Source organism: Algimonas porphyrae (assembly GCF_041429795.1).
GTDB lineage: Bacteria > Pseudomonadota > Alphaproteobacteria > Caulobacterales > Maricaulaceae > Litorimonas > Litorimonas porphyrae.
The window spans coordinates 1,100,687-1,158,357 of sequence record NZ_CP163424.1 but is presented as its reverse complement, the minus strand read 5'-3'; the positions used below and the strand labels follow the sequence as shown (position 1 = coordinate 1,158,357).

The following is a 57,671-nucleotide window of genomic DNA, read 5'->3' as shown; positions in this document are numbered from 1 at the left end:
GAGACCGACGTCCCTTGCGGCCGAGTAGGCCCGGACGATGCCGGAGAGCGAGTTGCGGTCGGCAACTCCGATCGCGCGCAGGCCGATCTCGTGGGCGCGCTCGACCAGCTCCGCCGGATGGCTCGCGCCCGTCAGAAAGGTGAAGTTGGTCGTGATGTCGAGCTCGACATAGCTCATCAGGCGAGAAGCAGAGAAAGGCGGGGCTCGCGCAGGAACTCGCCGCAGACATAGCAGCCATCATCCGGGTGCCGAGGAAAGACCATCAGCCAAAAGAGCCGGCCGCATTCCGTCCGAGCCCGCCAATAGTCTCGCACGCGCGCTTCGAACTTGGAGTGCGGGTCGTCCCAATTGACCGGGCTGATCCGTTCCGGGCCTTTGACCTTCACGACGCGGTAGCTGTCCCGTCGCCAGGTGAAAGCGTAGGGTGCGCGTCCCGGCTGGTCGACGCGCACCCGCTCGGGCGCAAACGCGATCTCGGGGCGGGGATAGGTTGTCAGGTCCGTGGGCGGTGTCCAGTCGAGCGCATCGACGGCTGGGGCGAACATCATCTCGCGCTCCGGCGTATGGCCCGGTCCGGGGCGCGGCGTGTGCAGCCGATCGAAGCCGATCCGGTTGCCGAGCGTGGTCAGCGTCTGGTCGACGGCCTCCTGCTGCGCCTGGGCGGCATTGCCTGCCTCGATCTGGTGCGGGTTGAAGAGGCAAGTATCTAGCGCGAGCAGCCGCATCCAGTCCGCGCCGAACTCGATCTTGAGCTGATCCAGTGGCCGTGCGAACTGGCGCAGGATCGGCGTAACCGTCCGGGTCGGACTGGCAAAGCCGACGGACAGATGATGGTCGCCCGTATCGACGCAGCGGACCGTCAGCCGGAAGCCCCGAGCCGTGTAACCCTTGTCGCAAAGCTTCTGGCAAACGCGCTCGGCCAACCGTTCCAGAATGCCGGTCACGTCTTCAAGGCGGCCGATGGGCTCAGGCAGCGTCATGTTGGCGGCGAAGGTCGGGACGACAGCGCTGGGAACGACCGCGTCGTGGGTATGGCCGCGCAACTCATCCAGCGCGCTCGTCAGATGGACGGAAAAGCGCCGGGCCAGCTCGGCGGACTTGAACCGCCGCAACTCGCCGATCGTGGTGACGCCAAGTCGGCGCAGGTCAGTCTCGATAGATGTCTTCAGATCCAAGGCGGCAACGGGCAAGCCATCAACCTGGGCATGCTCACGGTCGGGATCCGTTATGGTGATCGTTGACGTACCATGCCGCGCGAACCCCCGCGCCGCCCGGAGCGTGTTGGCGATACCAATCCGGGTCACGACTGTCAGGTCTTCCGTCTCCCTCAGAATAAGTTCGGCCATCTGCTGCTCGCCTTCGAACAAATGCGCGCAGCCAGTGACGTCAAGGAGAAGTCCGTCAGGCGGATCGAGCGCGATACGCGGCGAGTAACGATCCGCCCAGATATGGAGCGCGCCTAGAAGCCGAGACTCACGCATGTCGTCCTGCGGCTCTGTCAGCAGGTCAGGACAGACGACATAAGCGTCCGCGACCGTGGCGCCCGGTTGCACTCGGGCTTTGCGTGCAAGATCATTGGCGCAGACAACCCGCTCCACATTGCCGGTCTTGCGCGTCACGGCAAACGGTCCCCAGACACGTGGATCCTCGCGCCGCCGCCACCGATCAAGCGGCAGCTCCGGAAACCAGAGAGCGAGGGTGCGTCGTGAAACGGATGGGCGCATGGATGGGTGGGTTTTCCAGAGAAGGGCAAAGATCGGGCGGATGGACGAGATGTTCGGGCGGGTCGCCCCGCACGGACCAGGCGCGCGGGCGTCCGCGCTTGTTGCGGGTCAGGCTCCACACCCAGTCGTACTCGGACCCCTCTTCACTCTCGCAATGCCATCGGGTCTGGCAGGCCGAGGACTGAGCGTGGCGTCGGATAAGAACGAGGCCGATCCCGCCGCCGACTTGTGCGGCGATCTGCAGGCGTCGGCTCTCGGACAGGTCCGGTCCCTTGTCGATGTCGATGATGACCGCACCCGCCCCGCGGCAGCGCAAAGCTTGTTCGGCCGCCCAGAGGGTCTCGTCGCGATTGGCGGTCTCGACGAGAATGAGGTGCGCCGGGTCGCCATAGGGGCGAAGGCCCCGGGCGCGGAGGGACCGAGACCGGCCCCCGATCGCGACCCAGAAGATCCGTCCCGTTGACTTTGCAATGACGGCGAGGGCCAAGGATGTGCGAAGAGACCCCGTCACTTCATGGACACGGGCAGCGGCGATCGGCGCGGCGGAATCCAGCCGGATGCTGTCTTCATTGGCCGGGAAGTCCTGTCCGGAAACGAGGCCAATCTGTGATCTTATGTCCTGCAGGGTTGACATAAGTTCGTGCTTTGTTCTCATTGAGGTGATCTAGTCAACAGAATAAGGAATAAAGTCCTATAAAGGTGTGAGTAGTTTTGGTCGTAAACCGAAACACAGAGGACTTTAGCTTCGGAGGTGAGATTTCGATCGCAACCTCGGGGATAAACTCGTCATTAAGTCGCGGAAGTCGGCCCTCAGAGAACTATATATGGTGAGCTGACCCCTGTAGGTGATCCACCCGCTAAGTTAGAGCTTGGCGGTTATGGTCGCCCTGTTGGGCGGACCGGAACGCAGTGTAGGGGAGCCCAACAGGGCGAGGCAAGACTGTTTTCGGCGCCGGTGGTTGATAGCCCAGCGAGCTGTGTGGTCTGACGGTGTTGTAGTGCTGCCGCCAGCGTTCGATCAGGATCTGTGCCTCCTTCAGGCTGTAGAAGATTTCTCCGTTCAGGAGTTCATCTCTCAGCTTCCCATTGAAGCTTTCATTATATCCGTTTTCCCAGGGTGACCCGGGTTCAATGTAGAGTGTCTTCACGCCTATACGGCCCAACCAGTCTCTGACAGCCTGAGCCGTGAACTCACTGCCATTGTCGGATCGGATGTGTCCCGGTGGACCCCTCTGAGTGAACAGATCAGTCAGCACAGCCAGAACGTCGTCGTGCTTCAGACTGCGCTGAACGTGGATCGCGAGGCATTCTCGCGTGTGCTCGTCGATTACGGTTAGCATCCGGAAGGCTGTGCCATCGTGGGTCCGATCCGCGACGAAGTCGTACGACCAGACATGGTCCTTGTACTGAGGCCTGAGCCGGATACAGGAGCCATCGTTAAACCATAAACGCCCACGCTTAGGCTGTTTCTGTGGAACTTTAAGCCCTTCACGTCGCCAGATGCGTGCCACCCGCTTCGTATTCACCGTCCAGCCTTCACGGCGCAGCAGCGCCGTGATCCGGCGATAGCCATACCGGCCATACTGCTCTGCCAAGCGGATAATGTCCGCGGTGAGCGCTGCCTCATCCTCTCTTGGGCGAGGCAGCTTTCTTTGAGTGGAGCGGTGCTGGCCAAGAACCTTACAGGCCCGGCGCTCAGAGACTTTGAGCGCTGCCTGCACATGATCCACGGCCAGCCGACGACGTGAAGGGCTTAATACTTTCCCTCAACAGCCTCCTTGAGAATCATCGCATCGAGTGTGAGATCTGAGACCGCCTTCCTCAGCCGCATGTTCTCCTTCTCCAATGCTTTTAATCGACGCGCCTGATCGACCTTCAGACCCCCATACTCGCGTCGCCATCGATAGTAGGTCTGCTCCGCAATGCCGAGCGATCGACAGATCGCCTTGGTCTCCTCGCCTGCCGCGAGCCGGACATCGGCCTCACGCAGCTTTGCGATGATCTGTTCAGGTGTGTAGCGTTTCCTCGCCATATCGTGCTCCTTCAAGCGCAAAATAGCCAAAAACTCTAACTCTCAAAATGAACCACTTTTTGGGGGGCAGGCCATACCGCTGCTGGCGTGTCGTGTACTGGTAGGTCCATGTCCGGCCATTGGCCGTGACTGAACTTATCGGCTCGTCGATGCCGGGATAGGCCAGCGTGATCTCCCGCCCATCATTGCTATGGATACGGCTCAGGCGATTATGGCTATCATAGACATATCTCACCCAGTTGCCGTGCACGTCGGTCACTTCGGTCGCCGCTATGATGGAGCGATATCGTGCCTGATCCGGCTCGTAATAATTGGACAGGATATCGTCCTGTGTCCGCCGCTCGTAGAAGCGATCGAACCGATAGGTGAACCCATCCGGCGATTTCGCCAGAAACCCTTCGCCGCCGCCCGAAATGTTGGACAGGCAGGAAATCTTGAAGTTGCTACGCGTGACAAATTTGTCGCTGGATGTGTAGGGACCGAAGTTTCCTGTCAGCCCGGATCGCAAAACCTTTTCAACGCCATATTCCGGCGTCTGGATTTCCATGCCTTGCGTATATTCATGCGGCTGGTACGTTTTGGATGTGTAGGGAAGACCTGTATTGGCATCGGTCTGTCCCGGACCCAAATTGTAGTTCAGCTGTATAGGTTGAAACGGATTAGTTCCCGAACAGCGATTGAGGATCCTGAAATTTGTTCCCGGCGCAGTCGTCGCGACAATGCGCGGTGCCATGATTTCCCAGTCACCGAAACTCGCACTCTGGCCTTGGTCATAGAGAATACCGCGCGTCAGCCGTCGCTTGATCGACACTGACAACGCGTTATTGCCTGGAATGTCCACATCCGTATGCTCGAAAGTGACCGAGCCGCTGTTGAAATCCAGCATGTCCCCCATCAGATCATGGCCGAGCACGCCAAGCTCATGATCATCTGACACATGTTTCTGCCATTCGATGTTGGGTTCAACATCGAAATCAGCTGCTTGCTGGGAACCAAAAGAGGACGAGGCTGTTGAACTCGGCGTGTACGCAGGCGAAATGCCGGGAAGCGATAATTGGGCTGACGCGACGCCATGGGACATGGACAGCGTAGCGAAAAGACTAGCTGAAAATCTTCTAAACCAGGCGGAGCGAAGCTTGGACGGGCTTATCGAACTGCAGACCGACTCACGAGACGCGATGAGATTCATGTTATCCCCGGCGTTGCCATTAGCACGGCGTTAATGCTCGCGGGATTCGTCGCGCAACACCACCGACAGTTCGCGAGTTTCTTTCTATGGAAATTTTATAAACTATAGGTTTTAACTGATGAGGTGGACAATCACGGCCCTCTGAGGACGCCCCGCATTAAACCGAGATAGCAAATTAACAGTGCAGGGAGACAGGAAAGCAAAAATGCGGAAAAGCAGCCCAAGTAGCGCAAGGTGTGATAAGTCCACAATTCGAACATTTGGCAGGTTAAGGACAGGCCGCGCCAAGCGCGAAACCAAAGACTCGAGACAACAATAATGTTATCAGTGCTTTGAAGAAATGACTGGCGCACCTGACAGGATTCGAACCTGTGACCTCTGCCTTCGGAGGGCAGCGCTCTATCCAGCTGAGCTACAGGTGCCAGTTTGCGCGCTATAACGGGGCGGGTGCGGCCCGGCTAGGGGGTTTCGGCACGTAGACGTGAGAGAAGCGGAACAAAGATGTCCGTCCAATCGTCTTCAGTGACAATGCCCGTATGTTTGTAGCGGATGCGGCCCTGCGTATCGATGACGAAGGTCTCCGGCGCGCCCGTCACGCCCAGATCGATAATCAGGCGGGAATCCTCCAGAAATACGATCCGGTCATAGGGGTCGCCATGACGTTCGAGCCAGTCTCGTGCCTTTTCGCGCGTATCGCGCCAGTTCAGCCCGATCATATTGAAGTCGGGATCCTGCGATAATTCCATGAATAGCGGATGCTCGGCCAGACAGGCCACACACCAAGATCCGAACACGTTGATAAGCGCCACCTCCCCCAGAAGATCGTCACGCGAAATCGGCTCACCGCTCAATGTCTGCGCCTGGAACTCCGGCAAGGGACGGTCAATCAGCTCAGATGGCAATTCCGACGGGTCGCGCGTCAAGCCGATGGCAAAAAAGACTGCCAGACCAATGAAGAGGCCTAATGGGACCAGACCCTTGAGTAATCGGGATTTGCGTAGCTGTGACACGCGATCGAATTAGGCGATTTTCTGCGGGCTGCAACCATCTTTACCCACGCGATACCCCAGAGCTGCCCGGGCGCTGCCATACGCAGTTGCAAGGCTCTCTCCTGCCCGTCGAATGAACCGCAAGACTTGCCGCGCGCGCTCCGTGCTTTATGAAGCGCGACATGAACTGGCTCACCAAGCTTACGCCGCCCGGCGTCAAATCCATCTTCACCAAGCGCGACACGCCGGATAATCTCTGGATGAAATGTCCCAAGAGCGGTGAGATGATCTTCACGGCCGATCTGCCCGGCTTGTTGCATGTCACACCGGCCGGACATCACATGCGGATCGGACCGGAACTGCGTTTCGGCTATACGTTCGACGACGAAAAATATGAGACCTATCCGACGCCCTCCGTCGTGATGGATCCGTTGAAGTTCAAGGACGATCAGAAATATACCGATCGGCTGAAGAAAAGCCGCGCCAAGACCGGGTCGGACGACGCTATGAGTATCGGCGTCGGCAAGATTCACGGAGTCGAAGCTGTCGCGCTGGTCCAGAATTTCGCTTTCATGGGCGGATCGCTCGGCATGGCGGCGGGGGAAGGCTTCATCGCCGCAGCCGACATTGCGCTGGAAAAGCGTCTGCCGCTGATCGCGTTTACGGCTGCGGGCGGTGCGCGCATGCAGGAAGGAGCCCTGTCGCTGATGCAGATGCCGCGCACGACGATCGCCGTGCAGCGCCTGCGCGAGGCCGGCATGCCTTACATTGTGGTTCTGTGCGACCCAACAACCGGCGGCGTAACGGCCAGCTATGCCATGCTCGGTGATGTCCATCTGGCCGAACCGGGTGCCATGATCGGCTTTGCCGGACCGCGCGTGATCGAAGAGACGATCCGGGAGAAACTGCCCGCCGGATTCCAGCGCGCCGAATATCTCGAAGAAAAGGGCATGGTCGACAAGGTCGTGCCACGTTCGGAACTGCGGGCCGTACTGGCGCAAATTCTGGCCGTGCTGATGCAGACCAGCCATGCGCCGATCGAAAACAGCCCCGACGTGGTGTCACACACAGAGACGGCGTGAGCCCGCTCGACCGGGCCCTGGACGAGTTTCGGCGCCTTCATCCCCGCAAGATCGATCTGGGCCTGTCCCGTATCGAAACCGTGCTGGAGCGTCTGGACCGCCCGCAGGACAAGTTGCCGACCAGCGTTCATATCGCCGGCACCAACGGCAAGGGTTCGACGGTCGCCTTCCTGCGCGCCATGCTGGAAGCGTCTGGCGCGCGTGTTCATGTCTACACTTCCCCCCATCTCGTGCGGTTCAATGAACGGATCGTGCTGGCGGGTCAGGAGATCGACGATGCGTCTCTGATTGACGTGCTGCACCGTGTCCGGGACGCCAATGACGGCGCGCCGCTATCTTTTTTCGAAGCGACGACCGCCGCCGCCTTCCTTGCCTTCGCGGAAACCCCGGCTGACTATGCCATCATCGAAGTGGGACTGGGCGGACGGTTCGACGCGACCAACGTCTTTACGCCTGCAGTCTGCGCCATCACCCCGATCGATTATGATCACGCAGAATTTCTGGGCCGTGACATTGCCGGGATCGCGCGGGAAAAAGCCGGCATCATGAAACCCGGCAGACCCGTTCTCTCGGCCCCGCAGCGCGAACAGGTCATGGCGGTTCTGAACGTTGCCGCCAAACGCGTCGGCGCGCCTCTCATCGCTTGGGGGCAAGACTTCCGCGCCTATCCGGAGAATGGACGGCTCGTCTTCGAAACTGAGACGGAGTTGATGGACTTGCCGCCACCAGCGCTGGCCGGCGGACATCAGGTCATGAATGCGGGTCTGGCGATCGCCGTGGCGCGCACACTGGGACTGGCGAGGGACGCCGTCGCAGACGGGTTAAGACAGGCCGTCTGGCCTGCCCGTATGCAGCGTATGGGCGCTGGGCCGCTGATCGATATGGCGCATGAATCTGGCGCGGATGTATGGCTGGATGGCGGACACAATCCGCATGCCGCCCGCGCTCTCTCGACGCATATGGCGTCGCTGGAAGGCCAATCGGCACGGCCGCTTATTCTGATCATGGGCATTCTGGCTAATAAGAATGCAGGCGAATTTCTGGACTTCTTTCAGGGACTGGCTGCCGGGCTCGTGGCCGTCGAAATCGATGATCATGCCAGCCTGTCACCCGATGTCCTGAGCGAACTGGCCCAGTCACGCGGCATGGCGACTACGATCGGCCATAATCTGACCGACGCGATGCAGAAAGCCATCAATATGGGCGAAGCGCTGTCGCGGCAGTCTGCCGACCAACCCGTCATCCCGCCGCGTATCCTGATCTGCGGTTCTCTCTACCTGGCTGGGCAGGTTCTTACAGCGAACGGTTAGACATTGTCGCATCATGTGTGTTGGCGCGCATTGTTTCGCCATTAGGACATTATGTCATGAGGAGATTGTTTCTTTGCGGGGCCGCGATCCTTGTCGCGGCCTGTTCGACGATCGATCGCGGCGTGATCGACCATGCCCGCATCGATACTGTTCCGCAGGGTGCCAGTGTCACCCTAACCTATATTACAGGCACACAGCGGCCCGATAGCGCAGACATAAAAACGCAGTTCTGTCGCGCGACTCCCTGCGCCTTTCCCATTCCCAGGCGACAGATCGCAAAGGTGACCGTTACCCATCCTGATTACGAAACCGCCGAATATATGGTCGGCCCCTCACGTCTTCGCGGTAGCGTTGGCGTCTCGCTGTCCAAAACACTGCCGACGGCGATGGGGGTCGGCGCCTATTCCGGGGTTATCTATGCAACCTTGACCCAGCTAACGGCTGGTATCGCGAACGCTTTGACTTTCGGCCTTGGGCAGGCTCAGGGAGTGAGCACAGCGTCCGGGGCGACCGCTGGCACAGGAGTCGGTCTAGCCGTCGCAGCCGGGAGCATGCTCATCGATGCAGGGACGGGGGCCAATGGCAATCTCTTCCCCAACCCGGTCGTTCTGGGGCTGACCGACCAGAAAGACGCGCCCGTTCTGGACCCCCTTGTGGCGGAATATGACAAATGGCTTGAGGCTTTGGCCGTCATGAAGACAGCCTGCTCCATCCGGTCAAGAAGCGCAGACATTCGCAATCAGTGTCGCGAAACGGAAAAAACTTTCATGTCCACCAGAGCTGCGTATCGCGCAGCCCTCAAAGAGCGAGACGACGCGCTGATCGCTTTTGCCAAAGAACAGAAAAAGCGCATGGATGCGCAGGCGGATCAGCCGTGATGCGGCTCATTTTACTCATCACAGGTGGATGCATCCTGACAGGGTGCGCGACAGTTACGCGCGGCGCAAATGAAGGGCTCATGGTCGTTTCCGAGCCTCCGGGCGCGACTGTCAGAAGCGATATCGCCTCTTCCGCGCCCAATGCTCTCGACGGTATGGTTGGCTGCCAGCCAACCCCCTGCTCCGTCAGTCTTCCGCGGAAAAGTGACCCTGTGATCACCGTTTCGCTCGACGGACATGATCCGATTTCCTTCAAGGTCACATCAGCCGTTGCGACGTCGGCAACCTCGATCCCGCACGGGACGGTGGTCGCCGGTATCGCTCCGGGGAGTCACGTGGTGGCGGGCCGGGCGAATTTCCTCAATCGCATACCCGTTGGCGGACGTGTCGTGGCGGGGGCAGTGCTGACCTACGGGGTTGGCGGCGTCGTCGATCTGGCCACGGGCGCAAACAAGAACCTCTCGCCCAATCCCGTCAGCGTTTATTTGGCACCCGAGGGTTGGGAAGACGAGGCTGATCCGGTCGAACCATAGGTGTCAGGCCACAGACGTGCCGCGCTCAGGATAGTCGTTTTTCACGGCGTAATTCAGGCCTTTGACAAGATCGCCCATATCGGGGCGACCAAAGGGCGTATTCTGTACGATCTCAGCATAGAGCGTCCCATCGGGGCGCACGACAAAAATGCCAGGTTCAGAGAAGATGTGGGGCTCGGAGTCCGAAATCGCGTCGGAAATGAACAATCCGAGCGACTTGGCATCCATCAGCTCGAGGCTGTGCGCAATCGGCAGTTCATTCAGACCCCAGTCATCACGCGCTTTCTGCGCGCGCTCTTCGCTATCCATTGAGACGGCAACGACATCGTGCCCATCGGCGCGAATATCGGCGACTATGGGTTCGATCGCCTGTAACTGGGCTTTGCATTTGGGACAGTGAAGGCCGCGATAGGCCACGATGATCTGAAAGTTCTCGGGGCTCGCCTCGGCCATATTGAAATTCCCGCCACCCAGCAGAGGGATATCGAAACTCGGCACTCTTGATTTGGGTGTCATCAGATTAGTCATAAAATCTCAGTCCTGAATGTGAATGGCTGTGGTGAGGTCGGAGAGTTACAGATTGTCCGGGTCAACGGCTGTATCCGCCTGCCGCAGAACGTCGGGCGCGGCAAAACCATCACCCTGCTCGGACAGATATGACAGGCCCTCGTCGATGGCCGCGATCAGGGCTTTCGTGTCCTGCCGCAGATCGGCACTGTCGCGTCCAACCATTTCCTGACGCAGCGTTGTCAGCGCATCGCGGCGCTGCTGAACGCTGGTTTGCGGGTTGGTGTAAATGTCCGTGATCTCATCCGCCGTGACGGGATTGGACAGTCCGGGCATATAGGCGTCGCCGTCGATCTGTGTGTCGACGGGAAGAGTTGTAATCTGCGGGTCTAGGTCTGGCATGGTTGGATTCTCCTGTTCGAGAAATCCAACGGATAAATTCCTATAGCGTTCCGCATTAGCCCGCAGTTTCGCCTCGCCCAAATGGCAAAGCGGCGTTGAATCAGGCGTGTTCAGACAGCCATTCGGCGAGTTTGGACTTGGTCATGGCGCCCATCTTAGTGGACACGACTTCGCCGTCCTTGAAGATCATCATCGTCGGCACATTGCGAATATGATAGCGCATGGGCGTATCCGGCGCGTCATCGATATTGACCTTGGCGATTTTCACCTTGCCGGCCATATCTTCCGACACAGCCTCCAGCGCCGGGCCCATCGCCTTGCAGGGCGCACACCATTCGGCCCAGAAATCGACCAATACGGGTGTGTCGGATTTCAGGACTTCGGACTGGAACGTGTCATCGGTAACGGCGATCGTGCTCATGAAAGTTTCCTCGGCTGCTTTTGTCAGGAGGTAGGCAGGGTGTTAACCGCCGTCAAGGCGGCGTCCATCGCATTATCGTGAAGCCATGTCAGTCGCGGACCATGCGTCCACAGCAGACCGCAGCGTATGGTATGGTCTGGCCAGATCGCCTGCGCCAGTTCGCGGTAGGCCGCCATCTGCGCCAGATAGACGATATCAATGTCCGCATCCGTCTCCGGCCGGGTCCGGTTGGACTTATAATCGACCAGATAGACCGTATCGTCCGTTACGTTCAGCCGGTCGACCTGCGCGTTCAGCGCCACCGATCCGCCCCGAATGGACCGGACGCGTCCTGACAGACTGACTTCGGCGCGAGACCCCGGCGCGAACACCGGGGCGAAGGCCGGATCATCCAGAACGGCAAAGACTTCCGACTGGATAATCGTGCGGTCTGCCTGCGACAGCGCAAGGTGATCGGCCAGCATTTTCTCCGCGAGCGCCGTACGCTGCGCAGGCGCATGGTCCGGCAGGATTTCCAGCAGGCGATGGATCAAAATACCACGAATGAAACGCTCGCCGCCCGGCGATGACCCGACGGGTTCTGTACGAGTCAGTAGCGTACTGGGCGACGCGCTCGCGGTCTGCGCAATTTCGGGGCTGGCGGCGCGGTGGATCCAGTCCGGTAACGATGTTGCCTGGACTGTCGGTCCGTCCACGCGCGCATCCGCTCTGTCCGGTCGCGATCCGTAGCGCAGACCTCCCGGCTCCGAGATGTCGAACGGCGTTGCAAAGGGGGCGGTTCCGTCCAGCGCGCGCAATGTGCGGGCGACCCAGTCGTACCATGACCCGTCCTGATAGCCGGGATCGTTACGGCCATGAAAATAGCCGCAAACGACCAGCCGGCTTTCCGCCCGGGTCATGGCGACATAAAGCAGCCGCATATATTCGCGCAATTCCTCGGCGTCATTTTCAGCCTTGTAACGATCGACCAGCGGCGTGCTCTCCGTGCTGGACGGCGCAAGAATATAGCTCTCACCCGCCTTTATCAGACCGCCGGATGATGCGCGTGGCGCGCGCGTCGTATCCGGCAGAAAGACGACAGGCGCTTCCAGACCTTTGGCCCCGTGCACGGTCATCACCCGCACATCGCGCCCCGCCGGATCCTTGTCGCGCTTTATCTCCACATCATTCGCCGTGAAGGCCTGCAGGAACCGCTGCAGGCTCGGCGCTTCGCGTTGCTGATGCGACAGGGCGATGGACAGAAACGCGTCCAGCGCTTCACGCGATTCCAGACCGAGCCTGCGCAGCAGGGCTTCACGATAGGTCAGACCTTGCGGTGAGACGCGGTCCAGCAGGCGCGCGTAAAACTCATAGGGGGCAAGACCGCCATCGGCCTGCAACGCGTTCAGCGCCGCAGTCAGCGCAGGATCGCGCGACTGAACTGCCTCCCAGAGTGTGCCTTCCCGGTCTACGCAGAGTGAAAACAGCGCTTCGTCATCCAGCCCGAATAGTGGCGATTTGAGCGCTTCGGCAAGACTGAGATCATCCTGCGGCAGCAGCACGAAACGTGTCAGGGCCAGCAAGTCCCGGACGATCAGAGCCTCCTGCAGCACCAGCCTGTCGGCTCCGGCCACGGGCAGGCCTTCATCCTTCAGCGCCTTGATCAGCGCATTGAACAGGCCGCCGATCCGCTTTTGCACCAGAATCAGCACATCGCCCGCATGGATCGGGCGCAGCGCGTTCAGCTTGCGATCGAAAACAGCTTCTCCGCTCTCGATCCAGTGCGCGATGGTCGAGGCCATTTCGCGAGCCAGTCGGACGCGTGGATCGCCGTCGCCCTGCGCATCGACGGGCGTCGTGTCCCACGGCTCCCTGTCGGCGACCGCCTCCGCCTTGGGCGTGAGCGGCCAGAGTTCGACCAGACCGGGGTCCTGCCGCGCCGCATCATGACGCACCAGATCGGTCGGTTCGGGCCGGGCGTCAGCATCGAACATGGCCTGCAACCCGCCCTGATCGAGAAAAAGCGCATCGACCACATCCAGCACCTGTTGCGCTGACCGGAAGGACATGCGCAGTTCCACAGGACTGTCGCCGGGCGCAGTGCGCGTGCGAACACTGTCCATGAAGATTTCAGGCGCGGCCCCCTGAAAACGGTAGATCGATTGTTTCGGGTCGCCGACGGCAAAGAAGGCCCGGTCCGGTCCGTCCCGGTCCGGACTGTCCTGTCTGAAGTCCTGCGTCAGCGCGTCGATAATTTCCCATTGCTCGGGCGACGTATCCTGCGCCTCGTCCAGCAAGACATGGTCGATCCCGCCGTCCAGCTTATAGGCGACCCATTCGGAGACGTCCCGCCGCTTCAGAAGATCGCGCGTCTTCAGGATCAGATCGTTGAAATCGAGACCGCGCGCAGCATGTTTGTCGCGCTGATAAATATCGCCCAGCGCGCGTCCCAGTGTCAGCAGAGCCTCGCTCATTTCCGCAATCCGGCACGCCTTGATCCGGGTTTGCGCGGCCAGCACGCGCGCCGCCTCCGGACTATCCGCGCTGATGAAGGGATCGATATCGGTCACCGCCTTGACCAGGACACGCGCACGCGGATCGCCGTCCTGTTTGAGGAACACATCGCTATAGAGGTGAAAAGCCGCGACGGGATCATCCATCGCGTCCAGCGCGGCGACACGGGCGACAAAGTCCTGCGCGGCTTTCGCCTTGGACGTCTGACACAGCGCTGCGACGGCGCGCACGCGCGCCATATCCGTCGCGTGCCACGCGGCCTCGGCAATCGATGCGACGCTGTCATCCGGCGAGAGGCCGGATTCTGCGCGGAACGGCGCAACACCGCCCGCATCCGTCCAGGCCTGCAGGCGATCGACATTGCGCGCGGCGGCAAAGATCAGCCCGTCAATCGTCGCATCCGCTTTCGCCGCAGCCATATGATGCAGCGCGTTTCGGACAGATCGATCCTCGCGCCCGAGCGCCAGCAACTGCGCCCGCCCATCAACCAGCAATGTCCGAACCTCCGGATCATCCAGCGGCTCAAAGCCCGGCATGATCCCGGCTTCAATCGGAAAGCGTTGAATGATCCGCTCGCAAAAGGCGTGGATCGTCATCACCTTCAACCCTTCAGGGGTTTCCAGGGCGCGGGCGAAAAGCGTGCGGACGCGCGCAATATCCAGTGTGGGCCGGATGTGATCGAACGGTTGCCCATATAGTTTTTCGAGAGCGTCCTTCAGCGCGGCATCCGGCGCGACCGACCATGCGGAGAGCTTGTCATAAAGCCGTTCCTGCATTTCCGACGCGGCCGCGCGTGTATAGGTGATGCAGAGGATCTTGTCCGGGTTTGTACCCTGCAGCAAAATGCGCGACACCCGGTCAACCAGCACTTTGGTCTTACCCGAGCCCGCATTGGCATTCACGATTTTGGGCAAGGCCGGGTTGGCGGCATCGCGCTGTCGCTCCGTCGCTTCGGGGATAGTCAGACGCGTCATCTACCCCTCCCCGTCGCCGCTGATAGCCGACCACTCATCGCGCCGGGCGAGATCGTCATAGTCGCCGTAATCATGTGTGTATTGTGCGCGTGGCTGAGAAGGATAGCCGGTCTCGGGCTTGTCATAGGCCCTGATCAGCTGCCGCAGGATGGCGATGGACTGATCCCGCAAACTTTCCGCCGTTTGCGCGGCGCGGGCCGGGGCGGCGACATGACGGTGGAAGAAATCATCGCCTGAACCCTTGATCCGGACATAGGCCATCTGGTCCGTGTCGCCCGCTTTCAATCCGTCCAACGCCCCTTGCGCGGCCAGCCAAGCGGCCAGCGGCAACTGCAGATCGAACCCTTCCGCCACGGTTTTGGCCGTCGCCGGTGCCCCTGTCTTGAAATCCGTAAAGGCGTAGCCCGTCGGCGACCGCTCGACGAGATCGACCTGCCCCATCAGGGTGAAATCGAGGTCCGGGAGATCGGCGCGCGCATCCACCTCGGACCCGACAATATCGAACCCTTGCGCATGGCGATTCGCAAACCAGTCCATCAAGGCTGCGGCAATCGAAGTCAGGCGCGGCTCTTCCTTGAAAACCTCGTCGGGCGCGAAGCCATGGGCCAGCAACTGATCGCGCATATGCGCCGACAGCCTGTCCGTCTGCGCCGGATCATGCGGATCGCCGATCCGACCCGCCAGCGCATCCTTGATATAGCGTTCGATCCCGGCATGCAGGGCGGAGCCGAAATGACGCGCGTCACGCGGCGCATCCAGCGGATCGAGCGGGGCCAAGCGCAGCACCTCACGCCCGAACAGGCTGTAGGGATCACGAATCCATTTCGACACGCCAGTGATGGAGACTTCGCGACCCTTGCGTGCCCAGCGTTTATCGACGGGCGGTTTCGGGTTGGGGCGGTCAATATGGACCGGCGCCGTCGGTCGGTCGAGCGCACGCGCCCACTCCAGATAATGCTGCCCCGTACCGAGCAGCCGCGCGACCTCACCCTCATCCATGGCGCCGCGCAGCAGCGTTTTCAGCCGCCAGACCCAACGACTGGCAACGGTCGGCCCGGCATCGGACTTTTCGGAACGGGTCAGAAAGACGGTCGGGTTGGCGGCCAGTTCGGCAAAGTCATGCGCCGCGAGGCCGTAACGCCGCTCTGGCAGGGATAGCTGCATGGCCTGACGCATGCCACGCGACAGAAACGGGCCCGCCGCGACTCCGGCAGGCCAGGTCCCTTCGTTCAGCCCCCCCAACACGATGATATCGGCTTCCAGCAGCCGGGCCTCGAGCGGACCGAGTATCGACAGGCGTGGATGCTGGTCCTGATCGGGGCGCACGACCGCCCCTTTCAGCAGGGCGCGCAACAGCCGGGCAAATCCGTCCGCATCGGTCTGCGGCAAAGCGAAACCGTGCACACTGATATTCTCCAGCACAGTACTGGCCTGTCGCCCGGCCTCACCCGACCAGAGGCGATGAGCGCCGCCTGTTTGGTCTGTGCCCGCAATTGCTTCCGCCGCCGCGATCAGGGCGACCGCCCAGATGTCAGGCGATGCAGCGTTGTTGAGGTCCAGAAGCGGCGTCGCTGCGGCGTAGAGCCGTTGCAACAGAGCCATCTCGGCGAGAGCCTCCGGGCCCGGTCTAAGACCCCTGAACGCGCGGCGTTCCAGCGCCTGCCACGCTGTTTTGATCGCGCCTGCGGACAAGTCCAGAGCCGTCAGATCGTGGGTCATGACCAGATTGAGCGCGACAGGGCTTTCCCGGTCCTGCACAAGCGCCAGTAATGCACTGAGAAAGACGCCAACAGGCGTCTGTTCGAGTGGCAGACCCTGGCTCATATCAACCGCGATGTTCCAGCGCGCGAGCCGCGCCCGCACACGCTGTGCCAGCAACTGATCGGGCGTGATGAAAGCGGCGGTCCGGCCCTGGGTTTCCAGTGACTCGCGCAGGATCAGAGCGATCGTCAGCGCTTCCTCCGCATCGGTTCTTGCTTCGATCAGCGACAGGCCATCCAGTGCCGTTTCGAACACATCATCGCCTTCACCGTCGATCAATGTGTCGATCCGTTGCAGCCAGTCTCCGGTCGCATCGACGGGAACCAGCGCTTCGGCCAGTATCCGGCGGCGTTTCCGGGCGGTCTCCCGTGTCATGCCATCCACGACCCATGGCCAGATCGGCACGGCATCGCGCGGAATGCCCATGGTTTCGAGCGCGCCCTTGAGCGAGCTTTGTGGGTGACGCACATCGATCGTATCCCAGACACGTTGCGGGAATTCTTCCTGCAGACCCGGCAGCACGACCATACCGCGCGGCATGTTGGCGACAACGTCCATCAGTCGCGCCGTGGCCTTAAGCGTACCAGTCGAGCCTGCGATGACGACGGGATAATCGGGTGGATCATGGGACCAGATATCCGAGAGCGCATCAAGCAGCGCAACACGGCGCGCCGACGGTTCCATCATGGACAGCTCTGCCAGTCGCGCCGGCCAATAGGTCTCGATGATCAGGTACAGCGTTGCCGCATGCTGGAAATGGATCGCGGCTTCGGCGCAGACACGCTGCCATTCGGTCTGGTCCGTAATGCCCACTTCTTCCAGCGCGGCATCATCCATGATCTCGATCAATGGGTCGGCCATGTGCAGCGCCGCCGCCGGGTCGAGCGGAAGGTCGGACGCACGCCGATGATATTGCGCGACCAGCTTGGCGATTTCGAAACGTCTCTGAACCGGATCAATCCCGGGTGCCACGCGCCCGGCCAGCTCGCCCGGTTCGAACGGCGGCTCATCCGGATTGACATCGGCCAGCGGGCGCAGACGCGGCAACAGGGTCGCGTCAATGCCGCGGTCTGCCGCCTGTTGCACGAACGCATCGGCCAGAGCCCGCGCCGCGCGCCGCGTTGGTAGCAGGATCAGCCCGTTCTGAAGATCGTCGCCATAATGGGCCTGCAGACCCTGAGCGAGCGAGCGCAGAAACGGCACGCCGGACGGCATGTTGAAAACGGACATCGTCACGCCGGCAGTTTGACCTCGCCAGCGAGCATGGCTTCGGCGGCTTTCAAGGTCTCCGGATCGCCCACATGCATCCAGATGCCGGGGATGGGCAGTCCGAATACGCGGCCGCGCTCGATCGAGACATTCCAGATTTTCGTGCGGGAAAATTTCGTCACCGGATAGGGTTTCGCCATGCTGGGCTTGAAGATCTGCAGCCCGGCATAGATCCAGAATGCGGTGTCGCCCTTGCGCCAGCTGATCCGACCGTCGCGGTCCATGTCGAAGTCACCGACGCCCGGATAGCCGATCGTGCGCGGCTTCGGGGCGACGAGCATCAGATCGCTCATTGTGTGCGGACACCAGGCCTCGATCAGCGCCGGAATGACGGGCGCGAATTCGACCCAGACCGCATCGATATTGCAGATCAGAACAGGATCGTCCCCGAGCAATGGCAAGGCCTTGACGACACCGCCGCCGGTTTCCAGCAGGCCGTCACGCTCATCCGAAATGATGATTTCGGGGCCTTGCGTGCGCCGTCGCAGATGCGCTTCCAGATGATCGGCATGGGCGTGCACATTGACCACGGCCCGCTTGATCCCTGCCGCGTCCAGCCGGTCGAGCATATGATCGATCAGCGGCTTACCCGCAACTTCGACCATGGCCTTGGACCGGTCATCGGTCAGCGGCGCCATGCGAGTCCCATGCCCGGCCGCCATCACCATCGCAGTTTCGATCATGCCAGCACCTCCGGACAGTGGGTTTCGCACCAAGCGCGGATCCCGGCACAGGCCGGATGCATCAGATCGCGCTGAAAATGCGCTTTGACGCGGGGAATCAGTCTGCGATATTTCGGCTTGCCGTCGCGAACGACCAGACGGACGAAAATGCCCAGTATCTTCGCGTTGCGCTGCGCCGCCTGCACCGCATAGGCCGCATTAAACGCCTCATCACAGGGTAGACCAGCCGCGTCGCAAAAGCGCTGTTTCAGAGGGGCGTGTAAAGCGTCCGACACGTCACGCCGGGCATCTTCTAGCAGGCTGACCAGATCATAGGCGGGATGGGCGAATAGCGCGTCCTGAAAGTCGATCAGACCCACCTTTGCTTGTCGTTCCCGATCTGGCAGCCAGAACAGGTTTTCGGCATGAAAATCTCGCAGAGCCAGACCCGACGCGTGCGCGCCCAGCGCCTTGAAGGCCGTGCGCCAGACCGCCCGAAACTCGTCACGTGCCGTGTCAGACACAGGCTGTCCTGAATCGGGGACGTAATAGTCGATGAACAGGTCGGTTTCCGCCAGCAGCGCCGCTTCGTCATAATCGCGGAGCCACCAGCCTTGCCCACGCCAGTCCGGTCGTCGGGGAAAGGTGCTGCGATAAATCGCAGCCAGCGTATCCACGGCGGCCTCATATAAGGTCCGTTCCTGGGCTGGGTCGGCGCGCAGAACGGACGCAAAATCGGCATCGCCAAAGTCTTCCAGCAGGGCAAAACCGTAATTCGTATCCGCCGCGAGAATATGGGGCGCGGAAAATCCGCGCCGCGTCAGTTCCTGCGCCACACACAAAAAAGCTTCCAGATTTGGCCCTGCCAGGCGCGCCAACGCATTATAGCCCAGCGCACGGCGTTCTGCGACGCTGGCCCCTTCGCGCTCGCCGGGAGCTTCCTCTCCCTTCGGCGCATTCATCAGAACGGCTTTATCCGCGCCGCGGAGGAGCCGCTGATAGCTGCGAGTCGACGCATCGCCCGTAATCGGACTGCGCTTGGCATCGCCCCAGCCAGCCCGGGCGATGAAATCCTCAAGTAGCGACAATCGCTCAGACATGACGTCCCTCCCAGCCGCGCAAAGTCGCGATCCGCCCCGGCCCGTCAAAGGCGAGGTCGACGGACAGGGCGTCCGCCGGGCAGAGCGATCCGAGCCGGTCCGGCCATTCCAGCAACAGGATCGCCTCCCCCATCGCATCGATCAGGCCCAGCTCATACGCATCGTCCGGCTGTTCAAGCCGATAGAGATCGCAGTGCCACAACTCCTGATCGCCCCATTCATAAGTCTGAACCAGCGTGTAGGTCGGCGACGGCACGTCGATCTCGCCCAGACGCGACTGAAATCAGTCCGCGCGCCAGCGTCGTCTTGCCCGCTCCCAAATCCCCGGTCAGACGGACGATATCACCAGCGCGCAAGACGGAGCCGAGGCGCGCCCCGAGGGCGAGCGTGTCACTGTCCGATTTCAAGGCAATAGCCGTCACAGTGGCGTTAATCCTGCAAGTCAATTGAGTGGTGTCGAGCCTAGCGTCTTGCCTTTTGCAGGCAAGCCCTTACCTAACGCGAAGCACAGCAAAAGGAGCCGGCGTGGCCAAAGTCATTTTCCACGATCATCAGGGCAATAGCCGCGAAGTCGAAGCCAAGAACGGCATGTCCGTCATGGAAGCCGCAATCGCCAACATGATCCCGGGCATCGATGCGGATTGTGGTGGGGCCTGTGCCTGTGCGACCTGCCACGTCTATGTGGCTGACAGCTGGATCGACAAGCTGAAGCCCAAGGACGATATGGAAGACAGCATGCTGGACTTCGCCGACGAGGTTCAAGACAATTCGCGCCTGTGTTGCCAAATCCTGCTCTCCGACGAGCTGGATGGCATCGAGGTCACAACTCCCGAGAACCAGTAACAGCCATGAATTTGCTGCTTGTCATTGGCGGGTTGGCCCTGCTGGTGGCAGGCGGCGAAGTGCTGATCCGCGGCAGTGTCGGCCTGGCCGAACGGTTCGGTCTGTCGCGCGCCCTGATCGGCGTCTTGTTGCTGGGCTTCGGGACCTCCATGCCGGAATTTGTCGCGACCTTCGGGGCCGCGGCCAAGGACGCTGACGATATTGCCTTCGGGAATGTGCTGGGCAGCAACATTGCCAACATATTGATGATCCTGGGCCTGTCCGCGCTGATCCTGCCGATCGCGACGCAGATGCGCGACGTCCGGCGCGACGCCGCCTTTGTCCTGTTCAGCTCCGCGGGGTGTCTGACCTGGATCGTCATGGGCGGCATTCCGGGCTGGGGCGCTACCGCTCTGGTTCTGGCGTTCCTGACATATCTCGCCCTGTCGATACGCGCCGATCTGGCGCTGCCTGCCGAGCCACCGGATGCGGCCCAACCGAGCCGAGCACTGATCGTCGACGTTGCGATGGTCCTGATCGGGATCGCGCTGCTGGTGCTCGGGGCGGAAGGCCTGATCCGCGGGGCCAGCGCGATCGCGCGGAGCTTTGGCATTTCAGAGGCACTGATCGGCATTACAGTCGTCGGGATCGGCACGTCGCTTCCGGAAGCGACAGCGTCCATCCTCGCCTCCATCAAACGCGAAAATACGCTCGCTTTCGCCAACATCGTCGGGTCGAACATCTTCAACGGGCTTGCCATTCTCGGTGTTACCGGACTGGTTTTCCCGCTCTCCTTCGATGTCAGCGCAGCGGGGTTCTCGCTGATCGACGGTCTGGTCCTGATGGGAGCAACCCTGATGATGTTCGTCTTCGCCGTGACCCACCGCAAGGTCGTCCGCTGGGAAGCGGCCCTGATGCTGACGGGCTATATCGTCTATCTGGGCTGGCTGATCAGCCGGGCGATCTAGACCCGCGGCAGGAGCAGGCCCTGAAAGGCCGGATCGAGCAGATGTGCGTCCGCCGTTAGATGTTTGGCCTTGGGCGTATCGGTAATCAAACCCGCCTGCAGCGCCGCATTGATCGCTGGCCCGACGGACTGAATGGCCGAAGCATAGAAATCATCGCGGGCCCGTTCCCGTTCGACCGGGCAGTGCCGGTCCGCCGTCTGATGCAGCGCATCGATCTGCGCCACGAGATCGAAGATCTGCGACATTTCCCCGGCAATATGAGCAGCTGCGGCTTCGACCTTGTGAAAGGGCGGGTCGTCTGAAATCCGCAGCAGTGGTCCCGTTGGAAGCGCGACATGCATCTGACGCCCCGAGAAAGCGACCTTGGCCCGACCCTGATGCAGGATCGGATCGAACGCCATCAGCCGTTCCATGAAGTCCGGTGGCACGAGCGCGCGGCCTTCGACCTGATCGTCGGCATAGACTTCGAACTGTGCTTCGAAAGCGCGGGAGGGAAAACCGACGCGCTTCATGCCGTCAATGTGGCGCGGGTTGAGCGCGCCGCGATCCGGGATCACGATCGTGCGCCCATAGATCCGCAAGCGGTGGGAGATGGACAGAATGACCCCGTCAAAACCCGACCCGTCTTCATCCTGCGGATGGGCGGAAATTTCCTGTACGCAGAAGCGGCAGCCATGAAAGCCGACACCGCGGACACGTCCCAGTCCACGGAAATAGCCGCTGGGCGAGCGCACCAGCCCTGTTGCCTGCAACAACAGCAAGGCAGCCGGAGAGGGCGAGACAGCCGCGTAGGAATGTCCGAGCAGATCATAAAGCTGCACGCGTAGTGCCTGCAGATCGACCGTACCGTGGGGGTTCAGAAAGGTCATCCCCATGCGCCTACCCCGCTATGGTTAACGAGGTATGGCCAGAGAAATTTTAGACGACATAATCAGGCAGAGCCGGTCGGCTTCACCAGCGCATCGACAATATCATAGATTGCACCGACTTCATTGAGGATCCGCTGCGTGCGCTCAGGCTGATCCAGCGGCTGGAACATCGACCCGGCCTCATAGCGATTGGCGGTCTCCACCGCGATGAACAGATCGTTCTCCGCAAAGGCAAAGCGGATTTTGCGCCCATCGACCGAGCGTTCCAGATCGACCATGCGCTGCATGAAGGACGGTTCGAGGATTACACGCGCTTCGACCTGATCCGTGCCGTATGCCTCGAACGCCTTTTCAAAGGTCGGATCGACGAGGCCGACCCGTTTCATGTCGCCGCGCCGTTTCTTGTTGAACCAGCCCTGATCCCTTAGCACGACCGTTCGTCCGAAAGTCTTGGTCGGGAAGTCGATCCGCATCAGCTGCCCGCGAAATACCGTCGTCCACTTGTCTCCGCCCTTGTCGCTACGCGAGCGCTCTTCCAGATGCGCTTCGACGGATTCGAACTGCGCGCCATGCGCCTGTCCATACATGCGGTCTTCGAAGGAACTGCGGTGATAGGTCTTGGTCAGCAGATAGTGCACCTTATAGGGCGTGAGATCGAAGAACGGGACCTGGGTTTCGAACGTCCAGCCAATATGGTCCATCACCGCGCCCACAATATGCGATTTGGTCTCTGACCGGATTTTATCCGTCAGTCCCAGAAAGGCCATCAACCCCAGAAACGGTCCAAACAGCGCAGGCATGACGATGGGCAAAAAGCTGTCCGGCCTGACCATGAAGCCGACCCAGAGGCTGACGGAAACACCGAGGACGGCGATCACAGCCGCCGCAATCAGCCCATGCTTGACGGCACGCTGGCGCACCGCATCCCGGACCTTCAGTGTCGGCCTGACGAATTGCTCGAACCGGTCCGAAAACCCTTTGAACTCCGGATGATGTTCGTTGAACTGATGCATCAGCGCCCCGTCCCCTATCCAAGCGCGGCGCGCGCGTCTCGCAATTTGGATAGCTCGTCGGAATAGCCTGCGCGACGATCTTTCTGTTCCTGAACGACGGCCGCCGGGGCGCGGTCCGTGAAGTTGGCATTGCCCAGCTTCTTGTCGATCTTGGCGACTTCCCCGTCCGCCTTGGCGATGGCCGCATCGAGGCGTTTACGCTCGGCATCGACATCGATCAGCCCGTCCAGCGGGATGGCATAGCTGACACCGTCCACGACCGTCTGCAGCGCGCCGTCTGGTGCAGCGTCCGCAAAAGAGACGCCGTCCACACGGGCGAGACGGCCCAGCGCGTCACCGAATCTATCGAAGCGGGCATCCCCCGCACCGGCCACGACGAGCGGCGCCTTGCGCGAGGGCGGGACGTTCATCTCGGCGCGGACAGAGCGCAGCGCGGTGATCAGGCGGATCAGCCAGTCAATGTCGTCTCCCACTTCAGGCGCTTCGACCTCGGGCCACTCGGACAGCATCAGGAAGCCAGCGCGCTCGCCCGTTTGCGCCCAGAGCTCTTCGGTGATGAACGGCATGAAGGGGTGAAGCAGCATAAAGCTCTGGTCCAGAACCCAGCCGAGCGTGGCTTGCGTTTCTGCGGGCGTTTCGCCGGAGAGTTCCGGCTTGGCCAGTTCGATATACCAGTCGCAAACCGTGCCCCAGACGAAGCTGTAGACCGCGTCGGCAGCATCGTTGAAACGGTAAGCCTCGATGCAGCGCGTGACCTCTGCCGTTGTCTCTGCCGTCTTCGCGATGACCCAGCGGTTGAGCGCCGATGTCGCGCTATTTGGTTCGAAATCGGCGCCGCCGGAACAGCCATTCATCTGCGCGAAGCGGGCCGCGTTCCAGAGCTTGGTACCGAAATTGCGGTAGCCGGCGACGCGGTCCACGCTCAGTTTGATGTTGCGCCCCTGCCCGGCCATGGCCGCGAGGGTGAAGCGCAGCGCATCCGCGCCAAACGCCTCAAACCCGCCCGGATAGGCCTTGCGCGTTGCCTTCGCGACTTGTGGGGCCTTCTCGGGGTTCTTCAAACCGCGTGTGCGCTTTTCGATCAGCGTGTCGATGGAGACGCCGTCAATCAGGTCGAGCGGGTCGATCGTGTTGCCGATCGATTTGGACATTTTCTTGCCCTGCTCGTCCAGCACCAACGCATGTATATAGACATCGCGGAACGGCACTTCGTCCATGAAGTGCAACCCCTGCATCATCATCCGCGCCACCCAGAAGAAGATGATGTCGAACGCCGTGACGAGGACGGAGGTGGGGTAGAATTTTTCGAGCTCCGGCGTGTTGTCCGGCCAGCCGAGCGTGGAAAAAGGCCAGAGGCCGGAGGAGAACCAGGTGTCGAGGACGTCTGGGTCTTGCCATGCCCAGATTGTTGCTCCCTCAGAACTATTCAGGTCAATAGGCCAGCTTTGGATTGCGTTTTTTTCTGACGCCTCTTTTTCGGAATCAGCAATCGCAATCGAAGCATTGTTAAAAGTCATCCCGTAGACTGCTTCAATCTTGTCGCTCATGTCCAAAAAAGCTTCGGTTTGGGCCTGACCCATAGTTTCGGAGACATAAATTTTAGGGGATTCATCTGATAGTGAAACCAGAGAACCATCGACATAAAGGCCAGGAACGAAAAGAGCCGGAACCCGGTGCCCCCACCAGAGCTGGCGGGAGATGCACCAGGGCTGGATGTTTTCCATCCAGTGATCGTAGGTCTTCTTCCAGTTTTCGGGGATGAAGGTGGTCTGGCCGTCATTGACCGCCGCCATGGCCTCGCCGGCGAGCTTCTCTGCATCGACGAACCACTGATCCGTCAGCATGGGTTCAATGACCACATTAGAGCGATCGCCGAAGGGCTGCATAATCTTCTTGTCTTCAACGGTGATGAGCAGGCCTTCCGCGTCGATGTCGGCGACGACCGCCTTGCGCGCGTCGAACCGGTCCATGCCGACATATTTCTCGGGCATAATGTCCGAGGCGATCATCTCGCCCTTCGGTCCCATCAGCGAATACATCGGAATGTCGTTCCGCTTGGCGACCTCATAATCATTGAAGTCATGCGCGCCTGTGATCTTCACCGCGCCGGAGCCGAAATCCATGTCAGGATATTCGTCCGTGATGATCGGGATCAGCCTGTCAGCGAGCGGCAGGCGCACCATTTTGCCCACGATCGGCGCGTAGCGCTCATCATCGGGGTGGACCGCGACCGCGCCGTCGCCCAGCATGGTTTCAGGCCGCGTTGTCGCGATAGAGATATAATCGCGTTCTTCACTTAGCGTGACGTTCCCGTCTTCGTCCTTCTCGACATAGGTGTAGGTCTCGCCGCCCTCCAGCGGATATTTGAAGTGCCAGAAATGGCCATCCATATCGCGGTTCTCGACTTCAAGGTCGGAGATCGCTGTCTGGAAATGCGGGTCCCAGTTGACCAGACGCTTGTCACGATAGATCAACCCGGCCTCATACATCTCGACGAACGCCTTCGTGACCGCTTCGGCCATCTTGTCGCTGGGGTCATCGGGATCGCCCAGAGTGAACTTCTCCCGGCTCCAGTCGCAACTCGCGCCGAGGCGGCGCAGCTGTTCGGTGATGATGCCGCCGCTTTCACGCTTCCAGTTCCAGACATGATTGAGAAAATCCTCGCGGCTCATGGATGAACGGGGCGTCTGTTCCTCGGCCAGCTTGCGCTCCACCACCATCTGCGTTGCGATCCCAGCATGATCAGTTCCGGGCTGCCACAGCACGTCATAGCCGCGCATACGGTGGAAGCGCGCCAGAATATCCTGGATCGTGTTGTTGACCGCATGGCCCATATGCAGGCTGCCCGTCACATTGGGCGGCGGGATGACGATTGAAAAAGGCGGCTTGGCCGGATCCATCGAGGGCTGGAAACAGCCCGCCTCTTCCCATGCCGCATAAAGACGCTGCTCCGCCTCTTTCGGATCGAAATGCTTGGGCAATTCCGGGGTGGGTTCAGATCTGGTTTCGGACTCGGACATGACAGGCTCAAAAAGACAAAAGGCCCGCCCCTTTTGGTACGAGGGACGGGCTTGTTCGCGCCTGCTTAGCGCAGGATCATCGGGATGTTAAGCCGCCGGGTGGCGGACTTATGTGCCGTTGGTCTTACTGGCCATTGGCGCTATTTTCGGTGGCCCTACTTGCCGTTGGAAAGCCGTTTGACTTCCTTGGCCACGGCGCGCTCGACAATGGCCTGCAGATTTTCATCCAGCCATTCCTTGAGCATGGGCTTGAGGGCATCCTGGACCAGATCGCCGATGCGCGGGCCGCGCTCGGTCAGGATCGCCTTGTCCTCGACCACCTGGTTGAGTTGCGCAAAGGCGCTCATCGTCGCCTCTTCGGTTACGTCGTCGAGAATGGCATCGGAGCGTACGGCTCTCGGCATGGAAGTCTCCAGTTCAGGGGTCTCATCAGGGGAAGGGTCGGATTGGGTTGGTTGATCGGCGGCGGGTGCCATATCCATGTCTTCGGCAGATTCTGGGGCGTCGTCACCGCTCAGCATGGCCACGGCCTCGGCAATGGCGTCGTCATCCATCGCCGCATCAATATTCGCGACGTCAATTTCGGAAACATCGCTACCTGCGACGTCCGTATCGACATCCGCTTCCGCCGCATTGGCAATGTCGGCCAGGCTCGGCGTGGACGCATCCGCGTCCGGCACGGGCTGTACATCGACGGTCTGCATGACGGCGGTGACGGCCACGGTTTCAATCGTCGCGCTCAGCAGGTCGGCGGCCTCAGCCTGATCATCTGTTTGCGCAACCGGATCTGCCGCCTCTGCAGCTTTGACGGTCGACGCAGCATCCGGCCCCATCGCGATTTCGTCAGCCAATGTCATGTCCAGGATCGAGTCCAGAATATCGACATCCGGCGCTTCGATCGATTCCGCGACATCGGGCTGCAGCGCGCCGTCTGCCTCGACCACCGTGTCGACGGCAAGCATGTCCGGCGTCTCCGCCTCGTCATCATCCGTCAGATCGGCCATCAGCGTCTTGACAAGATCCAGTTCGTCATCGCCGTCCGCGTCGAACGTCATGGCTGGCAGGCTGGTCGCCAGCTCGGCCGCGTCTGCGTTCCCTGAAGTCGCTTCTGCTTGCGTTTCCGCAGTCGCCATCGATCCGGTCGGCAAGTCGCCCATTTCGCTCAGCAGCTCATCCATCAGCCGATCGACATCATCCTCGCCTGCTTCCAGCAACGCATCGGTCGGTGCGGCGTCCGCGGGGGCATCGGGAATGGACAGCTCATCGTCCATCCCAGGCGCCGGACTGGCTGCCGTGAAGGCCGGGACATCGCCCATATCGTCCATAGCGGATGTGCTGGGCGGCGTTTCGGGCTGAGCGACCTGAATGTCGCTGAGCAGGGCTTCGATATCGAGTTCGTCGGCATCGGCGTCGGCCAGATCTGCCGTAACGCTCAGTTCGAGCGGCTCCGCATCCATCGGCGCGGGCGCGGAGGCAGCTGTTGGGGCGGCCACAGGGGCAGGCCGCAATGCGCCCGTAGCCTCGGCCATAGCCGGGCCGTCATGGGCGGGTCCATCGAGCGGAACAGGATCGGAGTCGTCAGCAATGATCTTGCGGATCGATGCGAGAATGTCTTCCATGCTGGGTTCGTCGCCAGCGGCATCGCTGCCCAGTCCGCCCATGGCGTCATCATCCATGGCACTCGTCGCAGATTCCGGTGTCGGTTCCGACATAGACGCTCGCAATCCCCTAAACGATTCGGCTCGGGGCCCTTTCGTGAATCAAGGGTTAAGCGAAGGGTTAACGCTTGTCCAGTTGATGACGTCGACAATTCCTACGCGGCGATAAGTGACGTCAATCAGCCGCTGGGAGGACAATAATCAGGTCCGGATCATGCTCTTCATCGACCTGTTCGTCCGGCAGCTCGGTCGGCTGGAGCGGCAGGATATCATCGGGATCGGGAATCCGACCCGCAGCAACCGGATCGGGCGCGGTCACGATGATCACATCCGGATCGTCGATCCGCGGGTCATAGTGGGGTGTCTGCCCGGTTATGCGATCGGTCCCTTCCTTCAGGGCACCGCCCAGTTCCTGCAACCGGTCACCAAGCCCGTCCGCCCGCTCATCCAGCTCCAAAAGGCCGACACCGTCGGCGACGGTGCGGGCCGGATCGAGAACGATATTCGGCGCTTGGACGCCGATTTTCTGCATCGCTTCGGGGATGAAACGATCGCCCGCTTCCTTGAAGCCGTCATAGGCGACGGACGACAGATAGGCATCGGGATCATGACGACCGATCGGCAGGGCAATACCCTCCGCATCGAACACGCCGATCACGGACAGGAGCTGAAACACCGCCCCCTTCAGATCCCGCTCCGCATTGATCAGATTGAGCCGCGCATTGAGCGTTTCCTGTTCCGCGTCCAGAACGTCCAGCTGTGTGCGCGTGCCGACCTGCTGTTCCAGGGTGACACCTTCGAAAGCGACCTCGGCGGCGGCAACCTGGCGTTCGCTGGTTGCGACAATCTGGCGCGCCGCATCCATCTGCGCCCAGACCTGCGAGACGGTCTGATCGACGGCGCGTTCCGTATCACGCGCTTCGAAACCCAGACGCGTCCGGGCATGCTCCGCCTGCCGGACGCGCGACTTGTTGATGCCGCCGCTGAAGATCGGGATGGAAAGCTGCGCGCCGATCGTCGCCTGATCGGTCTGCTCGACCCCCAATATGGTCTGACGCGATGCGGCCAGCGAACCCTGCAGGCTGAGCGACGGGCGCCCCGCGGCCTTGGCCACATCGATCGCGGCGGCGCCTGCCAGTTCATTGTAATAGGCGGCCAGCAATTGCGGATTATTGTCGCGCGCCAGCCGGATGGCCTCGTCCAGCGTGCCCGGGAGCACGAAAGCCGGCGCCGGCGTCAGCTGGTTCGGCATGCGCCCGACGATACGTACGAACAGCGCGCGGCTGACGGCCAGCTGAGCATCTGCCTGGGCCAGCCCCGCTTCGGCGGCGGCCAGCCGCGATTCCGATTGGGCAATATCGGTGCGCGTCCCCTCGCCGACCTCAAAGCGATCATTGGCCGCCGTCAGCTGCCGCTGCAGCACACGCACATTATTACGCCGGATCAGGGCCGCTTCCTCGTCGCGGAGTATATCGACATAGGCGTTGGCCGCAGACAGGAAGATATTGTTCTCGGCATTGTCGAGCCCGGCACGCGCCGCCAGAATACCGGCCTTGGCCTGCCGTTTCAGCGCCTTGACGCGACCACCCTGATAGACAGGCTGGATGAGGCTGAGCTGCCCGGCATAGGGGGTCCCTGTCGTGGTGCCGCCCGATGCGCCGAAGAAACTATTGGTCACCGGTGTGCGCACGGCCTGCGCATCGATCGACCCCCCCGCACTCAGAACCGGACGGCCCTGAGCCCGGGCCTGAATATAGTTTTCATCGACCTCGCGCAGCCGGGCGCGCTCGGCCAGCAGGCGCGGATTGCTGTTATAGACACTGGCCAGAACGCTCTGCAGTGTGTCGCGACCGACCAGCGCCGGGTCCTCGACGGACGCGATCTCGGGCTCGGCTTGCAAAATCGCGTCATTCACCTGGGCAAGGACGACAGGCGCGGTGCCCAAATAGAACGCCGCAGCCAGACCACATGTCAGCCCGCAGACGCGCAGCGGCGAGCGGCGAACGAATGGGCGCTTAACGCGTTTCATCATGCAGGTCGGTGATAACCGGATGGCGTGGCTAGAAGACAAAACTCGGCTCGACCTCGAAACCAGAGAGCATCGGCGCATTGGCATCGAACACGACCCGGTCCCCGACGGCGTCGCCGGATTTGGTGTAGAGGGTCGCCCGGCCGATCGGCCCGTCGCGCATGATCACAGCCAGGCGCCCGCCATTGGCCAGCTGCCCGAACCAGGCTTGCGGAACCGCCGACACCGCCCCGTTGACGATGATGACGTCGAACGGGCCATGTTCGGCCGCGCCGCGTTTCAGATCGCCCTGCACGACGGCGGCGTTGAGAACACCGATATCGGTCAGCAGGTCCGTCGCCCGCGTGACCCTGTCCTCATCCGTTTCCAGCCCGACAACCGTTTCGGCAATCTGGGCCAGAATGGCTGTCGAATATCCGCGCGCGCAACCAAGATCGAGAACCACTTCATTCGCCTTGATATCTGCGGCCTGAACCAGCTTGGCGAAGTCGCGCGGACGCAGAAGGCTCCGGCCATCGCCATAATCGACGACCGCGTCGCCATAGGCCAGCGCCATACGATTGGCGGGCACGAACTTTTCACGCGGCGTACGGCGGAAGGCGGCCAGAAGGTCCAGATCCGTGACATCGGCTGTGCGAATCTGGCTCTCGACCATCGTTTCGCGCGCGGCGTCGAAATCGAACTGGGGCATGGGATGCGGTCCTTGGCAACGGCGCCCGATGCGACAACAGGTCGATGGGCAAGGTAATGAGATTCCCTCTAGACCCGTGTTACGCCCGCTGCAACGCCGTTGCGCGCATGGCAGGGTTGCGAATGTTTGCAGCCCCGGCAGCTCGCCCCTGCAAGACCCCAATCCGGACCGACATTTTCCGTTGCCATCCGCCTCTCCCCCTTGTTAGAGGCGCGGTCCTTGGACGGTACCATGGCGGAGTGGTGACGCACCGGATTGCAAATCCGTGTACCCCGGTTCGATTCCGGGTGGTACCTCCAAGCATCAATTTGCTTCCCTGTGGGGTCTCCGGCAAAGCCGGAAGCAAATTGGGCCGACAGGCCGTGCGCCCGAAGGGCGCAATTCGCAGCATGATCAGTTCAAGACACTGCCACGTAGCGGCTTGAGCGTTGCGCCGCAGGCGAGTGCGCAAAGCGCGCTTCTGCTATCACAGTCGACCCAGAGCCCGACCGTCCATTTCCTTCCCAATCGGGCCTCCGGCTCAGCCGGAAGGAAACTGCCTGTGCGGAAGGGGCCCTATTACTTACTCATCCGTCATCTCGCCCGTGATCGTCTGCCCGCCTTGTAGAATCTCCATAGTCATGCTGCCCGCATCGTCGGGTGCGAAGCGCACGACGGCGCCGACGCTGGGGACGGCAAATTCCGTGTCGCTGCTTGGTTGCAGAGAAAAGGGAGGCTGACCGGTCAGCTGGATCGTGATGCCATTGTCCAGCCCTTCGTCCTGAGCGGCAATGGTCGCGATCATCGGAATACTCAGTGTATAGGTACCGAGATAGGTTTCAAGAATATCCGGCGAAACCGTGATCATGTCCGGAACCGGGCCTGTCCAGCTCAGCGTGTCGGGTTCCAGACTGTCGCTTGAATGAAACACCATCCGCACCGGTCCGTCCGATGGGTTTTCGATCTCGAACCAGCTCAGACTGGCCGGGCCGTAGAAGAACCGATTGTTTCCGGCGGAATAGACAGGCGATTCAGCGCCGCCTTCGCGCAATGTATAAAGTATGTCATCGCGAACGAACAGGGTTCGCGTCACGGTCTCGGATTTGTAGACGCCGAGAACCGGCTCAAGCCCAGCCAGATCGATATCCATGGTTTCGAAAAGGGGAAACGGGGCATCCAGCGCCAGGGCGGCCAGCTTGACCGTCATCATGCCGGGCGAGGTCGCCGGATTATCGGAATTGGCCAGCACGGCGACGAATATGTCTTCGGATGGAATATAGACGCTGTCGGTCGAGAAGCCGAAAATGCCGCCACTATGTCCAATCGTCGGATGGCCGCGTAATTCAGCGAAACTCAGGCCATAGCCGTAGGGCACATCTTCCCCGTCATTGGTGACTGTCGGGCGCGTCATGGCTGCGTAGCTTTCGGCGCTCACCACCTCGCCGTCATGAAAGGCATTCGCCCAGTCAGCCAGCCCCTGAACATCCCCGATCAGTGCGCCGGCCGCATGCGGCACGCTCATGTGGATGCGTTGCGAGGCGGCATTGCCCGCCGTATAGCCTGTGGCCATGCGATCGATTTCGCCTTCCAGCAGGCCGGACTCAATCGTGTCGATCCCAAGAGGTTTGGTGATCCGGTCTTTCACCGCGTCGGACCAGCTCTGGCCGGTCACGGCCTCGATCACGGCACCGAGCAGCAGATAGGCGGAGTTGTTATAGGCGAACTGGTCGCCGGGCGCGAAGTCCGCAGGCAAATCCTCGAAGACAGCGACCATTTCATCGGTCGTGTAGGCTCTGGCGGTGTTGGTTTCGGCCATCCAGCCGGGAATGCCCGTATAGGACGGAATACCCGACGTATGATTGAGCAGATGTCGCACAGCGATTGCGCGGCCCGGTTCGGGATAGTCGGGCAGGTAATTCCCTATCGGCGCGTCCAGATCGACCCGCCCGTCTTCAGCCAGCAACATCAGCGTCGCCGCTGCAAACTGCTTGGTAATGGACGCGTAGCGGAAAACCGTATTGGCCTGAATCGGTCGTCCCTCCGCGAGGTCGGCCAAACCGTGCCCATCGATAAACAGGGTTTCGTTATCCTTCGTGACGATCGCGGCGGCACCCGGCCCGTCTTCGGGATAGGCGTCGCGCAACAGGCTGAGGGCCTCACTGGCAAAGTCGTCATCCCCAGGGACCGGTTCGGTCACGGCAGGGCTGCATGCCAGCAGCGCCGTGAGGCAGATGGGCGCAATCATATGCTTCAATGTCAGCATGGGACCTCCAATATCCGGTCCGGTAGAAAGGCTTTGCAAGGCCCTGTCAATAAACACGGGCTTTTCTCGCTTTGACTCCCCCTGCCCCTTCCGGCAATCCGCTACCATGGCCATCGCCCTTTCCATCCTCCTCGGCTATCTGCTCGGGTCCATCCCGTTCGGCCTGCTCCTCACCCGCCTTACGGGCGGGCCGGATATTCGGGAGATCGGCTCCGGCAATATCGGTGCGACCAATGTGCTGCGCACGGGCAATAAGGCGGTCGCCGCGCTGACCCTGCTATTTGATGCCGGCAAGGCTGCGGGCGCGGGCTGGATCGCGCTGAGCCTGTTCGGCGAACCCTTCCATTTCATCGCCGCCGCCGCCGCCCTGTTCGGCCATTGCTATCCGGTCTGGCTGAAATTCAAGGGGGGCAAGGGTGTGGCGACGTTTTTCGGATCGCTGCTCGGTCTGGTCTGGCCGATCGGTCTGGTCGCCGCCGCGACCTGGCTGCTTGTCGCGTTTACGACACGATATTCCTCTGCCGCCGCCCTGTGCGCCGCCGCATTTGCGACCGTGGCCAGCGCCATGTTCATGCCTTGGCAGGCCACCGCGATGGTTGCTTTCATGACGCTGCTGATCATCTGGCGCCACCGGGAGAATATCCGCCGCCTGAAAGCCGGGACCGAGTCGCGTATCGGCGCAAAGGCAGACGACAAGCCCGCGTGAGCCGAGCGCCCCTGAGTTTTGCGGAGCGCCGCGACTGGCTTCGCCTGTATCGCACCCATACGGTCGGCCCCGTCGCCTTCTGGTCCCTCATGACCCGCTACCGCGCTGCAGATGCGGCGCTGGACGCGCTGCCCACCCTCATCCGCCGCAAGGATGTCCATCCCCCCAGCCTGGAACAGGTCGAAGCCGAAATGGACGCGAGCGAGGCCGTCGGTGTGAGGATCATCTGCGCGGTCGAGCCCGACTTTCCGGATCTGCTGCGCGCGCTGGACCCGGCCCCGCCCCTGATCAGCGTCTGGGGCGATATCGAGCTTTCCGCCCGGCCCTGTGTCGCCATTGTCGGGTCCCGCAATGCCTCGGCGCTGGGGCAGAAATTCGCCGCACAGATGGCGGGTGAGCTGGGCGATGCCGGTTTTACAGTCGTCTCCGGTCTGGCGCGCGGGATCGACGCGGCAGCCCACGCCGCCGCGCTCGATACAGGCACGATCGGCGTGCTGGGCGGCGGGGTCGATCACATCTATCCGCGTCAGAATACGGACCTGCATTTGGCCATGCGGGAGCGCGGCCTGCTGGTCTCGGAATCGCCGCTGGGCTACCGCGCGACGGCGCGCGACTTTCCGCGCCGCAACCGGCTGATCTCCGGACTGTCGCTCGGCGTGGTGGTCGTCGAAGCCGCCGAACGGTCCGGGACGCTGATCACCGCCCGCTACGCGCTTGAACAGAACCGCGAAGTCATGGCCGCGCCTGGCAGCCCGCTCGATCCACGGACCAAGGGATGTAACAGGCTGATCCGGCAAGGGGCCGCCCTGATCGAGTCGAGCCAGGATATTCTGGACTGTCTGGAGGCGGCGCGCGCCGACGTCATGCCCGACATGCTGTTCGACCCGGCGGGCGGGTTCGATATGCCCGATTTTAACGAAAGCGGTGCGCGCACGGATATTGACCGCGCGCGCGAAGCGCTGCTGCAGGTCACCTCTTTCACGGCCACGCATCGCGATGATTTGATCCGGGCCGCAAGCGTGCCGACCGGCCTTGCCGGGGCGGCACTGCTTGAAATGGAGCTGAATGGCGACATCGTCGTCAATGTCGATGGCCGCGTCTCACGCGCCCGTTAGGCGCGCATTCGTCCCCTTCGGGGCGAATTTGTTTGCAGTGTAGTACCGACCAAACCCGATCCTAACCGGCCTTCTTGCGCAGATCGCTGAGCGCGAGGGTGAACAGGGCTGACGCTTCGGGCTTGCCGGATTTCAGCGCCAGCTCGGACAGCTCCTCTGCCTGCGCGACAAGATAGGCCAAAGTTTCAGCCTCGGTCCGCGTCGGTTTGTCAGGTGTTCCAGATTGTTTCGTCACAGGGCCCTCCCACAGCCTCCCTGTGTTAAGGCGAGTAAAAGATTAAACTAGATACCTATAGTTGCAAAATGCCGGTGCATGAAATGCCTCGGCAAGGTCGGGACGGTTCCCTCAGCGCGACGCTCGGCACTTATAACATGATTTTTCGCCGAACGGAACGATCATGACTGCTCGGTTCCGAAGGAACGTTCGAACAGCCCCTGAATACGCCTTCGATCCACGATCCGGTAGGTTGTCCGACTGGGTGTGACTGGCGCTTCACATTGACAGTCGGGGTCCGGCCCTCCAAATGGCGCGCCGCATCGCATCTGCCGTTCGCCCTCACGAACTGCGTCTTAATCCAGACAGGACCGCAATGAACCTTGTCGTCGTCGAATCGCCCGCCAAGGCGAAGACCATCGAGAAATATCTGGGTAAGGACTATAAGGTCCTGGCCAGTTTCGGGCATGTGCGCGACCTGCCCTCCAAGAACGGTTCCGTCGACCCCGAGCAGGATTTTGCGATGAGCTGGGCGATCGACGCCCGCTCCAAGAAGCGTATCAAGGACATAGAAGACGCGCTGAAAAACGCTGACAAGCTGATCCTCGCGACTGACCCGGACCGCGAAGGCGAAGCCATCAGCTGGCACTTGCTGGATGTGCTGGCCAAGAAAAAGGTCATGAAAGACATGCCGATCGAGCGTGTCGTCTTCAACGCCATCACCAAATCGTCTGTCACGGATGCCATCAACAACCCGCGCCAGCTCGACCAGGAACTGGTCGATGCCTATCTGGCGCGCCGCGCGCTGGATTATCTGGTCGGGTTTACACTGTCCCCCGTCCTGTGGCGCAAGCTGCCCGGCGCGCGCTCTGCGGGTCGGGTCCAGTCCGTCGCTCTGCGACTGATAACGGAACGCGAGACCGAGATCGAACAGTTCAACCCGCGCGAATACTGGTCCGTCACGGCGGATATGGCGACCGCCTCCGGTGCCTTCACGGCAAACCTCGTCCGGCTCGACGGCGAAAAACTCGACAAGTTCAGCCTCAATGACGAGGCCAAGGCGCGCGATGCGGAAAGCAAGGTCAAGGCGGCCTCGCTCTCCATCCGGTCGGTCGAAGCCAAGCCGATTACGCGCAATCCGCAGCCCCCCTTCATGACCTCGACCCTGCAACAGGAAGCCAGCCGAAAGCTCGGCTTCTCCGCCACACGCACCATGCAGACGGCGCAGAAACTCTATGAAGGCATCAATATCGGCAGCGAGACGGTCGGCCTGATCACCTATATGCGAACGGACGGCATTTCGATGGTCGGCGAAGCCGTCAGCGATTGCCGCGCCACCATCGCGCGCGATTATGGCGATGGTTACCTGCCCGCGTCGGCACGCGTCTATAAGTCCAAGGCTAAGAACGCACAGGAAGCCCACGAAGCGATCCGCCCGACCGGCTTTTCCCGCACGCCCGGCTCTTTGTCGCTGCATGGTGACGAGGCGAAGCTGTATGAGCTGATCTGGAAACGCGCAATGGCCTCGCAAATGGCCTCTGCCAAGCTGGAACGCACCACGGTTACGGTCGTCGATGATCGCGATTCGCTGGCCTTGCGCGCCACGGGACAGGTTGTCCGCTTCGATGGCTTCCTCAAACTCTACGAAGCGACCAAGCCGAAAGCGGAATCCGACGAAGACGGCAAGACGCTGCCGCCTCTCAAGCAAGGGCAGAATGCCGACGCCAAAAAGGTCCAGGCCGAACAGCATTTCACGCAGCCACCCCCGCGCTATTCCGAAGCCAGCCTCGTCAAGCGCATGGAAGAGCTCGGCATTGGCCGTCCATCGACCTACGCCTCGATTCTGAAAGTGCTGCAGGACCGGGACTATGTCACGCTCGACAAGCGCCGCTTCACACCCAGCGATAAAGGCCGTCTGCTAACCGCCTTTCTGGAGGAATTCTTCTCCAAATATGTCGAATATAATTATACGGCGGACCTGGAAGAACAGCTCGACAAGATCAGCGCCGGCGATCTTGAATGGAAGCGCATGCTGTCCGACTTCTGGAACGAATTTTCGACCCATGTTGACGGCACCAAGGAATTGCGTGTCACCCATGTACTCGACGCGCTCAACGTCGCACTCAAAACCGTGGCCTTCCCTGAAAAGGAAGACGGGTCCGATCCGCGAAAATGTACCAGCTGCGATGACGGCGAACTCAGCCTCAAGCTCGGCCGGTTTGGGGCGTTTGTCGGCTGTTCCAACTATCCTGAATGCAAATTCACCCGCCCCTTCGGTGGCGGCGACGGCGACGACAATGAAGCCCAGGACACGGAGCTGGGCAAACATCCGGAGACGGGCGACGCGATCTGGCTCAAGACCGGACGCTTCGGACCCTATGTCGAGCAGGCCTTGCCTGCCGATATCGACCCTGACGCCAAACCTCAGAAAGATAAAAAGGGGCCAAAGCCCAAGCGCGCCAGCCTGCCCAAAGGCTGGAGCTGGCAGAGCATCGATCTGGACAAGGCCCTGCAACTGCTCAGCCTGCCGCGTGAGATCGGCGCCCATCCCGAAGACGGCAAACCAATCAGCGCCGGCATCGGGCGTTACGGCCCCTATGTGGTACATGAACGCACCTTCGCCTCGCTCGACGATGTGCAGGAAGTCTGGGATGTCGGCCTGAACCGCGCCGTGACCCTGATTGCGGAAAAGAAGGCCGCGCGCGGTCGCGGCCGCACTCAGAACGTCCTGAAGGACCTCGGCAAACACCCGACCGACGAAGCCCCGGTGCAAATTCTCGACGGTCGCTACGGCCCCTACGTCAAATGGGGAAAGGTCAACGCCACCATCCCCAACGGGCAGGATCCGCAGGACGTCAATATCGATATGGCGCTGGAATATATCGCCGAAAAGCAGGCCAAGGCCGGAAAAAAGAAACCCGCCCGAAAGAAACCCGCCGCGAAGAAAAAGCCCGCGGCGAAAAAGAAGCCTGCGGCCAAGAAAAAGCCTGCCACAAAGAAAAGCTAACGTCCCAAAACACAATCCGCGCAGTCTGTTTCGCTCTGACAACCCCCTTCCTGCGCCCATCATCCAGGGACCGCAGGGACCCATTACGGTCGGCTCAGCCTGACCGTAATGGTCGAAACATGGATCACCGGATCAAGTCCGGTGATGTGGGGGAGTAGAGTGCTGGTCCCCGTTCATAGCATGCAGAAGGGGGCGCTCTCAATTAATCCCCGCCTATGCCGTTAAGTACGGCTTCCGTTTCAGTCACCTACCGCCAATCCCACAAACCTAATCCACTCCCTCCCATTTCCATGCTCTTTTACCCTCGTCCGTCACGGACACGAGGTGGGGCATAACCCTCGGTGTGGCGGATCGGTATGAGGGCTTCGGCTCTGGTTGCGGACGGACATGTCCGCGACCGGTGAAAGCCGGAAAGGTCCGTCAGGTGATGGCGGAGCGACCGGGCCGAGAGCGGATGTGTCGGCGGTTTATGCTGCCGCTGACACCCTTCCTTGTCTCTGCCGCCCCTGAGGCTGGTCCTTCGCGGACCGCGCGTGAGCCAAGCATCCGCCGCTGCCATGATCCGGCATCGGGGGTTAGGCCGCGGAACCCGCAGGCGATGGGTCGCAGGCGCGGCAGGCGAAACGAACCAAGCGCCGCGCGCGGGCTCTGTCTTGCGACGAAACGGTACACTTAAATCTCCCCCGGTCACGGGGCAGAGCCCGCGCCTCGTGTCACTTCTGATGATGAGGGTTCAGATCAAGTCTGATGCCGGAGACCGCCCCCGGCGGGATGGAGGCGTGTGGGATAATGGCGTGCGGGTGAGAGCGCGTAGATCATGAACGATCGTATCGCTTTGCATTGACCCTTATGCGTCAGACTTGCACAGACTGACGCGATGAACGCCGCCCACGACTTCCATAACGAATGTGATCAGATCGCCGCGCTTCTGCGCGACCTGTCCGATACTGATTTCCACCGCACCACCGCCTTCAAGGGCTGGACGATTGGTGAGATCGTCGAGCATCTGCACCTGTTCAACATCGCCGCCGACGAAGCCTTGAAAGGCGAGGCTGCCTTCCAGGCGTTCTGCGCCAAAATCCTGCCCGTAATGCCAAAAGGTCATCAAGCGCTGCAACGGGACTGGTTTGACGAAACACGGCCCGCACAGACCTTTGCCGACTGGATGGCCTTCTACCCCGGCATGGTGGGCCGTTTCGCTGACGCCGACCCGGAAACCCGCGTGAAATGGTTCGGACCTGACATGTCGGTGCGATCCTGCATCATCGCGCGGCAAATGGAGCACTGGGCGCATGCACAGGCCATTTACGATGTGCTGGGCGTGGAGCGGGCAAATTCGGACCGGCTGAAAAACGTCGCCCATATCGGCGTGACGACCTATAGCTGGAGCTTCAAGGTCAACGGGTTGGAACCGCCGCGTCCCAAGCCCTATGTCCGCCTGATTGCGCCGAGTGGCGCAATCTGGGAGTGGAACGCGCCGCAGGATGATAACCGCATTGACGGCCCGGCAGAAGATTTCTGCCAGGCCGTGACCCAGTGCCGCAATATTGGCGATATGGACATCGCGCTGACCCTGACGGGCGACACGGCGAAGACCTGGATGCGGATCGCCCAATGTTTCGCCGGCCCGCCTGAAACCCCGCCTGCCGTTGGGACACGAAGGATGGAAGGCTGACCGGATGACCTTGGAGGGCCTAACGCCATTCTTGCTGACGAGCCTGCTGATCGAACTGACGCCCGGTCCGAACATGGCCTATCTGGCCTTGGTCAGCGCCACTCAAGGCCGCCGCTTTGGCTTTGCAACTACAGCCGGGGTTGCACTAGGGCTTCTCGTGATTGGTCTGCTCGCTGCACTTGGCGTCGGAAAAATCGTGAGCACATCACCTGCCTTGTTTCAGATCCTCCGCTGGGCCGGTGTGTTTTACATGGTCTACCTTGCTTGGGCTGGTTGGCACGCGAATAGCGAAAATTCACCCGCACGACAGCAGCCAACCGATAAGCTGGCCCGCTATTTCAGACATGGTCTGATCATCAATCTGCTGAACCCCAAGGCGGGTCTGTTCTTCATTGCGATCCTGCCGACTTTCCTGTCCCCAGATCCTATGCTCTGGGAAGCACCGACACTCCTTGTTCTCTACGTCATCATTGCGACCATCATCCACCTTGTCCTGGTTATATTCTGCGCGCAGCTTCACCCCCTATTATCGGATGAAACGCGCAACAGCGTCTTTCGCAAGGCTCTATCGATCAGCCTCCTCGCGGTCGCAGCGTGGATGGTGTGGGTCACACGTGGCGGCCTTTGACGTGCGACTTGACTGTGACAGAGAGCATCGCTGAAAGGTTTCTCATGCATCGTTTCAAGACCGTTTCCGACATCCGGATCGAACCAGGCGGCACGTCACGGCTCGACGCACATGTCAGGGATCTGCCGCGCAATAAGCGTATCGCCATCGTCACCGATAAAGGCGTTCGCGCGCTTGGCCTGATGGATGCCGGGATCGCGGCGCTGCAGGACTCTGGCTATGATGTGATGATCTTTGACGAAGTCGTGGCCGACCCGCCGGAAGATGTGGTCATTGCGGGGGCAAAGGCAGTGAAGCGGTTCGACGCCGGAATGGTAATAGGCTTTGGCGGTGGCTCGCCCATGGATACGGCCAAGCTGATTGCCTTCCTGGCGGATAATGACGTCACCCTGTCAGAGATTTACGGCGTCGATGTCGCGCAAGGCTCGCGCTTGCCGCTGCTACTGATGCCGACCACGTCCGGCACAGGCAGCGAAGTCACGAATGTCGCGATCATCACGGCGGGCCCAGACTCACACAATAAGGGCTCTAAGAACGCGGTCGTGTCCGACCCGCTCTACGCCGATCGAGTTTTACTGGATGCCAATCTGACGCTCGGCCTGCCTGCCCACATTACCGCGGCGACCGGGATCGACGCGATGGTCCATGCGATCGAAGCCTACACATCCGTCCATCGCAAGAACCCGATCAGCGATGCGATCGGCCTGTCCGCGCTGCGAAAGCTGAGCCGCGCCATCGGTCGCGCCGTGAATGTGCCGGATGATGTGGAGGCGCGTAACGATATGCTGATCGGGGCGATGCTGGCCGGGCAGGCCTTCTCCAACGCGCCCGTCGGCGCCATCCACGGCCTTGCCTACCCGCTGGGCGGGTTTTTCCATGTCCCGCATGGTCTCTCCAATTCGCTTGTGATGGTCGAGGTGATGAAGTTCAACGCGCAGGAAGACAGGGCCAAACAGTGGTACGGCGAAATCGCGTCCGATCTTTGTGTCGGGACAAGCGCCAGCGCGCTGATCGACGAGATTTTGCGCCTGCAGGACGAAACCCGGGTTCAACGCCGTCTGCGTGACGTCGATATCGCTGCCGACGCCATCCCCATGATGGCGGACGATGCCATCCTGAAAGATCGCGTCCTGCGCAACAATCCGCGCGCCATGACACGGGACGATATCGTCAGAATTTACGAGACGATCGCATGAGCCGCCCCTCAGGAGACAGAATCCGGCCTGACAGCCCAGATGACTATCCGTATCGCCTCGACCTGCCGACACGGTGGAACGATAATGACGTCTATGGTCATATCAATAATGCCGTTTATTATTTCTACTTCGACACGGTTGTGAACCGCTGGCTGATCGATCATGGCCTGCTGCGCCTTGGCGAGAGCGAGACGATCGGCCTGGTGGTCGACACGGGATGCAGCTATTTCGCGCCTCTTGCTTTCCCGCAGACCGTCACCGCAGGCCTGCGCGTCTCAGAGATAGGCAACACATCCGTTCGCTACGAAATCGGTCTATTCGGCGAGGACGGTCTCTGCGCGGCGCGCGGTCACTTCGTCCATGTCTATGTCAATGAAAAAACCCGGAGGCCTGTATCAATGTCTGATAGAATGAAACGAACCCTCGAGGAGCTACGGTTATGAGCGCACTGGATATCGATCAGGATCAAATGGATGCCGTCATGGCTCAGAACGCGGAAATCGAAGGCCAGCAGGCAAGCTTTACGCGTATGCAGGACGGCACGCTGGATGACTGGAAGATCATCGGCGCGGCCCATAAGAAGGATTTCGGTAATACGGCGGACCGGTTCATCGCGATGCTCAGGCAGCTGGAAGACGCGACGCTCGGCTTTGCCTGCGATCAGCTCCAGCACGCGTTGATGTGCGCCACGCTGGCCCGCCGTTCCGGAGCCTCGACCGAACATATTGTCATCGCGCTCTGTCACGACATCGCCAAGGTCATCAATGTTCCCAATCACGGCCCCATCGCAGCGGAAATGATGCGCCCTTATATTAGCGATGACAGCTATCACGTCATCTACAACCACCAAGCGTTTCAGGGCGAACATTACTATCAATATCTCGGCGCGCCGACTGACCTGCGTAAGCAATGGGTCGACGAGCCTTGGTATCCGCTCGCGGTCAAGCTGGTCGACGAGTGGGACGCTCCGGCGTTTGATCCGGATTTCGAGGTCGATACGCTCGAGAGCTTCATCCCGCTCATGCGCGAGGTCTTTCATGACGGGCCACGTCTGGCATAACGGACCGGCTCTGCCTGGTCGCTGTCGGCCGCGAAGACGCCTCTATTCCAGAAACGCCGTCGAAATCGGCTCGAAGCACTCGCCGACCGACTGAATCGCGATCGCATTCGTTCTGTCCAGTTGCGTTTTCAGCAGGGCTGCCTGGTCCGCTGTCAATCCCATTCCGGCGGCTTCGGCCAGAGCCTTGACCTGTTGCGCCGCAATCTCAGCAATGGCACTGTTATGATCGAGCTCGGACAGCAGCCTCAGAAAATCCACCTTGGTTTCTGGCGACATGTTCATGTCCAGCGAGAGCACTTGCACACGGGTGGCGAGGTCATTGCTGGCCGCCTGAAACTCGACAAGCGCCTCCACGGCGGCGAAAAATGCGCTCAAGATCGCAACCCTGTCCTGTGACATGGAGCCGATAAGGCCCTGCGACAGTGCGGCGTCCCAGCTATGAATCGGATAGCGTTTGATGGGCTCCAGCCATGCCATCGGAACATATGTCCTGAAGCCGGAATTCTGCGCCCCTTCCAGCGGCATACCGGGCCAGTTTCCATCGCTTTCAAGCAATGCATCGGTCAGCACGCCGATCCGCTGGACGCGGCAGTCCGACAGGGATACCCGCTCCGCCGCATTCAGATAGATGGATAATCGTTCCTGAGCCAAGGTCTGCTCCAAGGCCGCAATATCCGCTTCGGTGCTCTGCATGCGAATGGTGCTTTCCGCCCAGAGCGCGATCCCGACACCGCCGACGACGACAAGAAAATCCACCGCCACGGCAAACCAGTTATCATTGCGGAGATGATCCTTGATCCGCCTGAAAAACATCGCTTCCCCCTCGATCCGACCGCGAACATCTCGTGCAGGGTCACACTCTCTCCGTCAGAAACATGACTGCCGGAGGAATGACCAACACCGGATATACAAGCATACCTACCACGCCCCCCAAACACTGCCCAGCCTATGCCCAGACATTTCGCCATGATCGGACAAAACTGAGCAGTTTCGAATGACTTCGCTCACGCACAGCCGCCTGCTGCATCGACACCGATTTTGGCAGGCGGCGTTAATCCGGGCCGCCCGTGGGATTCAACCACACGGATATGTACGGTCAGCCATCGGGGTCTGACAAAGGGCCGCTTTCCTATCGAAAGTGACATGGGGCGCGGGTTCCGATCCATTGAAGGATACGGAAGAAGACACACCTATTTACAACGGATCGGACCCCGCGCTTCTGATCGAGCGCACCCGGTCGTGAGCGCCGTAGCCCCGAGGGGCCGCCATGGCCTCACCCCGGAAAGAGATAGACGAAGGCTGAGACTTTCGGCCTCGACTTGTCATCCCGTTCTTGGCGGGAGGGCGCATCCGAGGTCCGTCCCATCAGGGACAACACCCGGGACTCGTATCTCGCCCCCGCCTCACCATCGATCGCTTCGCCGGGTGGAGCCATGTGTGCTGCGTAAGATCACACACCGCCCCGCCCACGGAGCGTCTTTGATCGGCCGTCCAGTGGACGGACGATAGCGCAGTGCCGAACGGCTATGCCGTTCGGTTCCTGGCAATTTGATTCACCGGATCAAATTGGCGGCGTCACCCCGCCACGAAACAGAGCAACGCACTCTCCCATGCCCGTGACGAGTGGGGTGAGTATGGAGCAAGGATTATAGGGGTGGACTGAATTTGTTTTAGGCGGGGATAGGTATGGGTGGGTGGGTCAGAATGTGGGCTTCGCACTATCTTCCTTAACAGTAAAACAACATCGCCTAATTAGCCTGAGAGCCAATTTTAAATAAGTCAGAAAAGCTCTATCAGGGTGAAAAATTTCTTTAATTCCTAAAAAACCCCCATGAAACTTGAACCACTCCTGATTATAAGTTCCAGTCTTTCGCTCTATGTGGATGACACCTTCTTCGCGAGAGATTGTATAAATATATTCATTATCGTCCGATCGGATGGCAATACGTGACATCTCGAATTCGCACGTCGGTGAGCGGTTGTCCAAATAAGGGATGCAGTCAACATTAGGACTCAACGTGACATCATATATATTCTCACAGAACTGGAATTCACCGCCCTCCCAATTATAAGGAATGAAAAATACAAATGTGCCTTCAAAACAACGAAAGAAAACGTCTTTGTGGCCTTCCGGGAAATCGCTAAAGCCACTAGCAAGATCACCCATTGTTATAGCACCTCGTTCATCACTTATCCGGAGGCTCTGTGGCGGTTAGACTCCAACAATCGGCTCTTTCATATCGAACCACATAGGATATAACTTTTTCACATACTTATCGACATCTTCGGGTTCGTAGACATAAAAAAACTCTTGATCAACGCCTATTGAGTTAAGAGCTTGCCCAATTTTCGTTTTAATATAATTAGAGTTACATTCACCTAAATAACTAAACTGCCCTAGTTTTTGCAAAGACAGGTATTCGGCCTCCCAATCGGAGCTACCTGTCTTGATTAAGCACAGCACCCGGAAAATATTCCGATATATCGTAGACTTTTGCATGTCTGAATGAGGCTTAGGGAATAGCTTTAAAATGTTTTCGTATCTGCCTGCCTCGTAAGCTTCAGCGACTTTAGGAAGCTGCCACAGCATAATAGGTTCAAGCAGATATTTACCAATATTCGCGAACGACACCATGACCACACCCTCCACCAAACAAACTAATTACCTGAGAGATAAATTCCCTGAATGTCTGCTTAGAGCTATCACGCGCGGCGGCTTATTGCGCCCTAATTATGGTTTCGATGCCGCTACCCCTTCCATCGAGTGTCGTATAAGTATACTTTGGCTCGATTGAAGGCATGCGCCCTACGCCATTAGCTGCAGTATAGCTAGCAGGCTTTTTCAGTCCGGGAGTTTTTGAACGGCACCTGTTACAACGTCATCGACAGTTCCCTTGCCTCGACCTATAAACAACTCTGAGATAGCGACCGCAGCCGATCCTGCCTCGTGGGCATGAGAGGATATATTCGTTTCAGAATTCGATACAATGTCGGAGGTATCCACCGAAATTTCAATATTTTGATTAACGCTGACAGTGTTTTCAATCACCTCGCCCTCAGCTGTCACGACGCCTTCTACGAAGTCCGTCAATTGCTGTCGTGACGATGGAATGGCGCTGACTGCTGCACCAATAATTTCGCTCCGTTGCGATCGAACCTGCGCGTGAGCGTTTGATTGATTCATCCGCCAAGATGAAGTGAGCGATTGCTGCCCATCCGGGTCCCACATATTCACCGGATCGTTCAGCGTGTAGGCATAGCGGTTGACCATGCCGGGTGGCCATCGTCAAGGAACCCGACCGGATCCACGCTCAAGAACCGCGCGGAGACGGGTGAGTAATGCCGGGCCTGCATGTAGTGCAGGCCGCTTTCGCAGTCGCGCACATGGCTGGTGAAGCCGGTGACACCGCAGTTCGAGCCCAGATTTGCACCGGGCCCCGTCGCCAGCACGAAGCCGGACGCGCTATCACCCCACCAGGACGGCGTCGGGTTCAGGCCGTAAGGCGTGGCAAAGTCAGCAAAGACCTCATCACCCGTCACTTCGCCGTTCAACCCGCCCAGACCATGCGTCCCGCGCAACACCGTGCCGAGATGATCGGCATCCAGATAGGTCAGCGTGCTGCCCGTCAACTTGGCGAGCGGATGGCCGCCCTCCAGACTGACCCGCTCCACCAGCTCCCCATCATGCTACTTATAGACGGCGCGTAATGTGCCAGCCCCGTCATAGACGCTATAGCTGGTCCGCCCGTTCGCGACAGCGGATGACCGTTTGCCGAACCCATTATAGGTGAAACTTAGTCATAGACTGGTAGAATCCAGTGCAATGAGTAAGAAAAACACAGAAACGAAAAAATATGTAACGAAACATAAAAAAAATATGCCCGCCGAGGCAGCCTTAAAGTCGTCACCTTCAATGACCTTCGAGACACAAAATAAAAATAGGAAAAAATTATATATAGACGCCACTCCTGCGGTTCCGCCGATTGAGTAAAACAGAGCCGATGAAGAAGACTTAAATTCGATTAGTCCTGCACTATAAAATATAAACACCAAGGCGACAAAGGCGTATATTAAAAATGGTTTTCTACTAATACTCTTAAAACTCATTGCCATCAGTTATATCTTTAATTATTACAGCAATGCTACCTAACGCAAACTATATGGTCAAACTATATGGGCAAACTATATGGGCAAACTATATGGTAAGTCGAAGTGTCAATTTTTCGCAGACTCTTTTAAATAAACAATCAGGGCCACGATAACAAAAACTATCAGCATGATAATAATAAAATTTAGATCAATCCCATATTCATAAAAAGCAACTCTCATTAGTAATAATGTTAATGTTGCCGCTGATCCAGAAATTATAGCATGCCTGAATATTTTCCACTTCACTTGAAGCTCCTTTTTGCAAACATTTATTAGCGAAATTCGCCCTCTTCGTTAGTCTGTGGGGGCGCCTGATTCTCTGAATTATATTGCGTACCGGCACCAACTGCTGCTGCAGATGCGGTACCTAGATGAGGTGCTACAACATTCAGTAAAGCATCAGCTTTCTTATCACCGGTGGTACCACCAGCTTTATGTAAAGTTACAAGTCCTTTGTCTGCGAGCCGGCCCGCCGATCCACCTACCGGACCAGCAACAGCTCCGTCTAATGCAGCCCCTGCTGTTTGCTGCAGATCAACTTCACTCAACCCCCCTCCATTTTCTCCTAAAGCATTCAATTGCATATCGATATCGACTGCGGCAGCTACTGCCCCCCAATTGCAGCATCTGCGGCTGCATTCTTAACTGCTGAAGATATCATCATGCTTCCCAGAACGCCCTCTCCCGAAGGCAATGTAGCAATATCCGCGAATATAATTGCTGCGCCTATAGCTATTTTGGCGTCACCAATTACTGATCCAGTAGCTGAACTCCCTGTGGATTTCATACCAGAGGGAAGAGTACCACTTCCTGTCGAATAATAATGATCTCTCAAAGGAGATTTTCCATCCGGGTCCCACATATTGATGGGATCACCGAGCGTGTAGCCATAACGATTGAACATCCCCGGCATTCCCGTCTCCATAAACGTCACCGGATCCACGCTCAGGAACCGCGCGGAGACGGGCGAGTAATGCCGGGCCTGCATGTATTGAAGGCCGCTTTCGCAGTCGCGCACATGGCTGGTGAAGCCCGTAACGCCGCAGTTCGAGCCCGGATTTGCACCGGGCCCCGTCGCCAGCACGAAGCCGGTCGCGCTGTCGCCCCACCAGGACGACGTCGGATTTAGGCCGTAAGGCGTGGTAAAGTCCGCAAAGACCTCAGACGCCGCCCTACCCAAAACAGACCTCGCCGCGAAATAGAGTAACGCAGTGTCCAATGCCCGTACCGAGTGAGGTGAGTGCAGGGTGGACGGGGAAGGCGGGGATTGGGTTTTAGGGCGGGGATTATATAGCCCTGTCAACTCCCCCTACGGAAAGCTTATGAGCGCACCACCTCGAAAGGACTTGCATGCAAATATTGAGTTTTTCAATGACTCTGAAACTACAGTCACTTTATTCGAACCAAGTTTTACGCACTGTCATTAATCCAGACATATGAATGTCAGTCTGAGCATCACTGGCATACATTGATAGCCCTCTGAGCGATCATCAGATAGTTGTGCTCCAGCCAGCTTTCATTGCAAAAATTACCTTTGGTGAGGCTTGCGTTTAAACGCTTGAAACATCACCATTTTGGAAATTATTTGGCATTTGGAAAACATTCTAACACTGACCGAAACCTCACATCCGGAACAAATGCACTCTCCTTCACTTGAGATGCGCTCTCCAGCATCAGAACATTCTTAAGATTTGGAGTGACAGGCCCCTCGAAATGGTGAGAAGAAAACCACAGTAAAAGAACGACCGCTTTAGCGACCGATAAAGCCTCTACGGCTTATGTCACCTTTGACTTCACGGCAAAGCGGGGGTCTTCATAAGCGCGTGTGAGGAGAATGTCTTCGAGGGCTTCGCTCATGTCCCAGACATCGACATAACGCAGGAAGAGTGGCGACATGCCAAAACGGATCGTGTCCCGTGGTCTGAAATCCGTCTGATATCCCTGCTCTGCCAACGCTCTGGAAATGGCATAACCATCTGGGTGGCGCAGCGTGACATGTCCGCCGCGGGGATGGCCGATCGGCGGTGATGAAGTCTCCAGCCCCAGCCGATCAAATGCCGCCAGACACAGGTCACCGAGCGCTTGCGCCTTATCGTGGAGATGGCGGAGCGAAAGCCCGTCAAACACATCCAGCGCCCCATTGAAGGTCGCCAGAGACAGGATGGGCGGCGTTCCCGCCACAAAGCGGCTCACCCCATCGGCGGGATCGTAGGTCGGCTCGAACGCAAAGGGGCGGGCATGGCCGAGCCACCCGGCCAACGGTGTCTGCAAGACATCGACATGGTCGGGATGCACATAGAGGAAGGCCGGAGCGCCGGGCCCGCCATTGAGATATTTATAGCTGCAACCGACGGCATATCTGGCGCCCCACGCCTCCAGACGCAGATCGACGATGCCGGTCGCGTGACTCAGATCCCAGATGACGACGGCGCCCTGACGCTGCGCGGCCTGTTCGACCGCTTTGACATCCGCAATCGCCGCCGTCCGGTAATCGACCAGGCTGCGAACCAAAATCCCGCCGCCCGACAAGCTGTCCAGTCCCGCTCCAGGATCTGCGCGGACAAAGTCCGCCTGTTGCAGCGTGGACAGGCGTTCGAGAATATACTGATCGGTCGGGAATTCTCCGTTCTCGACGATAATCCGGCGGGCCACCGTGCCCGAACTGAGCAGCGCACCGGCCAGCTTGAACAGATTGATCGATACGCTGTCGCACACCGACACAGCGGTCGGTGGAACGCCGATTAACCGCGCAACGCGTGCGCCCACCACGGTCGGCAGGTCGATCCAGCCTGCCGCATTCCACGATCCGACAAGGCCTGTCGCCCAGTCATGCTCGCCGACGCGGCGCAAAGCTTCCAGCGCCGACATGGCAGGCGGGCCGAGCGAATGGCCGACCAGATAGGTCACGTCGTCGGGCAGGTTGAAATGGGCGCGGGCCTCTGCCAGCGGATCCTCCGCGTCACAGGCGATTGCTTCGGCGCGGGATCGGGGAAACCGGACAGATTGCATGAAGGGTCGATCCCATAGTGTACGTCGTCAGTTCCAGTCCCTAAAGCGGAATGACCCAAGACCGAAAGGATAAACCCGCTATGCGACTGACTGTCATATCGATGGCCACGGCCATTTTCCTGTGGAGTTGCGCCGCGCCGGCCATTCAGACCCAAGCAGAGGTGGAGACAGAGGCGAAGTCGGCGGCGGAGGCGGTTCCGGCTTCTGCCGCAACCCCGACCGATCAGGCCGACAGTGCAAGCCCCCCGCCCCTGATGCGCTGGCCCGATCTGACCGAACGCCCCCTGCCGCAGCCGACATCGACCCATGCTTACGGCTCCGGTGCGGCACAGGTCGCAGATCTGTGGCTGCCAGACGGTGCGGGTCCGCATCCGGTCGTCCTGATGGTTCATGGCGGCTGCTGGCAGAAGGCGATCGCCGACCGGACACTGATGAATTATGCCGCCGAAGATCTGCGCCAGCGCGGGCTGGCCGTCTGGAATATCGAATATCGCGGTGTGGACGAAGCCGGAGGCGGATATCCGGGCACGTTTACGGATGTCAGCGACGCGGCGAACGCGCTCCTGACGATGGGTCCGGATCTCGGGCTCGATACGGACCGCATCTCCGCTTTCGGTCATTCGGCGGGTGGACATCTTGCAGCTTGGCTGGCGACGCAGTACAATCTCGACCCGCAGAGCAAGGTCTACACGGGTCACGTGATCGGCTTTCAGATGGTCGTCATTTCCGGCGGTCTGGCCGATCTCGAAACCTCGCTGTCCGTGACGCCAGCGACGTGCCTGGCGCAGATAGCAGATCAGCTAACAGGTCCCGCCGACGCGATCCGACCGGACGTATTTTCCGACACCTCGCCCGCAAGGCTGTTGCCAGCGGATGCACGCTTTATCAGCGTCAATGGCGAAAAGGACCGGATCGCGCCGCCCCGCCTGGGACAGGCCTTCACGACCGCAGTCCGGCAAGCGGGCGGTAGCGCCGACTATCTGGAAATCGCCGATAGCGGCCATGTCGAGTTGATCGCTCCCGGAACGGCGGCCTTCGAGGCCCAGGCCGAACAGCTCCGGCAGTCACTGACGCCGAAAGGGACGCCATAGGGACAGGGCTTCACGGTCCGCAGATGGGGCTTGCCTCGGCACTTCGATAAGATAAAGCGTCGCTTTTTGATCATGCGGACTGGCCAGGATTTTTCTGAAAGCGGCCCAGCCACGCCAAGTAACGGACTCCCGCATCGTGTGCCCAGCCAAAGTTAGCGACCATGCCGAACGCGGCTATATCATCCCGATCGGCGGCGGTGAGCGAAAAGTCCACACCTCCGCCATCCTCACCCGTTTTATCAAACTCTGCGGCGGCTCCAAGGCGCGCATTGCCATTATTCCGACCGCGTCCCGCCTGGTCGATACGGGCGATCGCTACCGCGACGTGTTCGAAGAGATCGGCGTGGCCTCCGCCGACATTGTGACGCTGGACGAGCGTTCCGACTGCGAGGACATGATCAAGCTGGCGACGCTGGAAAAGGCGACGGGCATTTTCATGACGGGCGGCGACCAGTTGCGTCTGGCCACAATCATCGGCGGCACATCCGTAGCCCGTCTGATGCGCCGGGCCAATGCAGAGGGCATCCACATTGCGGGCACGTCCGCCGGGGCCGCCTTCATCCCGGAACACATGATCGCCTTCGGACGCGGCGGCGCGACGCCCAAGGGCGGCCTTGCGACGCTGGCGCCGGGGCTGGGACTGACCAACAAGGTCATCATCGATCAGCATTTTCGCGAACGCGGGCGGCTGGGACGGCTCCTCTCGGCCCTGTCCTATAACCCGTTTGGCATCGGTCTGGGTGTGGATGAAGACACGGCGGCTTTCATCGGACCCGACGACGTGATCGAGATTGTCGGCAGCGGCGGGATTACCGTCATCGACCCGACCGGATTGGAGCATTCTTCCATGGCGGACGTCTCGCGCGGAAAACCCGTTTGTCTAATCGGGATAAGACTGCATATATTGCTGGATGGGGGACGTTTCGATCTCTCGACACGCGAAGCGAGTCCGTCATCCGGATGAGGGCCTGGATGATATGGACGTTGGGAGAGACCGATGAATATACTTGAAACGTCCGTTTACAGAGGACCCAACGTCTACGCCCTGTTCCCCGTCATCCGTCACAAGGTCGACATTGGCGTACTGGAAGACTGGCCGACGGGGCGGCTGGGTGAAGACTTTGTCGACCCGCTGATCGCCGCCCTGCCGAGCCTGCACGAACATGGCTGTTCATATGGTGCGCCCGGCGGGTTCATCCGGCGCCTGCGCGAGGATGAAGGCACCTGGTTTGCCCATGTGTGGGAACATGTCGCCATCGAAATCCAGAATATCGCGGGGGCGGACGTCACCTTTGGCAAAACCCGGAGCGCGGACGAAGCTGGCGTCTACAATATGGTGTTCGAGTTCGAGGAAGAACGCGTCGGACTGGAAGCCGCCGATCTCGCCCTGAAGTTTCTCACCTCCCTGCTGCCGGAAGACCTGGTTGCCCCTGAGAACCGGATCGAAGATTTCGATTTCGACAGCGAGCTTGAAAGCTTCATCCGCAGCGCGCAACGGCTGGCTCTCGGCCCAAGTACCGCCTCGCTCGTCAAGGCGGCGAAGGAACGCGACATCCCTTACATGCGGCTGAACAATTATAGCAGCCTGATCCAGCTGGGCCATGGTCGCTATCAGAAACGCATACAGGCAACAATCACAAGCGAGACGAATTATATCTCCGTCGAGCTGGCATCCGACAAGGATGAAACCAACCGGATCCTCGCCGATCTCGGACTGCCCGTACCGCGACAGCGGCTCGTGCGAAGCCGGGAAGACGCGCTGCGCGCGGCTAAGCGGCTGGGCTATCCAGTCGTCGTCAAACCGCTGGACGGCAATCACGGACGCGGCATCTCGATCGAGCTGGAAGAAGATGAACATATTCTCGAAGCGTTCGACTTCGCCAAGGAACATAGCCGCAGCCGTAGCATCATCGTCGAGACATTCATTCGTGGCTTCGATCACCGCATGCTGGTCGTCAATGACGATCTGGTCGCCGTCTCCAAACGTGTGCCGGGCCATGTGATCGGCGATGGCAAGAGCACGATTGCGGAGCTGGTGGATGTCGTCAATTCCGACCCGCGCCGCGGGGTTGGCCACGAAAAAGTCCTGACGCGGCTGGAACTCGACACCAAGGCCATGGAGCATCTGGAGGAGAAGACCTACACGCCGGAAACGGTGCTGGAAGACGGCGAAACCCTCTATCTCCGCTCTACCGCCAATCTCTCGACGGGCGGCACGGCGATCGATGTGACGGATATCGTCCACCCGGATAATCGCGAAATGGCCGTGCGCGCGGTCAAGGCAATCGGGCTGGATATTGGCGGCGTCGATTTCCTCTCGCCCGACATCTCCCAGTCCTACAAGGATAATGGCGCGGGCATCTGCGAAATTAACGCAGCACCGGGCTTTCGCATGCATGTCGCCCCGTCTGAGGGCAAACCGCGCGACGTGGCGGGCGCTGTGATGAACATGTTGTTCCCGGAAAACTCGCCCGCCCGCATTCCCATGATCTCGATCACGGGCACGAACGGCAAGACCACGACGTCGCGCATGGTGTCGCACATCTTCAAGATGAGCGGTCACACGGTCGGACTGGCAACGACAGACGGCGTTTATATAAACGGGAATCTGACCGTCAAAGGGGATCTGACCGGGCCAATGTCGGCGCAGATGGTGTTACGTGATCCGACGGTCGATCTGGCGGTTCTGGAAACCGCGCGCGGCGGGATCGTGCGCAGCGGCATGGGCTATCGCCATTGCGACATCGGCGCGGTGCTGAATATCTCGGCCGATCACCTCGGTCTGAAAGGCGTCGATACGCTTGAGGATATGGCGCGGGTCAAGCGGCTCGTCGTGGAGATTGCCCGCGATACGGCAGTTCTAAATGCCGATGACGAACACTGTCTGAAGATGGCCGAGCATACGGATGCCCGCAATATCTGCTACGTCACCATGCATGCGACCCATCCTCTGGTGAAAGAACATATCCGGGTCGGTGGCCGCGCCGTCGTGCTGGAACAGGGCATCAATGGGCAGATGATCACGCTCTACGAAAAGAGCGCGCACATCCCGCTCATGTGGACACATCTGATCCCAGCCACGATGGAAGGCCGCGCGATGCATAATGTGAACAACGCCATGTTCGCCGCCGCCATCGCCTTCAGCCAGGGGCTGAGGCTGGAAGACATTCGTCACGGCCTGTCATCCTTTGCGACGAGTTTCAGCCAAGCGCCGGGTCGCATGAACGTGTTCGACGAACATCCGTTCAAGGTCATTCTGGACTATGGCCACAATCCGGCTGCGTTCGAAGCCATGACCAATCTGGTCGATCAGCTAAATCCGACAGGCCGCCGGATAGGCGTGTTTGCCGTTCCCGGGGATCGCCGCGACGAGGACATTGCGGAAACCGCGCGGATCATTGCCGGGCACTATGACCATTATATCTGTAAACGGGACGATACGCTGCGCGGGCGCGGACCCGACGAAGTACCGAAGCTCCTCAAGGCGGGCTTGCTCGCAAACGGCGTCTCCGAAGCCGATATCACGATCATTCCGTCCGAAGAGGAAGCGGTCGACGCGGCTCTGAACATGGCCGAAGCCGGCGATCTCCTCGTCATCTTCGGTGACGACAGTACGCGCTGCTGGAAGCAGATCATCTATTTCAACCGTCCCGGCGGATATGATCCCGAAAATTCCCCGACGGATGGAAGCGATCAGACCGCTTCGATCGGCACCTATGGGTCCGTCGATGATGAGCCGGGTCGCGACCGCGACGATGACGAGGACGATCAGTCCATCGCCGTCAATCTGGAAGGCCTGAAACTGGTGCGCGACAAGCGCGGTGTCCGGCTGGCCGTGGACCCGGAAGATTCGGACTGATCCTCCCCCATGGAACTGACTGACTCCCGCCGATTGACGGGACCGAGCCTGGTCCTGGACCGTCCCGGTGCGGCGGCGGAAATTAGCGTGACTGACCGTCGGGACGAAGCGCTGCAGCTCTGGCGCAGCCATGTCCGCACCCTTCTGAATGCTGTCGGTTGGCCGGACGAAACGATGACCACGCGCGCTTATGCAGGCGGCGCGACCGTCGCAATCACTGCGCCGATCGACGCACTTTATGCCGCGACCGAAGTCGTCGAAGCGGCGTGGGACCGGACCGTGGCCGATCTGTCAGATCTGCCCGCGCCGGATCACAACGCCACGGTCGAGCGCCTGAGAGGCGAGATCGCCGACGAGATCAATCCGGCCCTTCTGACTCTCGCCAATGCCGCCAGATCGCACGCTGTCACCTGTCTGAGCGACGATGAGCATGTGACCCTCGGACTAGGTCGGTCCAGCCGGAGCTGGCCATGCGACGCGCTGCCCGCGCCCGATAAGGTGGACTGGGGGCAGGTCGGTGATATCCCGGTCGCGCTGGTCACCGGCACGAACGGCAAGTCCACGACCGTGCGCATTGCCGCTGCCATCGGTGCGGCTGCAGGTCGGACGGTCGGTTTCTCGACGAGCGACTGGGTGCGGGTCGGCGACACGGAAATCGCGACGGGCGACTATTCCGGACCAGAGGGCGCACGCCAGGCCTTGCGCGATCAACGCGTGGATATGGCCGTCCTGGAAACAGCGCGCGGTGGCCTGCTACGACGGGGCCTTCCCGTGTCGCAGGCGGCGGCCTGCCTGATCACCAATGTCGCATCCGATCATCTCGGCGAATATGGCATTCATGATGTCGACGCACTGGCGGATACGAAGTTCACCGTTTCGAAAGCCGTCCGGACATCTGGAACGCTGGTGCTGAATGCCGATGATCCGCGGCTCAAATCGCGCGGCGAGGTCTTTCCGGGACAGGTGGCCTGGTACGGATTATCCCTGACGCCCGACGATGTGCCGGACACCGCCGATGCCGCGCTGGTGGCCAACGACCAGCTCTGCCTGCTGTCGCAAGGCAGGATCACACCACTTTTGCCCGTCGCGGACTTCACGCCTGCGCTCGGGGGTGCGGCCGCGCATAATGTGTCCAACGCGCTGGCGGCAAGCCTGTTGATGCACAGTCTCGGCGTCGCGCCGGACGCGATTATGCGCGGTCTGCTCGATTTTGAGAACACGCCGGACAGTAATCCCGGACGTGGCAATCTCATTCAGGTTGGCGGGGTGACGGCGATGCTGGACTTCGCACATAATCCGCACAGTCTGAAGGCCCTCACCCAGACCCTGAATTCCGTGCCTGCAGATCGCCGCCTCTATCTGCTGGGTCAGGGCGGCGACCGCAGCGACGAGGATATTCGTCGCATGACACAGGTCATTCGCGAGGCAGAGCCGGACACGATCATCATCAAGGAGATCCCGTCCAAGCTGAGAGGGCGCGAAGCTGGCGAAGTCCCGGCCCTGATCCGAACCTTTCTGGACGGTATGGATTATCCGCGAGACGATATACTGACAGCGGATTCCGAATTGGAGGCCGCGATCATGGCGCTGGAATGGGCAAGGCCGGGCGATCTGCTTGTCCTGCTGGTCTATGCCGAACGCGACGAGACACTGGCGCTGATTCAGCGTTTGCAGACTGAGAACTGGCAGGCCGGACAGCCCGTCCCGCATTAGGGTTCCGGTTCAAAGACCCGCACGACCTTCGTCATATTCGTCGCGATCGCAGCGCGTTTCATGCCGTCCGAATTATAGGGCATGATGACCTGCCCGGTGCGGTCGATCGCTATCACGCCGCCATCGCCGCCCAGAGCCTTGACCTTCGCCAGCGTCGCATGGGCCGCACTGTTCATGGCGATTCCGCCATAGCGCATCTGCGCGGCAATATCATAAGCCGCGCAGGCCCGAATGAACGGTTCGCCATGCCCGGTGCAGGAAATGGCGACCTGATCGTCCGCCCAGGTCCCGATACCGATCAGTGGAGTATCGCCGACCCGTCCCGGACGCTTGTTGAAAATGCCTCCGGTCGATGTCGCCGCCGCTAGGTGGCCGCTCATGTCCAGCGCCACCGCACCGACTGTGCCGTGATCGGCATTTTCGGCCCCGGAGCCATGGCCCTCATGTTCCGTATAATAGCCGTCCGGATCATCGACGCTGTCCAAGCCGTTCGCCAGCGCGAAGTCGCGCGCACCGCGCCCCGTCATCATCACATGTTTGCCGTCATCCAGCACCAGCCTGGCAGCGCGAATGGGGCTGAGCATGTTTTCGATCGCCGACACCGCCCCGGCGCGCCGGGTCGATCCGTCCATGATACTGGCGTCGAGCTCGAACTGGCCGTCCGTATTCGGGGCGGAGCCCTTGCCCGCGACGTAGAGGCCTGACAGTTCCAGCTGTTCAACCATTTCCGTCACGACATCGAGGGCGCTGTCTCCAGCCCGCAGCCTGTCCTCGCCCAGATTGAGCAATTCGCGCATATGGCGCATCTGGACGGTGTAATCTGTCCCGGGCTGCGCACCGGCACCGCCGTGAATGACGAGAGCGTAGGTCATGACTTACTCTGTTTGCGGTTGAAGGAATACACGGCGCAGATCGTACATCCGCGTGCGGCTGATGCGATCCCGCGCCGGGATCTGCAAGTCATTTCGCATCCGCCCTGCAGCGGAACAGGCCTCACTCCTGTTTGCCATCGACACACACTGCCGCCGTGATCTGGCCCATCACATTCACGCTACTGCGCAGCATGTCGGGAATACGGTCGATACCAAGAATGAGCGCCAGTCCTGCAACCGGCACGCCGATCGATTGCAGCGCCGGTGCCATGGTCACGACGCTGGATGATGGCACGGGCGCGACCGTCAGGGACACCAGGAATGTCGCCAGCAGGATCGCCCCGGCTGCGCCCATGGCCAGCGGGACGCCATAAAGATGAGCGAGGAAAATGATTGCTGCGCCTTGGAACAGCGCACTGCCTGGACGGTACATGGACGCACCGAGCGGAATAATCAGATCCGCCGTCGTTTCCGACACGCCGAGATTTTTCGTCGCTTCTTCGCGCGAAACCGGAATGGCGGTGGCCGTACTGGTCGTCGAAAAAGCGATCGTGACCGCCCCGGCTATCTGGCGGACGAACAGGATCGGTCCGATCCGCCTGAACGCCCAGATCAACGGCACATAAATCAGACCGACAAACAGGATCAGGGCGATCGCAACGCAGATAATGAAGACGCCCAGGCTCTGCACCAGCTCCCATCCGATCTGCGCCGTGGCAGGTGCGATGAGGCCGAAAAC

51 protein-coding genes and 2 tRNA genes (2 of these 53 running past the window's edge) are annotated in these 57,671 nt (G+C 60.1%); 19 read left to right on the top strand and 34 right to left on the bottom strand.

Annotated elements, in window-relative coordinates:
* The 7 genes from AB6B39_RS05640 to AB6B39_RS05610 all read right to left on the bottom strand — a co-directional run.
* Window positions 1-177: the 5' portion of an error-prone DNA polymerase gene (locus AB6B39_RS05640; protein ID WP_284374365.1), read on the bottom strand. The gene continues 3,138 nt to the left of window position 1, outside the view; 177 of the gene's 3,315 nt are visible here — the first part of the coding sequence; it begins with the start codon at window positions 175-177; its stop codon lies off the left edge, out of view.
* Entirely contained in the window at window positions 177-1,724 is a 1,548-nt protein-coding gene (locus AB6B39_RS05635) for a hypothetical protein (RefSeq protein WP_284374366.1), read from the bottom strand. Before AB6B39_RS05635 ends, AB6B39_RS05640 begins: the two co-directional genes overlap by 1 nt.
* Complete coding sequence (locus AB6B39_RS05630; protein WP_284374368.1) at window positions 1,666-2,358, bottom strand: ImuA family protein; 693 nt, start codon at window positions 2,356-2,358, stop codon at window positions 1,666-1,668. The genes AB6B39_RS05635 and AB6B39_RS05630 overlap by 59 nt, the downstream gene beginning before the upstream one ends.
* A 223-nt stretch (window positions 2,359-2,581) precedes the next feature.
* Window positions 2,582-3,756 (bottom strand): IS3 family transposase gene (locus tag AB6B39_RS05625; protein ID WP_284374395.1). Its coding sequence is split into 2 segments (ribosomal slippage): window positions 2,582-3,492 and window positions 3,492-3,756, totalling 1,176 coding nucleotides; the frame shifts between segments, so codons are not numbered across the junction.
* Complete coding sequence (locus tag AB6B39_RS05620) at window positions 3,731-4,693, bottom strand: hypothetical protein (protein ID WP_284372722.1); 963 nt, start codon at window positions 4,691-4,693, stop codon at window positions 3,731-3,733. Before AB6B39_RS05620 ends, AB6B39_RS05625 begins: the two co-directional genes overlap by 26 nt.
* A 597-nt stretch (window positions 4,694-5,290) precedes the next feature.
* A tRNA-Arg gene (locus AB6B39_RS05615) sits at window positions 5,291-5,367 on the bottom strand.
* A 36-nt stretch (window positions 5,368-5,403) separates the two neighbouring features.
* Window positions 5,404-5,955: a DsbE family thiol:disulfide interchange protein gene (locus AB6B39_RS05610; protein WP_284372725.1), complete on the bottom strand. Its 552-nt coding sequence runs from the start codon at window positions 5,953-5,955 to the stop codon at window positions 5,404-5,406.
* Between the two features lie 149 nt (window positions 5,956-6,104).
* Here AB6B39_RS05610 and AB6B39_RS05605 point away from each other — a divergent pair, with 149 nt between their 5' ends.
* The 4 genes from AB6B39_RS05605 to AB6B39_RS05590 all read left to right on the top strand — a co-directional run bounded on the left by AB6B39_RS05605 (window position 6,105) and on the right by AB6B39_RS05590 (window position 9,737).
* A complete protein-coding gene (locus AB6B39_RS05605; RefSeq protein WP_371398711.1) occupies window positions 6,105-7,016 on the top strand; it encodes an acetyl-CoA carboxylase carboxyltransferase subunit beta in 912 nt (303 codons plus the stop codon).
* Window positions 7,013-8,326, top strand: a complete 1,314-nt coding sequence (locus tag AB6B39_RS05600; RefSeq protein WP_284372729.1) for a bifunctional folylpolyglutamate synthase/dihydrofolate synthase — start codon at window positions 7,013-7,015, stop codon at window positions 8,324-8,326. The genes AB6B39_RS05605 and AB6B39_RS05600 overlap by 4 nt, the downstream gene beginning before the upstream one ends.
* Window positions 8,327-8,382: 56 nt before the next feature.
* Window positions 8,383-9,204, top strand: a complete 822-nt coding sequence (locus AB6B39_RS05595; protein WP_284372731.1) for a hypothetical protein — start codon at window positions 8,383-8,385, stop codon at window positions 9,202-9,204.
* A 212-nt stretch (window positions 9,205-9,416) separates the two neighbouring features.
* Window positions 9,417-9,737, top strand: coding sequence for a hypothetical protein (locus tag AB6B39_RS05590; protein WP_284372733.1), 321 nt, complete (start codon window positions 9,417-9,419; stop codon window positions 9,735-9,737).
* A 3-nt stretch (window positions 9,738-9,740) separates the two neighbouring features.
* Here the strand turns inward: AB6B39_RS05590 and AB6B39_RS05585 are convergent, their stop codons facing one another.
* The 9 genes from AB6B39_RS05585 to AB6B39_RS05545 all read right to left on the bottom strand — a co-directional run bounded on the left by AB6B39_RS05585 (window position 9,741) and on the right by AB6B39_RS05545 (window position 19,748).
* Window positions 9,741-10,265 carry a redoxin domain-containing protein gene (locus tag AB6B39_RS05585; protein WP_284372735.1) on the bottom strand — a complete coding sequence of 175 codons (525 nt, stop codon included), beginning with the start codon at window positions 10,263-10,265 and terminating at the stop codon, window positions 9,741-9,743.
* A gap of 45 nt (window positions 10,266-10,310) precedes the next feature.
* Window positions 10,311-10,646 carry a hypothetical protein gene (locus AB6B39_RS05580; RefSeq protein WP_284372738.1) on the bottom strand — a complete coding sequence of 112 codons (336 nt, stop codon included), beginning with the start codon at window positions 10,644-10,646 and terminating at the stop codon, window positions 10,311-10,313.
* Window positions 10,647-10,746: 100 nt separating this feature from the next.
* Window positions 10,747-11,067 (bottom strand): thioredoxin, encoded by a 321-nt coding sequence (gene trxA, locus AB6B39_RS05575; RefSeq protein ID WP_284372740.1) that lies wholly within the window; start codon window positions 11,065-11,067, stop codon window positions 10,747-10,749.
* Window positions 11,068-11,090: 23 nt separating this feature from the next.
* Window positions 11,091-14,534, bottom strand: coding sequence for a double-strand break repair helicase AddA (addA, locus tag AB6B39_RS05570; RefSeq protein ID WP_284372742.1), 3,444 nt, complete (start codon window positions 14,532-14,534; stop codon window positions 11,091-11,093).
* Entirely contained in the window at window positions 14,535-17,525 is a 2,991-nt protein-coding gene (locus tag AB6B39_RS05565) for a PD-(D/E)XK nuclease family protein (RefSeq protein ID WP_284373605.1), read from the bottom strand.
* Window positions 17,526-17,527: 2 nt separating this feature from the next.
* Window positions 17,528-18,247 (bottom strand): nucleotidyltransferase family protein, encoded by a 720-nt coding sequence (locus AB6B39_RS05560; RefSeq protein ID WP_284372746.1) that lies wholly within the window; start codon window positions 18,245-18,247, stop codon window positions 17,528-17,530.
* Entirely contained in the window at window positions 18,244-19,326 is a 1,083-nt protein-coding gene (locus tag AB6B39_RS05555) for an aminoglycoside phosphotransferase family protein (protein WP_284372748.1), read from the bottom strand. Before AB6B39_RS05555 ends, AB6B39_RS05560 begins: the two co-directional genes overlap by 4 nt.
* Window positions 19,319-19,582, bottom strand: a complete 264-nt coding sequence (gene tsaE / locus AB6B39_RS05550; RefSeq protein WP_371398710.1) for a tRNA (adenosine(37)-N6)-threonylcarbamoyltransferase complex ATPase subunit type 1 TsaE — start codon at window positions 19,580-19,582, stop codon at window positions 19,319-19,321. The genes AB6B39_RS05555 and tsaE overlap by 8 nt, the downstream gene beginning before the upstream one ends.
* Window positions 19,545-19,748: a tRNA (adenosine(37)-N6)-threonylcarbamoyltransferase complex ATPase subunit type 1 TsaE gene (locus AB6B39_RS05545; RefSeq protein WP_371398709.1), complete on the bottom strand. Its 204-nt coding sequence runs from the start codon at window positions 19,746-19,748 to the stop codon at window positions 19,545-19,547. Before AB6B39_RS05545 ends, tsaE begins: the two co-directional genes overlap by 38 nt.
* 103 nt (window positions 19,749-19,851) lie before the next feature.
* Between AB6B39_RS05545 and AB6B39_RS05540 the strand changes: the two genes are divergently transcribed.
* Both AB6B39_RS05540 and AB6B39_RS05535 read left to right on the top strand, forming a co-directional pair.
* Complete coding sequence (locus AB6B39_RS05540; RefSeq protein WP_284372753.1) at window positions 19,852-20,169, top strand: 2Fe-2S iron-sulfur cluster-binding protein; 318 nt, start codon at window positions 19,852-19,854, stop codon at window positions 20,167-20,169.
* 5 nt (window positions 20,170-20,174) lie between these two features.
* A complete protein-coding gene (locus tag AB6B39_RS05535) occupies window positions 20,175-21,116 on the top strand; it encodes a calcium/sodium antiporter (protein WP_284372755.1) in 942 nt (313 codons plus the stop codon).
* Here the strand turns inward: AB6B39_RS05535 and AB6B39_RS05530 are convergent.
* From AB6B39_RS05530 to AB6B39_RS05505, 6 genes are all read right to left on the bottom strand, one after another.
* Complete coding sequence (locus AB6B39_RS05530; RefSeq protein WP_284372757.1) at window positions 21,113-21,985, bottom strand: DUF3137 domain-containing protein; 873 nt, start codon at window positions 21,983-21,985, stop codon at window positions 21,113-21,115. The two genes, AB6B39_RS05535 and AB6B39_RS05530, sit on opposite strands and share 4 nt — an antisense overlap.
* A 62-nt stretch (window positions 21,986-22,047) precedes the next feature.
* Complete coding sequence (locus tag AB6B39_RS05525) at window positions 22,048-22,998, bottom strand: DUF3137 domain-containing protein (RefSeq protein WP_284372759.1); 951 nt, start codon at window positions 22,996-22,998, stop codon at window positions 22,048-22,050.
* A 14-nt stretch (window positions 22,999-23,012) separates the two neighbouring features.
* On the bottom strand, window positions 23,013-26,018 hold the full coding sequence (locus tag AB6B39_RS05520) for a valine--tRNA ligase (RefSeq protein ID WP_284372761.1): 3,006 nt from the start codon (window positions 26,016-26,018) through the stop codon (window positions 23,013-23,015).
* A gap of 155 nt (window positions 26,019-26,173) precedes the next feature.
* Window positions 26,174-27,730, bottom strand: coding sequence for a DUF2497 domain-containing protein (locus AB6B39_RS05515; protein WP_284372763.1), 1,557 nt, complete (start codon window positions 27,728-27,730; stop codon window positions 26,174-26,176).
* A gap of 121 nt (window positions 27,731-27,851) precedes the next feature.
* Window positions 27,852-29,708 carry a TolC family outer membrane protein gene (locus AB6B39_RS05510; protein ID WP_284372765.1) on the bottom strand — a complete coding sequence of 619 codons (1,857 nt, stop codon included), beginning with the start codon at window positions 29,706-29,708 and terminating at the stop codon, window positions 27,852-27,854.
* A 28-nt stretch (window positions 29,709-29,736) separates the two neighbouring features.
* Window positions 29,737-30,396 carry a protein-L-isoaspartate O-methyltransferase family protein gene (locus tag AB6B39_RS05505; RefSeq protein ID WP_284372767.1) on the bottom strand — a complete coding sequence of 220 codons (660 nt, stop codon included), beginning with the start codon at window positions 30,394-30,396 and terminating at the stop codon, window positions 29,737-29,739.
* A 225-nt stretch (window positions 30,397-30,621) separates the two neighbouring features.
* Here AB6B39_RS05505 and AB6B39_RS05500 point away from each other — a divergent pair.
* Window positions 30,622-30,695 (top strand) — tRNA-Cys (locus AB6B39_RS05500).
* Window positions 30,696-30,958: 263 nt separating this feature from the next.
* Here AB6B39_RS05500 and AB6B39_RS05495 read toward each other — a convergent pair.
* The gene (locus AB6B39_RS05495; RefSeq protein ID WP_284372769.1) at window positions 30,959-32,638 is read right to left on the bottom strand and encodes a serine hydrolase domain-containing protein; all 1,680 of its coding nucleotides are present in this window, start codon (window positions 32,636-32,638) and stop codon (window positions 30,959-30,961) included.
* Between the two features lie 106 nt (window positions 32,639-32,744).
* On the opposite strand from AB6B39_RS05495, the gene plsY reads away from it, so the two are divergent.
* Together plsY and dprA are read left to right on the top strand one after the other, a co-directional pair.
* On the top strand, window positions 32,745-33,344 hold the full coding sequence (gene plsY / locus AB6B39_RS05490) for a glycerol-3-phosphate 1-O-acyltransferase PlsY (protein ID WP_284372772.1): 600 nt from the start codon (window positions 32,745-32,747) through the stop codon (window positions 33,342-33,344).
* On the top strand, window positions 33,341-34,459 hold the full coding sequence (dprA, locus tag AB6B39_RS05485; protein WP_284372774.1) for a DNA-processing protein DprA: 1,119 nt from the start codon (window positions 33,341-33,343) through the stop codon (window positions 34,457-34,459). Before plsY ends, dprA begins: the two co-directional genes overlap by 4 nt.
* Before the next feature lie 61 nt (window positions 34,460-34,520).
* Here dprA and AB6B39_RS05480 read toward each other — a convergent pair whose 3' ends face one another.
* Complete coding sequence (locus tag AB6B39_RS05480) at window positions 34,521-34,694, bottom strand: hypothetical protein (RefSeq protein ID WP_284372776.1); 174 nt, start codon at window positions 34,692-34,694, stop codon at window positions 34,521-34,523.
* Window positions 34,695-35,049: 355 nt separating this feature from the next.
* Here AB6B39_RS05480 and topA point away from each other — a divergent pair, with 355 nt between their 5' ends.
* From topA to AB6B39_RS05450, 6 genes are all read left to right on the top strand, one after another.
* Complete coding sequence (topA, locus tag AB6B39_RS05475) at window positions 35,050-37,680, top strand: type I DNA topoisomerase (RefSeq protein ID WP_284372778.1); 2,631 nt, start codon at window positions 35,050-35,052, stop codon at window positions 37,678-37,680.
* A gap of 877 nt (window positions 37,681-38,557) precedes the next feature.
* Window positions 38,558-39,355: a TIGR03084 family metal-binding protein gene (locus AB6B39_RS05470; protein WP_284372781.1), complete on the top strand. Its 798-nt coding sequence runs from the start codon at window positions 38,558-38,560 to the stop codon at window positions 39,353-39,355.
* Between the two features lie 4 nt (window positions 39,356-39,359).
* Window positions 39,360-39,983, top strand: a complete 624-nt coding sequence (locus AB6B39_RS05465; RefSeq protein ID WP_284372788.1) for a LysE family translocator — start codon at window positions 39,360-39,362, stop codon at window positions 39,981-39,983.
* Between the two features lie 44 nt (window positions 39,984-40,027).
* Window positions 40,028-41,179, top strand: a complete 1,152-nt coding sequence (locus tag AB6B39_RS05460; RefSeq protein ID WP_284372790.1) for an iron-containing alcohol dehydrogenase — start codon at window positions 40,028-40,030, stop codon at window positions 41,177-41,179.
* Window positions 41,176-41,622 carry an acyl-CoA thioesterase gene (locus AB6B39_RS05455; protein ID WP_284372792.1) on the top strand — a complete coding sequence of 149 codons (447 nt, stop codon included), beginning with the start codon at window positions 41,176-41,178 and terminating at the stop codon, window positions 41,620-41,622. The genes AB6B39_RS05460 and AB6B39_RS05455 overlap by 4 nt, the downstream gene beginning before the upstream one ends.
* Window positions 41,619-42,239 (top strand): HD domain-containing protein, encoded by a 621-nt coding sequence (locus tag AB6B39_RS05450; RefSeq protein ID WP_284372795.1) that lies wholly within the window; start codon window positions 41,619-41,621, stop codon window positions 42,237-42,239. The genes AB6B39_RS05455 and AB6B39_RS05450 overlap by 4 nt, the downstream gene beginning before the upstream one ends.
* 42 nt (window positions 42,240-42,281) lie before the next feature.
* Here the strand turns inward: AB6B39_RS05450 and AB6B39_RS05445 are convergent, their stop codons facing one another.
* From AB6B39_RS05445 to AB6B39_RS05410, 8 genes are all read right to left on the bottom strand, one after another.
* Complete coding sequence (locus AB6B39_RS05445) at window positions 42,282-43,052, bottom strand: hypothetical protein (protein ID WP_284372797.1); 771 nt, start codon at window positions 43,050-43,052, stop codon at window positions 42,282-42,284.
* Window positions 43,053-43,938: 886 nt separating this feature from the next.
* Entirely contained in the window at window positions 43,939-44,406 is a 468-nt protein-coding gene (locus tag AB6B39_RS05440) for a hypothetical protein (protein ID WP_284372799.1), read from the bottom strand.
* A gap of 45 nt (window positions 44,407-44,451) precedes the next feature.
* Complete coding sequence (locus AB6B39_RS05435; protein WP_284372801.1) at window positions 44,452-44,874, bottom strand: hypothetical protein; 423 nt, start codon at window positions 44,872-44,874, stop codon at window positions 44,452-44,454.
* Window positions 44,875-45,081: 207 nt separating this feature from the next.
* Window positions 45,082-45,510: a hypothetical protein gene (locus AB6B39_RS05430; RefSeq protein ID WP_284372804.1), complete on the bottom strand. Its 429-nt coding sequence runs from the start codon at window positions 45,508-45,510 to the stop codon at window positions 45,082-45,084.
* A complete protein-coding gene (locus tag AB6B39_RS05425; protein ID WP_284372806.1) occupies window positions 45,483-45,911 on the bottom strand; it encodes an RHS repeat-associated core domain-containing protein in 429 nt (142 codons plus the stop codon). Before AB6B39_RS05425 ends, AB6B39_RS05430 begins: the two co-directional genes overlap by 28 nt.
* A 749-nt stretch (window positions 45,912-46,660) precedes the next feature.
* On the bottom strand, window positions 46,661-46,972 hold the full coding sequence (locus tag AB6B39_RS05420; RefSeq protein ID WP_371398708.1) for a hypothetical protein: 312 nt from the start codon (window positions 46,970-46,972) through the stop codon (window positions 46,661-46,663).
* 20 nt (window positions 46,973-46,992) lie between these two features.
* Window positions 46,993-47,472 carry an RHS repeat-associated core domain-containing protein gene (locus tag AB6B39_RS05415; RefSeq protein WP_284373607.1) on the bottom strand — a complete coding sequence of 160 codons (480 nt, stop codon included), beginning with the start codon at window positions 47,470-47,472 and terminating at the stop codon, window positions 46,993-46,995.
* Window positions 47,473-48,164: 692 nt separating this feature from the next.
* Window positions 48,165-49,397, bottom strand: coding sequence for an aminotransferase class V-fold PLP-dependent enzyme (locus AB6B39_RS05410; RefSeq protein WP_284372811.1), 1,233 nt, complete (start codon window positions 49,395-49,397; stop codon window positions 48,165-48,167).
* A gap of 80 nt (window positions 49,398-49,477) precedes the next feature.
* Between AB6B39_RS05410 and AB6B39_RS05405 the strand changes: the two genes are divergently transcribed.
* The 4 genes from AB6B39_RS05405 to AB6B39_RS05390 all read left to right on the top strand — a co-directional run bounded on the left by AB6B39_RS05405 (window position 49,478) and on the right by AB6B39_RS05390 (window position 56,060).
* Window positions 49,478-50,488, top strand: a complete 1,011-nt coding sequence (locus AB6B39_RS05405) for an alpha/beta hydrolase family protein (protein WP_284372813.1) — start codon at window positions 49,478-49,480, stop codon at window positions 50,486-50,488.
* Between the two features lie 136 nt (window positions 50,489-50,624).
* Window positions 50,625-51,452, top strand: coding sequence for a cyanophycinase (locus AB6B39_RS05400; protein WP_284372815.1), 828 nt, complete (start codon window positions 50,625-50,627; stop codon window positions 51,450-51,452).
* Between the two features lie 33 nt (window positions 51,453-51,485).
* Window positions 51,486-54,347, top strand: coding sequence for a cyanophycin synthetase (gene cphA, locus AB6B39_RS05395; protein WP_284372817.1), 2,862 nt, complete (start codon window positions 51,486-51,488; stop codon window positions 54,345-54,347).
* Between the two features lie 9 nt (window positions 54,348-54,356).
* Entirely contained in the window at window positions 54,357-56,060 is a 1,704-nt protein-coding gene (locus AB6B39_RS05390) for a Mur ligase family protein (protein WP_284372819.1), read from the top strand.
* On the opposite strand, the gene AB6B39_RS05385 is transcribed toward AB6B39_RS05390, so the two are convergent.
* Together AB6B39_RS05385 and AB6B39_RS05380 are read right to left on the bottom strand one after the other, a co-directional pair.
* Window positions 56,057-56,932 carry an isoaspartyl peptidase/L-asparaginase family protein gene (locus tag AB6B39_RS05385; protein WP_284372821.1) on the bottom strand — a complete coding sequence of 292 codons (876 nt, stop codon included), beginning with the start codon at window positions 56,930-56,932 and terminating at the stop codon, window positions 56,057-56,059. The genes AB6B39_RS05390 and AB6B39_RS05385 overlap by 4 nt on opposite strands.
* Window positions 56,933-57,053: 121 nt before the next feature.
* A protein-coding gene (locus AB6B39_RS05380; protein ID WP_284372823.1) for a dicarboxylate/amino acid:cation symporter crosses the window boundary here: on the bottom strand, window positions 57,054-57,671 show its 3' portion. The gene runs 582 nt beyond the window's last position; the window shows 618 of its 1,200 coding nt (coding positions 583-1,200); its start codon lies beyond the right edge, outside the window; it ends in the stop codon at window positions 57,054-57,056.

Coding starts and splice junctions, on each gene's coding strand:
- AB6B39_RS05410 (WP_284372811.1), bottom strand. CDS start 49,397: ATGCAATCTGTCCGGTTTCCCCGATCCCGCGCCGAAGCAATCGCCTGT.
- AB6B39_RS05520 (WP_284372761.1), bottom strand. CDS start 26,018: ATGTCCGAGTCCGAAACCAGATCTGAACCCACCCCGGAATTGCCCAAG.
- AB6B39_RS05495 (WP_284372769.1), bottom strand. CDS start 32,638: ATGCTGACATTGAAGCATATGATTGCGCCCATCTGCCTCACGGCGCTG.
- AB6B39_RS05435 (WP_284372801.1), bottom strand. CDS start 44,874: ATGGTGTCGTTCGCGAATATTGGTAAATATCTGCTTGAACCTATTATG.
- AB6B39_RS05535 (WP_284372755.1), top strand. CDS start 20,175: ATGAATTTGCTGCTTGTCATTGGCGGGTTGGCCCTGCTGGTGGCAGGC.
- AB6B39_RS05510 (WP_284372765.1), bottom strand. CDS start 29,708: ATGATGAAACGCGTTAAGCGCCCATTCGTTCGCCGCTCGCCGCTGCGC.
- AB6B39_RS05635 (WP_284374366.1), bottom strand. CDS start 1,724: ATGCGCCCATCCGTTTCACGACGCACCCTCGCTCTCTGGTTTCCGGAG.
- AB6B39_RS05580 (WP_284372738.1), bottom strand. CDS start 10,646: ATGCCAGACCTAGACCCGCAGATTACAACTCTTCCCGTCGACACACAG.
- AB6B39_RS05390 (WP_284372819.1), top strand. CDS start 54,357: ATGGAACTGACTGACTCCCGCCGATTGACGGGACCGAGCCTGGTCCTG.
- AB6B39_RS05430 (WP_284372804.1), bottom strand. CDS start 45,510: ATGGTCAACCGCTATGCCTACACGCTGAACGATCCGGTGAATATGTGG.
- AB6B39_RS05420 (WP_371398708.1), bottom strand. CDS start 46,972: ATGCAATTGAATGCTTTAGGAGAAAATGGAGGGGGGTTGAGTGAAGTT.
- AB6B39_RS05595 (WP_284372731.1), top strand. CDS start 8,383: ATGAGGAGATTGTTTCTTTGCGGGGCCGCGATCCTTGTCGCGGCCTGT.
- AB6B39_RS05470 (WP_284372781.1), top strand. CDS start 38,558: ATGAACGCCGCCCACGACTTCCATAACGAATGTGATCAGATCGCCGCG.
- AB6B39_RS05450 (WP_284372795.1), top strand. CDS start 41,619: ATGAGCGCACTGGATATCGATCAGGATCAAATGGATGCCGTCATGGCT.
- AB6B39_RS05560 (WP_284372746.1), bottom strand. CDS start 18,247: ATGATCGAAACTGCGATGGTGATGGCGGCCGGGCATGGGACTCGCATG.
- AB6B39_RS05565 (WP_284373605.1), bottom strand. CDS start 17,525: ATGTCCGTTTTCAACATGCCGTCCGGCGTGCCGTTTCTGCGCTCGCTC.
- AB6B39_RS05515 (WP_284372763.1), bottom strand. CDS start 27,730: ATGTCGGAACCGACACCGGAATCTGCGACGAGTGCCATGGATGATGAC.
- topA (WP_284372778.1), top strand. CDS start 35,050: ATGAACCTTGTCGTCGTCGAATCGCCCGCCAAGGCGAAGACCATCGAG.
- AB6B39_RS05440 (WP_284372799.1), bottom strand. CDS start 44,406: ATGGGTGATCTTGCTAGTGGCTTTAGCGATTTCCCGGAAGGCCACAAA.
- AB6B39_RS05405 (WP_284372813.1), top strand. CDS start 49,478: ATGCGACTGACTGTCATATCGATGGCCACGGCCATTTTCCTGTGGAGT.
- AB6B39_RS05530 (WP_284372757.1), bottom strand. CDS start 21,985: ATGACCTTTCTGAACCCCCACGGTACGGTCGATCTGCAGGCACTACGC.
- AB6B39_RS05605 (WP_371398711.1), top strand. CDS start 6,105: ATGAAGCGCGACATGAACTGGCTCACCAAGCTTACGCCGCCCGGCGTC.
- AB6B39_RS05455 (WP_284372792.1), top strand. CDS start 41,176: ATGAGCCGCCCCTCAGGAGACAGAATCCGGCCTGACAGCCCAGATGAC.
- addA (WP_284372742.1), bottom strand. CDS start 14,534: ATGACGCGTCTGACTATCCCCGAAGCGACGGAGCGACAGCGCGATGCC.
- AB6B39_RS05465 (WP_284372788.1), top strand. CDS start 39,360: ATGACCTTGGAGGGCCTAACGCCATTCTTGCTGACGAGCCTGCTGATC.
- cphA (WP_284372817.1), top strand. CDS start 51,486: ATGAATATACTTGAAACGTCCGTTTACAGAGGACCCAACGTCTACGCC.
- trxA (WP_284372740.1), bottom strand. CDS start 11,067: ATGAGCACGATCGCCGTTACCGATGACACGTTCCAGTCCGAAGTCCTG.
- AB6B39_RS05585 (WP_284372735.1), bottom strand. CDS start 10,265: ATGACTAATCTGATGACACCCAAATCAAGAGTGCCGAGTTTCGATATC.
- AB6B39_RS05630 (WP_284374368.1), bottom strand. CDS start 2,358: ATGTCAACCCTGCAGGACATAAGATCACAGATTGGCCTCGTTTCCGGA.
- AB6B39_RS05505 (WP_284372767.1), bottom strand. CDS start 30,396: ATGCCCCAGTTCGATTTCGACGCCGCGCGCGAAACGATGGTCGAGAGC.
- AB6B39_RS05445 (WP_284372797.1), bottom strand. CDS start 43,052: ATGTTTTTCAGGCGGATCAAGGATCATCTCCGCAATGATAACTGGTTT.
- AB6B39_RS05555 (WP_284372748.1), bottom strand. CDS start 19,326: ATGTCTGAGCGATTGTCGCTACTTGAGGATTTCATCGCCCGGGCTGGC.
- AB6B39_RS05385 (WP_284372821.1), bottom strand. CDS start 56,932: ATGACCTACGCTCTCGTCATTCACGGCGGTGCCGGTGCGCAGCCCGGG.
- AB6B39_RS05460 (WP_284372790.1), top strand. CDS start 40,028: ATGCATCGTTTCAAGACCGTTTCCGACATCCGGATCGAACCAGGCGGC.
- AB6B39_RS05525 (WP_284372759.1), bottom strand. CDS start 22,998: ATGCATCAGTTCAACGAACATCATCCGGAGTTCAAAGGGTTTTCGGAC.
- plsY (WP_284372772.1), top strand. CDS start 32,745: ATGGCCATCGCCCTTTCCATCCTCCTCGGCTATCTGCTCGGGTCCATC.